Source organism: Scandinavium sp., from assembly GCF_036271055.1.
Lineage (GTDB): Bacteria > Pseudomonadota > Gammaproteobacteria > Enterobacterales > Enterobacteriaceae > Scandinavium.
The window spans coordinates 172438-227957 of the sequence record NZ_DATBBJ010000063.1; the positions used below are offsets into that span (position 1 = coordinate 172438).

Here is a 55520-nt window from a genome sequence, read left to right on the forward strand (position 1 = left end):
CACCGAGGAACAGGCGGTGCTGTGGCAAAAAGTACAATCGATGTTTGGCGATGAGCCGTGGTGGGTACGTGATTTAGCGCAACAGGTTGGGGCAGACGAACAGACCATGCGGGTCACGCTGCGTCAGGCGGCGCAACAAGGGATGATCACCGCGATCGTGAAAGACCGTTATTATCGCAATGACAGAATTGTGCAGTTTGCCGGACTGATTCGTGAACTCGACACCGAGAAAGGCTCAACCTGTGCAGCCGATTTCCGCGACAGTCTGAACGTTGGGCGCAAACTGGCGATCCAAATTCTCGAATATTTCGACCGTATCGGTTTCACCCGCCGTCGAGGCAACGATCACCTTTTACGTGACGCGATGCTGTTCCCGCAGGCGGATAACGGCAAAGTGTAAAACATCCCCGGCGAAAAGCCGGGGAATCGATCAATGACCGGTGACGACAGCTGCCGCAACTGGATTGTCGGAATTAGCCACGACGGCTGTACGGGCAACAGGGTGACGACCGTTATTACCTGTCGCTGCGGCCATTGCCACAGGATTGTCGGAATTCGCTACCACGACGCCACGGGCAACAGGGTTGTTACCGTTACCGCTGGTGGCAGTGGCCATCGCAACAGGATGGTCGGATGATGCAATGGCTGCGCCACGGGCAACCGGGTGATAACCAGCAATGGCAGGAAGAGTCATGGTTGCGAGAGCTAAAGTCAGAATAATTTTTTTCAAAGTATTATCTCTATAATGTCGCCCTAATATTATTAGCACAGGGCGTTGTTGGAATGAATTAAGTATATTTGGCAGCACGAAATGACACTTTTTCATATTCGCATGGAGAGCAACGCGTCATCATCCCTGTTCAGACCGGTACTCGTAATATGATTTCGTCATTTTTATAAATTCGTTAACTTCCGTATTGAGGTGCTTACCTTATTAGTAAACGAATACGGTGAATATTGACAGGCTGTTCTTGTTTTAATTTAAATATTCTTCGGGCTTACCTTTATTCTTATTTTCTTCATATTTATTGGATATCCCCTGGTCAATTTCGAGTAAATCGCCACGTACTGTAATGAATAACTGACACTTTCCACCTCGCGGAGCGGTTGGGAGTGTAGTGCCTGGCTGGTGAAGAAATCGCCAGCCCCGTCTACCCTTACAGAGTACCCCACTGCAAGGAGACAATAATGACCAACAATCCTCCCTCTACGGGCATCCAGCCCGGTGTTTATGGTTATCCCCTCAAGCTCAAAGCGCGCTATGACAACTTTATTGGCGGCAACTGGGTTGCCCCGGCGGACGGTGAGTATTACAAAAACCTGACCCCGGTGACCGGCCAACTGCTGTGCGAAGTGGCGTCATCCAGTTCAAGAGACATCGACCTGGCGCTCGATGCGGCGCACAAAATCAAAGACAAATGGGCGCAAACATCAGTCCAGGACAGAGCGGCTGTGCTGTTGAAAATTGCCGATCGCATGGAGCAGAACATCGATCTGCTGGCGGCGGCGGAAACCTGGGACAACGGTAAACCGATCCGCGAGACCACAGCCGCTGATGTGCCGTTAGCTATCGATCAATTCCGCTATTTTGCCTCCTGCATTCGTGCACAGGAAGGCGGGATAAGCGAAGTCGACAGCGACACCGTCGCCTACCATTTCCAGGAGCCGCTGGGCGTGGTTGGGCAAATCATTCCGTGGAACTTCCCTTTGCTTATGGCGAGCTGGAAAATGGCACCCGCACTGGCTGCCGGGAATTGTGTCGTGCTCAAACCCGCGCGATTAACACCGCTGTCAGTGTTGATGCTGATGGAAATCATCGGCGATTTACTGCCGCCGGGCGTGGTGAACGTGGTTAACGGTGCAGGCGGTGAAATCGGTGAATATCTGGCAACCTCAAAGCGTATTGCCAAAGTGGCATTTACCGGTTCGACAGAAGTTGGTCAGCAGATCATGCAATACGCCACACAGAACATCATTCCGGTCACGCTGGAGCTTGGCGGTAAATCGCCAAATATCTTCTTTGCCGACGTAATGGATGAGGAGGATGCTTTCTTTGAGAAAGCACTGGAAGGGCTGGCACTGTTTGCTTTCAACCAGGGCGAAGTCTGCACTTGCCCTAGCCGCGCGCTGGTGCATGAATCCATTTACGACCGCTTTATGGAGCGGGCCATTCGTCGGGTGGAGAGCATTCGCAGCGGTAATCCGCTCGACAGCGTGACGCAAATGGGTGCGCAGGTTTCCAGCGGTCAAATGGACACCATCCTCAACTACATTGATATCGGCAAAAAAGAGGGCGCTGACGTGCTGACCGGCGGGCGACGCAAAATGCTCGACGGTGACCTGAAGGACGGTTACTACCTCGAACCCACCATTCTGTTTGGTAAAAACAACATGCGGGTGTTCCAGGAGGAAATCTTTGGTCCGGTGCTGTCAGTGACAACGTTTAAAACGATGGAAGAGGCGCTGACGCTCGCCAACGATACGCAATACGGATTAGGCGCGGGGGTGTGGAGTCGCAATGGGAATCTGGCGTACAAGATGGGTCGTGGCATTCAGGCCGGACGCGTATGGACCAATTGCTATCACGCTTACCCCGCGCACGCAGCATTTGGCGGCTACAAGCAGTCGGGTATTGGCCGTGAAACCCACAAGATGATGCTCGACCATTACCAGCAAACTAAATGTCTGCTGGTGAGTTATTCCGATAAACCGTTAGGGTTGTTCTGACGAAAAATGCCCGGTAAGCGTGAGCGCCACCGGGCAAAATACCGTTAATGTGCCGCTGTGGGTGCCGCGCTCGCGCCACCCGATTTCACAAACGGCGGACGAGTGAACCAGATAATCAGGATCAGCCCCATAAAGCCCCAACCGAGGATCCAGAAATAATCGATCGTCGACATCATGTACGCCTGATGCTCAATGGTTTTGTCGATCAAAGCAAAATTCTGCTGCGACGGGCCACCCATTTTCTGCACGTAATCCACCGCCGCAGGATGATATTGCGACACGTTTTCCGCCAGATTGGCATGATGGAACACTTCACGACGCTGCCAAATCCATGTCGTCAGCGAGGACGCGAACGAGCCGCCCAGCACGCGGAAGAAGGTCGCGAGGCCAGAGCCTTCCGCCACTTCATTACCGCTCAAATTGGACAGCACAATGGTGGTCAATGGCATAAAGAAGAACGCCACGCCGATCCCCATAAACATCTGCACGCTCGCGATGGTGCGGAAATCCACATCGGTACTGAACTGCGCACGCATCAGACACGACGCGCCCATTGTCAGGAATGACACCGAACACAGTATGCGCAAATCGACTTTGGTGGCGTAGCGCCCCACAATCGGCGTGAGCAACAACGGTAAAAAGCCCATCGGCGCAGCGGCGAGCCCGGCCCAAATAGCGGTGTAGCCCATCTGCGTTTGTAGCCATTGCGGCAGAATGATGTTGATGGCGAAAAATGCCGCATAGCCGAGCATCAATGACAGCGTGCCAATCGCGAAATTGCGGTCTTTGAACAGGCGCAGATTCACGATCGGATGGCGCTCATCAAGCTCCCACATCACAAACGAAATCAGGCTGACAGCCGAGATAACCGACATCACGATAATGGATGTGGAAGCGAACCAGTCCTCATCATTACCTTTATCCAGCACAACCTGCAGCAGACCGACGCCCAGCACTAGCAGTGCGATACCGATATAGTCAATCGGCGACGACTGCGTGGTTTCTTCGCGTCCGCGTAGCTGTGACCAGACCACGATAGAGGCGAAAATCCCGATCGGTACGTTGATGTAGAAAATCCACGGCCAGGAATAGTTATCGGTTATCCAGCCGCCGGTAATGGGCCCAACGATGGGCGCGACCACGGTCACCATCGACAGCAGCGCCAGCGCCATACTTCGTTTCATTGGCGGGAAAATAACCAGCAGCAGGGTCTGACACATCGGGAACATCGGCCCGGCAAAGAACCCCTGCAATGCACGGAAAATAATGAGTTCGGTCATGCTGTGGGCGAAACCGCACAGGAATGACGTCAGGGTGAAAAACACCACCGAGGCGATGAACAGCCGTAGCTGCCCAAAGCGTCGGGTAAACCAACCGGTGAGCGGCAGGGCGATGGCGTTACACACCGCAAAGGAGGTAATAACCCATGTGCCCTGATCGGCGCTGACCCCGAGATTGCCGGAAATGGTCGGCAGGGCCACGTTAGCGATGGTGGAATCCAGCACCTGCATAAACGTGGCAAGCGACAGCGCCAGCGTCGCCAGAAACAGGCTGGGTGGCGTATAGGCGGCCTTCGGCTCTGACATTGCTTCTCTCTTAGCGCTGCGCGGCGGCTACGGCGCTGCTGTTGTCATGCAGGATTTGGGCAACCAGTTTGTCGGCGGCGGCCATCGGCGTGTCGTACACATCGGTCGTGAAACGTGGCTCGCTGACGGTTTTTTGCGGCAGCAGATGCCCGTCGAGATCGCGAATATCCACCTTCACATTCATCGACAGACCGATGCGCAGCGGGTGTTTCTGCATGTCATGCTCGTCGAGCAAAATACGCACGGGCAGACGCTGAACAATCTTGATCCAGTTACCGCTGGCGTTTTGCGCAGGCAGCAGTGAGAAGGCGCTGCCGGTGCCGATCCCCAGGCTTTCGATGGTGCCTTTATATTGCACATCATCGCCGTACAGGTCGGCATTCAGCGTCACTTTCTGTCCCAGGCGCATGTCCTGCATCTGGCTCTCTTTAAAGTTGGCATCAACCCACACTTCTTTCAGTGGCACGATAGACAGCAGCGTGGTGCCGGATGTCACACGCATCCCGAGTTGAACCGCGCGTTTCGCAACATAGCCGCTAACCGGGGCCACAATCGTGCTGCGGGAGTTATCGAGATAGCGCTGACGCAGCGTGGCGGCAGCCGTTTTAATTTCCGGGTGACTGTCGATAACGGTGTCATCAACCATGGCCTGGTTGGTTTTCAACGCCTGCTGAGCAGAGGCTAAATCGCTCTGCGCGCTGGTGACCGCATCGCGATAATGGGAGAGTTCTTCCGCCGCGATAGCGCCTGTGGCAAAGATTTTCTGTCGACGGTTGTAGTCATTTTGCGCCGTTTGCAGCGCGACTTTTTTCGCCGCCACCTGAGCACGATAGTTATCAGCGGTACTGTAAAGGCCACGAACTTGACGAACGGTACTGGCGAGATCGGCTTCTGCCTGTTGCAGGGCAATCTCGGTGTCGCTTGGGTCAAGCAGCACCAGCGTCTGCCCTTTCTGCACAAAATCACCTTCATCAACGGTGACTTGCGTAACCGTGCCAGCAATTTGTGGCGTGAGCGTGACCTGATTGCCGTTGACGTAAGCATCATCGGTCGATTCGTAATAACGGGCATACAGCAGATACCACGCCAGACAGCCAGCGGCGGCCAGAATGAGGATCAGCAGTAAAATGGCGAAATTGCGTTTGCGTCGGCTGGGACGCTTTGCAGGTTCCAGGGTGTTGTTTTCCATAATGATAATGGCCTTTCTATTTATATTTAGCGATGGGGAGCCGTGAATTCATCCGGCAGCATTTTGATGAGCAGTGCTCGCAGCTGTTGGGATTCTTCCGGTGTCAGACGGGCCGTTAAATCAGCCAGGATTGCGCTCAGCGCTTCATTTTCAAACGTTTTGCAGAGCGTTTGCCCTTTTTCTGTCAGCGCCAAAATAACCTGGCGTTTGTCCTGTGGGTTGCGATGGCGTTCAATCAGATCACCTTTCACCATTCTCTCAACCATCCGGCTCATCGCTCCGGTATCCATCAACAGGCTTTTACAGATCTCGGCCGGGCTGGTGTTGCCTTTATAGATGTTAATCAACACTTTAAATTGCGGCGCGGTAATGCCTGCCCCCGAAAAATAATGACCAATGAGATGATCTTTAAATTGGTTGGTCAGGTGAAAGAGTAAACCCAGATGCAGATTTTTGCTGAGGGGTTGTGAGTCTGTCGTCATGATAGCTGCCTGGTCAGTAATTAAAGTAATGATTACTGCCTGGTCATGAATTGTCAAACAGTGTCAGCGTAAAGCACACAGATTGACAAACTGCTGAGAGATTCGGTTTTGCGGGCAGAAGCGCAAAAGAATCTGTCGTTTGCAGTGAACGTTAACTTTTGTGCGTGGGGCTTTCTGAAATGGAGAATTGCTGGCAGACGGATGCTACAGGTCGCGATATCGTGATGCCTGTAACTGATGTTGTGTGTATGATGTGTATAATCATTTAAGGCAGGCAAAGTGACCAGTGCAGAAGTCATAGGGATTTTGAAACAGCACGGCTGGATCGAAAAACGTACGAAGGGAAGCCATCATCAGTTTCATCACCCCGAACGTTCCGGTCTGGTCACCGTTCCACATCCGCGAAAAGACATCAAACAAGGGACGTTGATGCAAATTTGGCGGCAGGCAGGTCTCAAACATTAACTATCAGGAGCGCCCATGTTCTATCCGGCCTATATCCATACCGATGCTGACGGCAGCGCCAGCGGATTTTTCCCCGACGTGCCTGGTTGCTATTTTGCGGGTGACACGCTGGATGACGCTTTTCAGGATGCAAGAAGTGCGTTAACGGCGCATTTTGAAACGCTATGCGAGATGCAGGAAGAGATCCCTCATCCGGGTATCGTTGAACATCATCTGGAAAAATGCCCAGAGGACTTTGCCGGTGGGCAGTGGCTGCTGGTCGATATCAATATGAACCAGTTTGATGGGCGCGCAGAGCGAATCAACATCACCCTACCGCGCCGCCTGTTAGTTAAAATTGATGGTTTCGTACGCGAACATCCGCGCTTCAGCAATCGTAGTGCTTTTCTGGCCGAAGCAGCACGCAGGGCGCTGCTCGGGTGAATGCTCAGAGATAGAGTGCGGCGGTTGCTTTCAACACATCTGCCCACGAATAAATATCATCGAGGGTCTCGATCGGGTGACGAGTTTCATTTTTGTCGATGTCAAACAGGCCGAGATATTTTTGCGAACGATTGAAATGCAAGCGGCAAAGTGGTCTACGGTTGTTATCGTCAATCAACACCCCCGAAGTAGCTCTTCGTGTCCCTGTGTGTGATTCGCTGCGCATCGATAACCGTTCGAGTGATGGCTCTGACAATGTGGTAGCCCTCAATTTCTTCCTGCGTAGTGATGACGTCATTTTCATCACGTAGCTGCTCAGGCTCTGCTTCTTTAGTCTCTGTTTCGACAGCGGTTCTTACGGGGTTTACACCGGTAATGGCCGATTTTAAGCGTTCGTTTACCTGGTCGTTAATGTACTGGCTCGCCGCTTTTTGGGTGAGATTTGAAAAGGATTCGCGGACTTTCTGCGTCAGCATGCCTTCGTAAACACGTGAGGCAAAGAATTTAACGAAGTCGTCCTCGGGATTATTCAACTGAGCATGGAGGATTTTTTTGATCTGGCTGACATATTTCAGTTCTCCAGCCGCATTAATTATCGATTCCAAATCGAAGGACACTTTGGTCAGTTTTACCAGCTCCGGTACGAGATTATCGTCAATATCAAGCAGATCAATCTCAAGGAAAGGTTTCTCATCCATCTTATTTGGCGCATCAAGATCGGTGAAAAACTTATAAATCTGACCATTAGTGAGAATTGAAATCCTTGCGTTAGTCACATGGAAGTAACGAAACAGCTGCGAAGCATGGTTAACGTTTAGAGGCTCTCCAATCTTTTTACATTCAATGAGGATCTGAATTTCATTGTCTTTATGGATGGCATAGTCAATTTTTTCACCTTTCTTCGTTCCAACATCGCAAATGAATTCCGGTGTCACTTCTGTCGGATCGAAAACATCGTATCCCAACACGTTGTGGATAAATGGCATAACGAACGCGTTTTTAGTGGCTTCTTCGGTGACAATAGCATCCTGTTGTTGTTTTATCTTGGCAGACAATGCGTATAACTTTTCATTAAATTCCATGGCAATAACCTTTTGAAAATGTAGCCTAAGTTGTTATTTGAATAATAAATAAAATGGTGTTTCACAAATATAATTGTTCATATTGCAAGGGGGGATGTCTGAGAAGAAGGTCACAACTCATGCTAAACGCAGGAAAAACAATGGAATTATTTGGAAGTTATCAGAACTCAGTTTCCTGAGCTCTGATACCTGGACTTAAATTAAGGTAACTTCTTACAGAAAATTACCCCTCATTCACCCAAATCCGCATTTCCCCTTCGCCACGGTTGGCCCAGGTGAACCACGGAATAAAGGTTAGCGTCTGCATCTGACGACTGGCGGGTGAGCGGTCGTAATGCCACAGCGCTTGTTGTTCGGGTTTGGCGGAGGTTTGTTTGGTGCCTTCGGCTTGAATCAACACTTTATGGGAAAATAAGCCTTTGCCTTCAAAGGTGTGGAAGGTCGCATCTTCTGGCAGCCATAGGTTATGCAATTCTTCGCCGTTGTCGGCCTGTTCGAGGCAATACACCAACGGCCCGCGCTGAACGGCCACTTTTCCGGCGACGTGACGCACCAGCGGGTTGCCGTAAACGCGGCGAACTGGCATCGGCAGCGTGAGTGTCAAGGTGTCGCCTTCCTGCCAGCGGCGGTTAATGTGCAGATAACCTTTACGGATATCTTGCGTCACCGGTACGCCGTTGAGCGCCACCTGCGGCGTATCGCACCAGTCTGGCAAACGAAGCGCCAGCGTGTGCTGTACCGGTTGAGCGGAGTCGATGGCAATGGTCACTTTTTCTTTCCACGGGAATTCACCGCTGATACGCAGGCGCAATGCCTCATCGCCCACCGCGATTTCGGCGCTGTTGCCGATATACAGATTGATGTAGAGCGCATCTTCGCGCGGGGTATAGATGTAATGCCCGAGCGATGTCAGCACGCGGGCGATGTTCGGTGGGCAGCAGGCGCAGCCGAACCAACGCTGACGCACCGGTTTCACGTGATCATAGATATGATTGAAATTCAGTGATTTCGGATGCACTTCCAGCGGGTTTACGTAGAAAAAGTGTTTGCCGTCCAGTGCCATACCGCCGAGCACGGTGTTGTACAGCGCACGCTCCATCACGTCGGCATACTGGCTGTCTGCTTCCATTTCCAGCATTCGTCGGGCGAACATCATCAGGCCAATCGACGCGCAGCTCTCGGCGTATACCGTGTCGTTGGGCAAGTCATAATCGCTGCTGAACGCTTCGCCGCTGCTCTGCGAACCAATACCGCCCGTGATGTACAACTGGCGTTGAGCCATGTTGTTCCACAGACGCAGGCACTCCTGGCGTTTCGCTTCATCTTTGCTGAGCCGCGCCAGATGCGCCACACCGGTCATCAGGTAGACAAAACGAACCGCATGGCCAATGGCGGTTGGCTGCTCCGCTATGGGCTGGTGTGCCTGGCTGTAGGCTTTGTCGTTGACCATCCATGCCGGGCCGTAGGTATTCCAGTACGAGGTTTTTCCGCGTTTTTCATACTCTTCATCGTAAAAATGGGGCTGTTTTCCGCGCTGTTCGACGAAGAAATTTGTTAGCGTCTGATAACGCGGCTCCTCCGTCACTTCATACAGGCGCATCAACGCCAGCTCGATTTCCGGGTGTCCCGGATAGCCCTGTAACTGGTTTTCTGCCGGACCAAACACGCTATCGATGTGGTCGGCGAGTTTGCACACCACGTCCAGCAAACGGCGTTTGCCTGTGGCCTGGAAGAACGCCACGCCCGCTTCGATCATGTGCCCGGCGCAGTACAACTCATGGCATTCTGCCAGGTTGGTCCAGCGTTCCTGTGGTGCTTTGACGGTAAAATAGGTGTTGAGATAACCGTCTTCACATTGCGCAGCAGCCACGAGTTCGATAACTTCATCGGCGGTTTTTTCCAGTTCGCTGTCCGGCTTTTGGCACAACGACCAGGCGACGGCTTCCAGCCATTTCGCTACGTCACTGTCCTGGAAAACCATCCCGTAAAACTCACCTTGCTGTTGCCCGGCGGCGATACGGAAGTTTTCTATCGCATGACTTGGGTCCGCTTCCGCGATGCGATCGTTAAGCGCGTCCCACTGATACGGGATAACCACGTCACGAACCAGTTGCTGATACTGACCGAGAAACGGATCGTTGACTTTGAGCTTGTGCAGATCGACTTCCATCACAGACATAACGTTCTCCTTAAGACTGAACATGGCGCACGCGCAAATCGGTGGCGATACGCGACATCATAGGGTTATTGAGTTTGCAGGTGCGAAGGGTGAAGGCCAACAGCAGGTGGAATACCGCAGGCAGCAGTGTTTCCATCGCGGTCATGCCGTGCAGCGAAGCGGCGGTTTGATTCCCCGTACCGGGCTGGTAGGCCACAAAGATAAACACCAGGCTGATGATCCCGGCACTGGACGCCCAGGCGAGCTTGATGCAAAACAGGTTGAAGGCGAAGTTCATGCCCGACGAGCGCACGCCGGTTTTCCATTCGCCGTAATCGTCGGCGAAGGCCATCAGCCCAAAGTGCAACGGCAAAGTGAAGCCAAGGATAATGCCGTTGCCGAGGATTACGACCAGCCACAATGTTTGCCACGCAGGACCGACAGGCAGGAACCACATCGCGACGGCCAGTGCTGCCAAAATCAGGTTGGTGTAGTAGTAAAGTTTGACGGTATCGGCGCGTTTGGTCAGCGGATTGACGAGGATCGACCCAATAATGGAGGCAAACGTGACCATAGTGAAGAACAGCGAGATGTAGGCTGTACTGCCTTGCAACACGTAAGTGAGGAAGTACATGTAGCCGCCGCCACGGATGTTGAACATGTTGATCAGCAGGAAAGACATCACCAGCATCAACAGCAGTTGGTCGTTTTTACGCAGTCCGGCGATGTGCTCACGCAGGGTAAATTTGCCCATGGTGTCGAGTGGTACGCGCTCGCGAACCCAGAAGAAACAACACAGGAACATCACCACTGCCACGGCACACAGAATGCCGACGCCCATTTGATAGCCGTGCGCGACATCGCCTTTACCGAGCGAAGAAACCAGCCATGGCAATCCGACGGAAACCAAAAAGCCCGCTACACCGCACAACACGAAGCGCCAGGATTGACAGGCCAGCACTTCGGTATGGCGCGTGGTCATGGTGTTGATCAGCGCACAGTAAGGCACGTTGATGGCGGTGTAGCTAACCGACAACAGCAGATAAGTGCCGAACGCCCAAACAATTTTCATGTTCATGCTGACGTCGGGCACGGTGAAAGTTAGCACGCCGATGATGCCAATCGGCACTGCAATCCAGAGTTGCCACGGGCGAAAGCGCCCCCAGCGGCTTTGTGTACGGTCAGCAATCACGCCCATTATCGGGTCGGAAATCGCATCAAATACGCGTAACGCAATGAACAGTGTGCCGACCAGCGCCGGGGTCAGGCCAAAGACATCGGTATAGAAAAAGGTCAGGAAATTCATGATAAGACAGGTGATAACGGTGCCACCGGCATCGCCCAGTCCGTAACCGATTTTTTCCCGCAGCGACAACGCGTCGTTGGCGGTCTGTTGCGCGAGATCGGTCTGTGTAATCGGAGCAGAAGTCATTGAAAACTCCTCACGTAGGTCAGAGTGCGTGACCCGCTTTAAGGCGGGCTTATTGTGTGATGTGTAAAGCACCTGATTAATTTTGCCTGGAAAGCGCAGACCAACAAGGGAAGAGGAAAGTATAAAAAGGTGACAATTCCGACCTGATGCACAAAGTGTGATCATGATCCGGTGAAAATGGTACTTATGATTAATAATCAAAGAGAAAGAGTGAGTTTTTTGAACTAAAAAGCGAGATGTTGAATATCCATGCTCGAATTATCCATAGCATTTCCGATTCACGTGCAAAACGGCGGGTTGTTTATTTCACGCGGTATGGGCAGCCATCCGGCGCGAAAACTGAGTTCATGGGAGCTGGTTTTTGTGGAGCAGGGCACGCTCAGTATTCGCGAAGAAGGGCGACTTTTTACCGTTCAGGCGGGAGAAAGTTTGCTGTTGCGTCCGGGGCTACAACATGTGGGCGAAGGGGCCTTTCCGGCGGATCTGAAATTTTACTGGCTGCACTTTGACTGGCTGGATGAGGCAACGCATTCAGCTTTGCGTCGCACGCTGCTGAGCATTCCTCAACACACAAGCGTCAGCAGCCCGCAGTACATCATCTCGCTTTTTCGTCAGTTCCTGAGCGAGCAGGAAAACGTGCACCGCAGCCTCGCGCTGGAGTGTATTTTGTTGCTCATCTTGCAGCAATTATCCGCGGCGAGTTTGCAGGAGAACCCCAGCGACAGCCCAGGCGTCGCGCTGGCGTACCGGGCACAGCAAGCGATTCGCACCCAATATCACCTACCGCTTTCTACGTCACATCTGGCAAAAGAACTGCATTGCAACGCGGATTACCTTGGTCGTGTCTATCGGCGTACGTTCCGCATAACCCTAACCGAAGCGCTCCACCGACAGCGGGTTATGGCGGCGGAAAAACTGTTGATCAGCGATTCGCTGTCACTGAAAGAGGTCGCCAGCCAGTGCGGGTTTAGTGACACCGGCTATTTTCGACAGATTTTCCGCAAGCACACGGGTTTAACCCCGGCAGCGTGGAAGCGACGCTACTGCAAAGAGCATATTAATTCGGGTTAAGCCTTCAGTCGGTTATCGCACAATAGAGCGCGGGTGTGCCGTCATAAAGGAACAGGTATCCCGCCTTGTTTTTACGAATAACCTGGAGGCGGATCCCTCGTTCACGCGAGCTAAAGAAATCAGGCGTGTGAGCAAACGCAGGCGGCGAAGTTTTAGGCAGCCGATTGGTATCATTTGAAACCATCACCAATGAATCGCCGTCTCGCCAGAAAGTAAAGCTTACTTTATTACTTGTCTGGATTTGCTGACCCTTTAACGGGGTATATTTTCCTCTGGTTTCGACATGCCCCGTTTTACCATCAAAGCGGAAGTGCATAATAATATCGTCATTGCCATAAGCATCGATCATCGTCAGTTGACTATCACAAGCAAAATGCGTTTCTTTCCATGAGGTCAATCCGGCATAAGCTAAACACAGCACACCAGTCATAAATGGAATGAGGAAAAGCCAAAGCCGTTTATTTATTTTCATCTTCATCATCCTTAAATATGATGGCGCGACACTTCACGCTTTCCTGCTCGAGAGGCTGATTGCAAATCATCAAGGTGGAACCATATTGCAGGCGATTTATCGTGAGATAAGCCGTATGTTTTTTGGCGCAGTCGATGGGGTGCCTCAGGCGTAACTCATTGAAGACTTCCTGACTGTATTCTTCTCCTGACCAGGAGGAGTACAGCGTGCATTTTTCAACGTTTCCAGCAGAAAAATATTCAGGAGAAAGGGGGAGCGATGTCTGATTTAGCCAATAAAAAAGGCTTCCTGCCATAGCGACAGTGATAAGGCCACTCAGTACGGCAGCGTATGCGTATTTATTACGCGAAACGTTATCCGTCGCTGTCGTCGTTGCTACGGGTTCTATTACCGGGGGAATAACTTCCGTAATCGGGGCCGCGGGTGGGCTAATAAACTCATCTATTTGTCCGCTTTGAACCGTGGCGTTGCACTGAAAACCCTGTTTCGGCAACGTACGGATAATATCCTCTTCCAGCCCCACCGCTTTCAGGCCCTTGCGAATTGACGCAATGCTTTGGTACAGCGTGTTGGTCGAAACAATTACGCCTTTTCTCTCCCAGACTTGCTCGAAAAGCATCTTTTGCGTGACGGGCTGCTGCGCGTGACTCAGCAAAATGTGAAGGCACTCTGAAGCAGGTCCGTGCAGCGTTACTTTTCCCGATGGATAGCTATTCCGATGAACCAGACTGCAATTTTCCGGGCTAAATAAAATTATCTCATTGATAAGGTATGCATTTTTCATGTTTTTTACAGCGCCAGAATGTGCAGATTAGGGGTATGAATTCTCACTACAAGATCCTGAATCAGGAGAGATCAGGTAACTTCACTCCTCTTTTGTGAGGTCGATCACCTATGATGAGCCTCGTTGAAACCTCTCGCCTCACCAGGGAACGCGGTTATCAACAGTATAGTGCCGAGCCAGTATGACAGCGGAGGCATGCAGAATAAATTCCTGCAATCGAGAATTAATATGTTGTTTTATGTTGAGCTATTAACGTATCGCAACTTGAGAACATTCTTAACCTGTTAAAGGTGATGGGCGTGGAGTTTTATTCTGCCAGTATGGTTTTGTGTGCTTTTTTATGTGTGATTATGGCTTTTTTTATAGCGTAATGTTCATGCTCGTACGGATATTGAAAGTCTCTTTGATTGATTTATATTAGACCGCACAAACTGTAATGAAATAGTTTAGATGATGTGCCGGTGCTCGATGGCCTTTAACGTCTTGTAGGTTGTAATGATGGACTATCAGTTACATGGTTTCCTTATTGGGAAAGAGATCCACTTTGATATTGAGAATCAAAGGTTGTATCGCTTACCGTCACGGCATGCTGATAAAAGTATTGTATTTGTGACCATTGGTTTAAATAAAACCATGCTTGAACTGTTTCTTTACTTAATGATCCATGCCCGCGAACGGGCGGTCAGTAAAGACGAATTAATAAGAAAAGTGTGGGAAGAAAATGATTTAAGTTGTTCTTCCCAGCGCTTATGGCAGGTATTGCATAACCTGAATAAAAAACTGGAAATGCTCGGCTTACCTGTCGATTTTATCAGTAATACCCGAAACGACGGTTATCGTATAACCGACGACACGATTCGCCCTGTTTACTATAAAGAAAACGAACCGGCGATTTAAGTGAAATAAATTGAGAGATTGCGTTGGGAGAGTGATGTCTTCCTGCACGCTTTTCCCTGGATAGGCCCTATCCGGGGAATTTTTTTATTCTTTTTTTGTTGTTTTAGTTTTCGTAAAAAAGCCAAGGGATTGGCACATCGCAACTCGCATTGTTATGTGAGTTGAGTCTGTTTATAAAACTGAATCAGGTGATTCTATGAATATCTCATCCTATTTTTTAAATCTCAAAACCGGCAGCAAGCTCACGCTGGGGTTTATGGTCGTCATCATTATGATGATTGCTATTCTGCTGACCAGCATTTTAGGCTTGAAAAATATTCAGGAAAAAGTCCTCAAAGGATCGATTAACGTTGAGTTGATTAACGATCTTTTTGATGCCCGTCTAAGCCGTACCAGCTACCAGTACACGGGAGATCTGACGTACCTGAAGAAAAATACCGAAGCCATCAATAAAATGGTGGCTATCCTGGAAGAGCTGAAAAATTTCAGTTGGTCTGAGGACGGTAGCCAGCTTCTGTTGCGTACGGAGAATGCGGTAAACAACTACATTGCTGAACGTGCGCCGTTTAATCTGGCAATGAAGAAAAAAATTGAAGCCGAGCAATTACTTGATTCGGCTGTGATCTGTGATGACTCACGCATCATTGCTGCTCTTAGCCTTAATGACTCGCTCTCTATTGAACAAAAATACCAGGCCGCTCAACTGGCTTTCATCTTTAATGATATAGATTCGCGGCTGACAGATTACAAGCTAAAACCTGTATCAGCCACACTCGCAGCGATGAAAGAAAAGCTGCAGGAAGGCATTAGTCATGCGCAGTCGATGCAGTCCTGGCTGCCAGAAAAAGAACGTGCCATTACGGTGACCGCGATGGCGGCATTCAATCAATATCTTGATGCGCTTGAACCCTATCAGCAGGCCTGGGCGCAGTTGGGCGTGGCTTCCGATAAATTATTCGCGCGAGCCAATGAACTGACAGATTCTATCAATGCGCTCCATACCCAACAGGAGCGGATGATTGAGCACATCGTGCATCAGGTGCAATGGTCAATGCAGGTTGTGGCCGCGCTCGGTATTTTCATCGGGGTGGTACTCGCTTATTTCATTACCCGTGCGATCACGCGGCCCTTACTCGAAACGCTGAATCTGGCTCAACGGATTGCCGATGGCGATCTGACCCATTCTATTGAGAGTCAGCGTCGGGATGAGCTGGGTAAATTGATGCAGGCGATGGCGCTGATGAATGGCAACCTGAAAAGCATCATTCACGATGTCCGCGATGGTGTCGCCAACGTCACGCACTCTTCGACGGAGATAGCGCGGGGCAACATTGACCTTTCGTCGCGCACAGAACAACAAGCGGCGGCGGTGGTTGAGACTGCAGCCAGCATGGAAGAACTCACTTCTACTGTGGCGCTCAACGCGGAAAATGCGACGCACGCCCGAACGCTGTCAGAAGAGGCGGCGGAAAAAGCCAGTCAGGGCTGCGAAGTATCACGTGCTGTGGTGGAGACAATGCGCTCTGTGCAAAACAGTGCGCACCGGATTTCTGAAATCACGACCGTCATTAACGGGATCGCTTTCCAGACCAATATTCTGGCGCTGAACGCAGCCGTAGAAGCGGCACGAGCGGGAGAGCAGGGTAAAGGCTTTGCGGTGGTGGCGGGTGAAGTGCGTAATCTCGCCCAGCGCAGCGCCCAGTCGGCGAAAGAAATTGAAACGCTGATCAAGGAGTCGGTTGGCATTGTTGATACTGGCTTTAAGCTGGTCGAACAGGCGGGTACTGCGATGGCGGATATCGAAACGTCCGTCGGTCAGGTGCGCGATATCATGAATGAAATTGCGTCGGCGACCGATGAACAGAGCCGTGGCATTTCGCAAATAGCTCAGGCGATGGCAGAAATGGACACCACCACGCAGCAGAATGCCGCGTTGGTGGTGGAGTCTTCTTCCGCAGCCAGCAGTCTGGAAGAACAGGCGCTGAAACTGGAAGAAGCGGTTTCCGTTTTCCGGATCTCTAACGAACCGATGGCGAAATCACGTCGTAACACGGCGAGTCAAACCGCGAACCCGGCAAAACAGAAAGCAAAAAGCAGCAGTGATCCGGACAACTGGACCACGTTCTGACCTTAGGCATTGTGCAAAGCGGGCTCTTTAATTTCAGAGCCCTTAATATTTAACATCCGCTTTCAAGCCAGGCTTTTTCTATTTCCTCGGCAAGAATTTTGACCCCTGCTTCGATTTTCTCCGGCTCCGGGACATAGTTCATACGCATACACTGATGCGTGTGAGGCCACGGTTTATCAAGGCCGGGGAAGAAGAAGTCACCCGGCACCATCAACACGCCGCGTTTTTTCAGGCGCTGATAGAGAATTTCGGTGGTGATGGGTAAATCCTTAAACCACAGCCACAGGAAAATAGCCCCTTCTGGCTTATGAATCAGGCAACGCTCTTCCGGTAAGTAGCGGCGAATTATCGCGATGGTTTCCTGCACGCGTTGATAATAGAACGGCTTGATAACCGTTTCAGACAGGCGCAGTAAATCATTACGCTTAATCATTTCGCACATCATCGCCGGGCCAATCCCGCCAGGGGAAAGGCTGATTATGCCGTTCATATTACTGATAGCGCTGATAATTTTCTCATTGGCGATAATAATGCCACAGCGGCTGCCGGGAAGGCCGAGCTTAGACAGGCTCATGCACAAGACAATATTTGGATTCCACAGCGGACGCGCTTCGCTAAAAATAATGCCCGGGAACGGTACGCCGTAAGCATTATCAATAACCAACGGAATGCCGTGCTGATTCGCCAGCACGTCGAGCTTCATTAATTCTTCGTCGGTGATCACGTTGCCCGTCGGGTTGGTCGGACGGGAAACGCAGATCATCCCGGTTTCTTCGGTTACCCGCAGATGTTCAAAATCGACGTGATACTTGAACTGGCCTTCTGGCAGCAACTCAATGTTCGGACGCGCGGAAACAAACAGATCATCTTCCAGGCCAGAATCGGCATAACCGATGTATTCCGGCGTCAGTGGGAACAGGACTTTGCGTGTAGTGCCATCGGCCCGACGACCCGCGAACAGATTGAACAAGTAGAAAAACGCGCTTTGGCTGCCATTCGTCAGTGCAATGTTCTGTGGTCCGATATCCCAGCCAAGCTCGTCACGCAGCATATCAGCCAGTGCCGTCAGCAGCTCGGATTTGCCCTGTGGGCCGTCGTAATTACACAGCGCCTCAGTGGCTTTCCCGCTTTCCAGCATATCCGCTAGCAGCTTATTGAAATAATCATTCATCTGCGGGATTTGCGCCGGGTTACCGCCGCCAAGCATGATGGCGCCTGGCGTGCGCAGGCCATCGTTAAGATCTTCCATCAGGCGGGTGATGCCGGAATGACGGGTGAATTTATCGCCGAACAGTGAAAAAGTCATATGCAGGTGTTCTGTAGCTCTTCTGGGTAGGGGCTAACCATAACCTCTGCGCCAGCGAGGTGCAAACCAGTGAATGATTTTGTCTTTGGCTATTTATCCTGTTTATATTTTGTAAGGCAGTTTTTCACTCTTCTGAGGCTGTAAAGGCATAGCATTTGTCAGGACTTACCTGCCCATACGACCATCACCTTATCGTCACCTTTTTCTCGCACGAAACCGTAGCTCTCTGGCAGTGAGAGTGTAGTTTGTGTACCCGCGCCAATAGCCGGGTGACGAGCGCGGAACTGGCCAAGTTTCTGCCAATGGGCGATGGTGGCGGCCTCTTTGCCACTGACGTCCTGCCAGTTCATATCTGAACGCGTGCCCTGTAGCGGGTCTGAACCGGTCGGGCCGAACGGGCGGGCAGACTCATCGCCGTAAAAAATCTGAACCGCGCCAGGCGCGAGCATTAATAGCTCTGCCGCTTCGCTACCGCCTTCGCGGAACAGTCGGGTGTCGTGCGAAGAGAGATAACTCAGGACGTTAAAGTTTTGCAGTTTGTCGGCCATTTGCTGCCAGGTGAGATCGATATTCGCCAGACAATCCACCGCTTTTGCCGCCTGATCCTGATAATCAAAGTTGAGCATGGCGTCGAAGCCGTTGCTGTAATACGCGCTTTGCATCACCCCGTGGCCCCAGGCTTCGCCCGTCATCCAGAACGGCCCGTCGTCCGGTGATTTTCCGGGGTTGGCTTTCTTCCACGCGGCCAGCGCCTCGGTGGCCTGCGCTTTTAACTGCTGCCATGCCGGAAGTTCAACGTGTTTGGCGGTATCGATGCGGAATCCGTCGATGCCGTAATCACGCACCCATTGGCTCAGCCAGTGAGTCAGATAGTCGCGCGGCGTATAGCCCTCGACGGCTTTGGCGGCGGTATCTGGCTTGTGCTGATAAAACACCGGCAGACCAGAAACCTCTTTTGATTCAGTCTTGAGATCAGGCAGGAATGCCAGCGACATCGTCAGATCGTCAAAGCCGGGGTTGTCGTAGTCGCCGATGTCGGTGCGGATCCACTTCTTGCCCCACCAGTTCGCCCACGCCGTTTTATCGCTGAAATTAATGTAGTCATTAAAGCTGTGCCAGCTCTGACCCGGGCCGGGTTTCCAGTCGGTCCAGTGCTCGCCAAGCGTTTTTTTGAGCTCATCGCCTTTCAGATACAGTGCGCCAAACTGGTATTGCTGCATATCCGCTAATGTGGCGTAGCCGGTGTGGTTCATCACCACGTCAAACAGAATGCGGATGCCGCGCTTGTGGGCTTCATCCACCAGATGGCGTAGGTCGTCTTCGTTACCCATATTGGCGTCAAGTTTGGTCCAGTCCTGCGGGTAGTAGCCGTGATAGGCGTAATGCGGGAAATCGCCTTTGGTGCCACCGCCTACCCAGCCGTGAATTTGTTCCAGCGGGGAACTTATCCACAGCGCATTCACGCCGAGTTGTTGCAGATAATCGAGTTTGCTGGTCAGCCCTTGCAAATCACCGCCGTGAAAAGTGCCGATCTCCTGCAAACCGTCTTTATGGCGACCGTAGCTGTTGTCATTTTCCGGATTGCCGTTCACATAGCGATCGGTCAGCACAAAATACACGGTGGCGTTATGCCAAGTGAAAGCTGTGGGGGCGCTGGCCTGCGCATTTTCCAACAACAGCAGCCCGTTACTGCCGCCGGCAGGTTGCAGCGTGATTTTGCCACCATTAACGGTTGCGGTTTGCCCGCTGTAAAAATCACGAACTTTGCTGCCTTCTGCGAAGGTCTTGCTGACATCCAGCGTCAACGGTTTGCCATCCCAACGCGGGCACTGGCGAACCTCAACGTTTGCGGTAGTTGTTGGCGTACTTGCCACGCTCACCATCAGCGTGGGTGTGCCGGAACGCGTATCGACAGTCAGGGTGTACTCGCCGTCGCGGAACAGTCGCCATTGCGGTGCTGTGTCGGTACAAGGTTCAAGCGAGAGCATCTCATTGAGTTTGATGGCGGTGGTGGGCTGCCAGCACTGCTGGTCAAACTTTAACGTTAAAGGGCGAGTACCCTTCGTCAGCGTTTTCTGGCTGACAAATTTTCCGCTGCCATCGGGCTTGAACTCAGGAAAATCCGGGCTGGTCCAGGCAGCCAGCGCGATGCCGGGTAGCAGGAGCGTGAGAAGGGCAGCAAGTTTCATTCCAGTCACCTGAAGTCAGTTTTTGAACATTTTGCCAGCAGTCGGTATGCAATCCCTCCTCCCTCGGAGGCATTACCAGGGAGGACATCGCAGGGTGAGTGATCTGCCTCAAATCAGAACACGAATTTCTGCGATAAAGTGTGTATTTTCAGACTTGTGAGGCGAAAGCGTGTCTTTAGTGCGTGACATCGTTTCAGAATTGGACTATTTCTTAGAGTGCGTTGACGGGGTATTTTTGATATGATTTGCGATTCATTTCGCAGTTATGTGAATAATACAAGGCGTTGGAATGATTTAATCCGACCAGGAGACCTAATGATATCGACTCCCATACGACGATATGGGGCCGCGATACTCATGTTACTCACCTGTGCATTTTCAGGTGGGGTGCTAGCAAAGACGCACACAGCAACAACGAGTCACAAAGCCCCAGTAATTAAGACAAGCAGTAGTAGTAAGGTAAGCAGTAAACAAGAGTATTCTCGCAATAGTGCAAAGAGTAGTTCACTTCCTGATTTGCGAAAATACCCTTCCGGAATACCTCGTAAAAAAGCGTTTCTCCGGACAGTAATGCCTTATATTACCAGTCAAAATGCGGCAATCACCGCCGATCGTAACTGGCTTGTTTCCAAGCAGTACGACGGGCGTTGGTCACCGACAGAGCGCACTCGCCTGAAAGGTATCGCCCAGCGTTATAAAATCAGCTGGTCCGGGAATACGCGTAAGATCCCATGGAACTCGCTACTTGAGCGTGTAGATATCATTCCTGGCAGCATGGTCGCGACCATGGCCGCAGCCGAGAGTGGTTGGGGCACGTCGAAGCTGGCGCGCAGCAACAATAACCTGTTCGGCATGAAGTGCGGTAAAGGCAAATGCCCGGCGGGGAATGGTAAGGTGAAAGGCTACACTCACTTTGACTCGGTAAAAGAGTCCGTTGAGGCGTATGCAGTAAACCTGAACACGCACCCGGCTTACTCTTCTTTCCGTAAGTCCCGTGCACAGTTGCGTAAAACGGACCAGGAAGTGACGGCCAGCGCGATGATCCACAAACTGAAAGGTTATTCGACCCGTGGGTCGAGCTACAACAACTACCTGTTCAGTATGTACCAGGATAATCAGCGTCTGATTGCGGCACATATGTAACATTGTCCGGTACTCATTTGAAACGCCTTCCATTGGAAGGCGTTTTTGTTTTCTACATCTGCTGTCTACACCAGCGCTTCCCCGAACCGCTCGCGATACTCTTTCGGCGTGGTGTCATACTCTTTCTTAAAGACTGAATAAAAATATTGCAGTGACGGGTAGCCGCACATTTGCGATATCTCGTTAATCGACAACGAAGTCGACACCAACAGGCTGCGCGCTTTTTCCAGTTTTTCGCTGTGAATGACTGCGTGAATGGTCTCGCCGACCTCCTCTTTAAAGCGCTTCTCCAGATTCGAGCGGGAAATCCCAACGGCATCCAACACTTGTTCGACCTTAATGCCTTTGCAGGCGTTATTGCGGATGTAGTGCATGGCCTGAATCACCGCCGGGTCGTCAAGCGAGCGATAATCCGTAGAGCGGCGCTCAATCACACGCACTGGCGGCACCAATAGCCGCTGTAGCGGCAGTGCTTCGTTATCCAGCAAACGGTGTAACAGTTTGGCGGCTTGATAGCCCATCTGACGTGTGCCTTGCGCCACGGAAGAGAGCGCCACGCGCGACAGGTAACGGGTCAGTTCTTCGTTATCAATACCAATCACACACAGCTTTTCCGGCACCGGAATATGCAAATGCTCACAGGCTTGCAGAATGTGGCGCGCACGCGCGTCGGTCACCGCAATAATCCCGGTTTGCGGCGGCAGCGTTTGCAGCCAGTCCGCAAGCCGGTTTTGCGCGTGCTGCCAGTTTTCCGGCGCAGTTTCCTGACCCTGGTACACCACGCCACGGTATTTCTCTTTCGCCACTATCTTGCAAAACGCATGTTCGCGCTCCATTGCCCAACGCTTGCCGCTGGACGAGGGCAAACCATAAAAAGCAAAACGGTGAACGCCTTTTTCCTTCAAATGCAGGAAAGCGCTCTCCACCAACGCGTGGTTGTCGGTCGCGATGTAATGCACGGCTGGATATTGATCCGGACGGTGATAAGAGCCACCCACGCCGACGATAGGCACGTCCACATCGCGGAGCATGGCTTCAATGATCGGGTCATCAAAATCGGCAATCACGCCGTCGCCGAGCCATTCTTTGATATTTTCAATGCGGGCGCGAAAATCCTCTTCGATAAAAATGTCCCATTCCGACTGCGACGCCTGCAAATATTCACCCACGCCCTCAACCACCTGGCGGTCGTAGGCTTTGTTGGCATTGAATAACAGCGTGACCCGGTGGCGCTTTTCAAACATATTTTGCATTCCTGAAGAGACAAGAATGGCGGCACCCGAAAGTGTCGCCATCGTAGCGGAAACAGTCGCGATCAGGCCCGTCGCTTGGTGGCAGAATCCATCCATACCGCCAGCAGCAAAATGGCGCCCTTAACGATATATTGCCAGAAAGTGGGCACGTCCATCATGCTCATTCCGTTGTCTAACGCCGACATGATAAACGCCCCCATCACCGCGCCTGCAACACTGCCCACGCCGCCTGCGAGGCTGGTGCCGCCAATCACACAAGCGGCGATAGCATCGAGTTCAGCAATGTTCCCGGCAGAAGGAGAACCGGCCCCGAGGCGTGAGCTCAGAATCAGCCCGGCAATCGCCACCATCAGGCCGTTAATCGCGAACACCGCCAGTTTGGTGCGTTCGACATTGATGCCCGACAACCGCGCTGCTTCCAGGTTGCCACCGATGGCGTAAATACGGCGACCAAAAGCGGTGCGCGTAGCCATAAACATCCCGGCTAACAGCAGCAGTGCGAGTAACAGCACAGGCGTTGGCACCCCGCGATAATCGTTCAGCATCCAGATAGCGCCGAGCGCGATAATCGCAGTGAATGCCTGGCGACCCACTACGCGAGTGGAGGCCGGGTTCGTCAGCCCCAGCGCTTGACGGCGCATCCGCCCACGCCATTGCCAGGCTACAAAAGCCATCAGCCCCAGTACACCAATGATGAAGCCAATGCCGTCCGGCAGATAACTCTGCCCGATTTGCGACATCGCCGGGCTGGTGGGCGATACAGTAGTGCCGTTGGTGATGCCAATCAGAATGCCGCGAAACGCCAGCATGCCTGCCAGCGTCACAATAAACGAAGGCACTTTACGATAGGCGACCCACCATCCGTTCCAGGCACCTAACACCAGACCCAGCGCTAATGTCACCACAATCGTCAGCGGTAAAGGCCAGCCGAGCCAGACGTCGAAAATCGCCGCTACGCCCCCGAGCAGACCCATCATCGAGCCTACCGACAGGTCAATTTCCGCAGAGATAATCACGAACACCATTCCCACCGCCAGAATGCCGGTGATGGCGGTCTGGCGCAGCAGGTTTGAGACGTTACGCGCGCTGAGGTACGAGCCGTCAGTGGTCCAGGTAAAGAACAGCATGATGGCGACGATTGCCGCGATCATCACAAACACCTGCAAATTGAGGTTTTTTAGCCCTGTGAAAGCGGCAGGGGATTGCGCGTCGAGCTTCAGTTCAGACGGCGTGTTTTTCGACATGACGTTCACTCCTCAGGGCTGCTTCCATGACTTGTTCCTGGGTCAGGTTATCGTTGACCAGATCCGCTTTCAGTTTGCCTTCGTGCATCACCAGCACGCGGTCGCTCAGTCCCAGCACTTCCGGCAGTTCGGAAGAGATGACGATCACCGCGATGCCTTGCTGCACCAGTTGATTTATCAATTTGTAGATTTCGTATTTCGCCCCGATATCGATCCCGCGCGTCGGTTCATCGAGGATCAGAATGCGTGGGTTGAGGAGCAGACAGCGAGCCAGGATCGCCTTCTGCTGATTGCCGCCGCTGAGTCGGCCAATCGCCAACTCTGGCGTTGAGGTTTTGACTTTCAGGCGTGAGATCGATTGCAGGATACAGTTCTGTTCTGCGGCGTCGTCGAGCGCGCTTAACGGCCCGGAGAACTGATTGAGTGCAGCCAAAGTGATGTTCCTCCCGACTGCCATCACCGGCACGATGCCGTCTTTTTTGCGATCCTCAGGCACCATCGCAATGCCGTGGGCAATCGCCTGTTGGCAGTTCGCAATGTTCACCGCTTTACCGTCGATAAACACTTTCCCTTCCCAACGACCCCGCCAGACGCCAAACAAGCACTGAACGGCCTCGGTGCGTCCGGCCCCAACCAGGCCGGCGATGCCGAGAATTTCCCCGCGCCGCAGGGAAAAGGAAATGTCATTCACTCGTTTGATGTGGCGATTAACAGGATGCCAGGCGGTGAGATGTTCAACGCGCAGGATCTCATCACCCGGCGTGTGTGGCTCGCTCGGGTAGAGTGCTGTCAGTTCGCGTCCCACCATCATAGTGATGATGTCGTCTTCGCTCATGCCGCTGGCATCACGAGTGCCGATGTGCTGCCCGTCGCGAATCACACAGATAGTGTCGGAAATGGCCTTCACTTCATTCAGCTTGTGCGAAATGTAGATGCAGGCGATGCCGTGGTTTTGCAGGTCGCGAATAATATTCAGCAGGATTGCCGTTTCCTGTTCGGTCAACGAGGCAGTGGGTTCATCGAGGATCAGCAGCCGCACCTGCTTGTTGAGCGCTTTGGCGATTTCAACTAGCTGTTGCTGCCCCAGCCCTAAATCGCCGACGCGCGTGTCAGGCGAAATAGCAAGGCTCACCTGGGCGAGCAGTTTCTCGCAGCGAAGGGTCATCTGGTCGTAATCGAGAACGCCGAAGCGGCTGATTTCCGCACCCAGAAAGATATTTTCCAGCACCGTTAAATGCTTAACCAGCGCCAGTTCCTGATGAATAATGGCGATACCCCGACGTTCGGTGTCGCGAATATGCGCGGCTTGCACCGGCTCTCCGGCAAAGACAATCTCGCCGTCATAACTGCCGTGAGGATAAATGCCGCACAGCACTTTCATCAGCGTCGATTTTCCCGAGCCGTTCTCACCGCACAGGGAAACCACTTCTCCGGCGTTCAGACGCAGGCTGACATTATCCACCGCTTTCACTGACCCGAAGGCTTTGGTAATGCTCTTCATTTCTAATAAATAAGGCATGTTGGCTCCACGAAGCGTTCCACATAAAGGGGAAACGCCCCTCGCGAAAGGGGCGCGCGGAATTACAGTTCGCTCTTCTTGTGGAAGCCGTCTTTAATCACGGTGCTGTCAATATTGGTTTTATTGACTTCAATCGGCGTTAACAGACGCGCAGGCACATCTTTTAGACCGTTATTCAGCGTGGTGTCGGATTTAGGTTGTTGACCATTGCCAAGCTCCACCGCTATTTCGGCAGCAGTGTTGGCGAGTTGAGTGATCGGCTTATAGACCGTCATGGTCTGCGTGCCTGCGATAATGCGTTTAACGCCTGCGAGATCGGCATCCTGGCCAGAAATGGCGACTTTACCCGCCAGCCCTTGCGCGCTCAGTGCCTGAATGGCCCCGCCAGCCGTTGCATCGTTGGACGCCACCACGGCATCTATCTTGTTATTGTTGGCAGTCAGCGCGTTTTCCATGATTTTCAGCGCATTTTCCGGCAACCAACCGTCAGCCCATTGATCGCCGACCACCTTGATTTTGCCGTCGTCGATATACGGTTTTAAGACTTTCATCTGCCCGGCGCGGAACAGTTTGGCGTTGTTATCAACCGGCGAGCCGCCCATCAGGAAGTAGTTGCCCTGTGGCACTTTATCGACAAGGCTTTTGGCCTGCATTTCGCCGACTTTTTCATTATCGAAGGAAATATAAAAATCGATATCTGCATTATTAATCATGCGGTCATAGGCTAAGACTTTAATGCCTTCTTGTTTGGCTTCTTTAATGACATTACTTAAAACCTGACCATTGTAAGGAATAATAACCAGCACATCGACGCCGCGATTAATCATATTTTCAATCTGCGACATCTGTGTTTCTTCGTTACCGTTGGCTGATTGCACAAATACTTTTGCGCCTAATGATTCGGCTTTGCTGACAAATATATCGCGATCCTTTTGCCAGCGTTCAAGACGCAGGTCGTCGATAGCCATCCCGATTTTCACTTCTTTGGCGATGCCCGCAAAGCTTGTCAGCAGAAGCGAAGCGCACAGCGTGAGGCAGAGATTCTTTATCTTCATCATCGTAGGGCCTTTTGATTGTAGGGTGTTGAGATTGGCGATAAAAGAAACAGACATGACGGATACGCAGCAAATTTTTAGCACGGGAAGGATTTATGGCAATTATAGATTTTTATCTTCTGGTTACGATATTTGGTTTATTTGCTAATTTATGACCGTGATCTGATTTTAAATCGTTTCAGCCATTCGTTGCATGGATGTATGGAAGCATGATCGTAAAAGTCGACGAGGGGCGATTATTTTGCGAGCCAGCGCACGTTTGTGGATTCTCTTAATCGCAGTGTGAAATAACGTAATTGAGCAACCGTAAAACTGGTAACAGTATTACGCCACAACCTGGTATTCGCCGCGTCTAATGGAGTTCAATTATGCAAGCTTATTTCGACCAACTCGATCGTGTTCGTTATGAAGGCCCGAAATCGCAAAATCCGCTGGCATTCCGCCACTACAACCCGGACGAGCTGGTGCTCGGCAAGCGCATGGAAGATCACCTGCGGTTTGCGGCGTGCTACTGGCACACCTTCTGCTGGAACGGCGCGGACATGTTCGGCGTAGGGTCTTTTGACCGCCCGTGGCAACAGCCAGGCGAAGCCCTGGCGCTGGCTAAACGTAAAGCAGACGTGGCGTTTGAGTTCTTCCATAAACTGAATGTGCCGTATTACTGCTTCCACGATGTGGATGTGTCCCCGGAAGGCGCCACGCTGAAAGAGTATCTGAATAACTTTGCGCAGATGGTTGATGTGCTGGCAGAAAAACAGCAGCAGAGCGGCGTGAAGCTGCTGTGGGGGACGGCGAACTGCTTCACCAACCCGCGTTATGGTGCAGGCGCGGCGACGAATCCAGACCCGGAAGTGTTCAGTTGGGCCGCGACACAAGTGGTGACGGCGATGAACGCGACCCATCAGCTCGGCGGTGAAAACTACGTGCTGTGGGGTGGGCGTGAAGGTTACGAAACCCTGTTGAATACTGACTTGCGTCAGGAGCGCGAGCAGATTGGCCGCTTCATGCAGATGGTGGTTGAGCACAAACATAAAATCGGTTTCCGCGGCACGCTGCTGATTGAACCGAAACCACAAGAGCCGACGAAACATCAGTACGATTACGATGCCTCCACCGTTTACGGCTTCCTCAAGCAGTTCGGTCTGGAAAAAGAGATTAAGCTCAATATCGAAGCCAACCACGCCACGCTGGCAGGGCACTCTTTCCACCATGAAATTGCGACCGCCATCGCGCTCGGTTTGTTCGGTTCTGTCGATGCGAACCGAGGCGACGCACAGCTCGGCTGGGATACCGACCAGTTCCCGAACAGCGTGGAAGAAAATGCGCTGGTGATGTATGAAATCATCAAAGCTGGCGGCTTCACTACCGGCGGCCTGAACTTTGATGCCAAAGTGCGCCGTCAGAGCACCGATAAATATGATCTGTTCTATGGTCATATTGGCGCGATGGACACCATGGCGCTGTCGCTGAAAGTGGCGGCACGCATGATTGAAGATGGCGAGCTGGACAAACGCGTGGCGCGTCGCTATGCGGGCTGGAATGGTGAGCTCGGCCAGCAGATCCTGAAAGGGCAGATGTCGCTGACAGACATTGCGAAGTACGCTGAACAGAATAACCTGATGCCGCAGCATCATAGCGGGCATCAGGAGCTGCTGGAAAATCTGGTCAATCATTACCTGTTTGACAAGTAAGCGTCTGCTGTTCGCCGGCCTACAAAAGCCAAAAGATTCCCCGTAGGCCTTGTAGGCCCGGTAAGCGACAGCGCCACCGGGCATGTTTAATCAAGGAATCGTCACTATGTATATCGGGATCGATCTTGGCACCTCCGGGGTGAAAGTGATTCTGCTCAATGAGCAGGGCGATGTGCTTGCCTCGCATACCGAGAAACTCACCGTTTCGCGCCCGCATCCGCTTTGGTCCGAGCAGGATCCTGAGAACTGGTGGCAGGCAACAGACAGCGCCATGAAAGCACTGAGTGTTCAGCACTCTCTGGCGCAAGTGAAAGCGTTGGGTATCGCCGGGCAGATGCACGGTGCGACGCTGCTGGATAAACAGCAACGCGTGCTGCGTCCGGCCATTTTGTGGAATGACGGGCGCTGCGGTGAAGAGTGTTCGCTGCTTGAATCGGCAGTGCCTCGCTCGCGGGAAATCACCGGTAATCTAATGATGCCCGGTTTTACCGCGCCAAAGCTGCTGTGGGTCAAACGCCATGAACCAGAGGTTTTTGCGCAGGTCGATAAGGTGCTGTTACCGAAAGATTATCTGCGTCTGCGAATGACGGGCGAGTTTGCCAGCGATATGTCAGACGCCGCGGGCACGATGTGGATGGACGTGGCGAAACGCGACTGGAGTGACGAAATGCTTCAGGCGTGCGGTCTCAGTCGTGACAACATGCCTGCGTTGTTTGAAGGGAGCGAAATCACTGGGTCGTTGTTGCCATCAGTGGCGCAGGCGTGGAACATGCCAGCCGTGCCAGTGGTGGCGGGCGGCGGCGATAACGCCGCAGGCGCCGTGGGTGTCGGAATGGCCGATGCTGGTCAGGCGATGCTGTCGCTTGGCACGTCCGGCGTGTATTTCGCCGTCAGTAACGGGTTCCTCAGTAAACCAGAAAGCGCAGTACATAGCTTCTGCCATTCGTTGCCGGGGCGCTGGCATTTAATGTCGGTGATGCTCAGCGCTGCGTCGTGTCTCGACTGGGCGGCAAAACTGACCGGGCTTGGTGATGTACCTTCGCTGCTGGCAGCGGCGCAAACGGCTGATAAAAATGCTGACCCGGTGTGGTTCCTGCCATATCTTTCCGGCGAGCGTACCCCGCACAACAATCCGAATGCGAAAGGGGTGTTCTTCGGCCTGACCCATCAGCACGGCCCGGCAGAGCTGGCGCTATCCGTGCTGGAAGGCGTGGGTTTTGCACTGGCAGACGGCATGGATGTGGTACATGGCTGCGGGATTACACCGAAAAGCGTGACGCTGATTGGCGGTGGCGCGCGCAGTGCCTACTGGCGTCAGATGCTGGCCGATATCAGCGGGATTGCGCTGGAATACCGTACCGGTGGTGATGTTGGCCCTGCGCTCGGTGCGGCGCGCCTGGCACAGTTGGCGATGCATCCGGGCGGATCCGTTTCGTCGTTGTTGCCGCAACTGACGCTGGAACAAACCCATCAACCGGATGCGGCCAAAAATGGCGCCTATGCTCCTCGCCGGGAAACCTTCCGTCAGCTTTATCAGCAGCTCAAACCGTTGATGTCCTGAATGCGCGGGTAGCTGTCCTTTTTTGACATTCGCAAGACCCCTTTTCGTGTCCACAATGGTTTTACACCAACACGAAAAGGAGTCTGATTATGTCCCGCACCGCTCTGATAAACATCGATACTCAGCAATCATTCGAACACCGTCCTTTCTGGCAAACGGAAGATTTATCAGCCTTTCAGGCCGCCATGCTGAAACTGATTGCGGGCTGCCAGCAGCGTGATATCCCGATTGTGGATATCTTCCACGTGGATGACCAGGGGCCGTTTTCTCTGGAAAGCGGTTTCGTCACACCGATGTCCTTTTTACGCCATCAGCCAGACGTCACTTTTTTTAAACATGTGCATAATGCTTTTACCGACACCGGGCTGGACCACTGGTTGCGTAGTCGTGATATTAACCACTTGATTATCAGCGGCCTGCGCACCGAACAGTGCTGTGAAACCACGGCGCGCGTGGCGTCGGATCTCGGTTATCGGGTAACGTTCGTCACTGAAGCGACGCTAACCTTCCCGATGACCCACAAAGGCGTTACTTTGGATGTAGAAACGCTGCGCCACCGCACTGAAACCGTGCTGGAAGGGCGCTTTGCCAACGTGAAAACCGTAACGGAGACACTTGAATCGCTATGACAACCGATGTCTGGTTCGTGATGCTGCCCGGCGTGCTATCGCTTGATATGACAGGCCCGGCAGAAACCTTTGTGCTGGCGGGGGATGCGTTTCGCCTGCACTACATCGGGCCGGACGAACAGGTGCCGACATCCATTGGCATGACGATGGGCAACATTCAGCCGCTGCCAGATACGCTCCCGACGGGCAGTTTGCTGGTGCTGCCCGGCGTTTGCGATTCAAACCAGTTCTTTTCCACATCGCAGGCCGAACTCGTGCGCCGCTGGCTGACACGTCAGCAGCCGATGATACACAGCGGGCAACTCACGCTGATGTGCGTGTGCTCAGGTTCCTTGCTGGCGGCGAAAGCCGGACTGCTGCACGGCGTGCAATGCACCACACATCACGATGTAATTTCACGTCTGAAGGCCGCCGCGCCGGGTGCGATAGTCAAAGAGAACCGTATTTTTATTGAAGACAAAGGCATCTGGACCAGCGCCGGGATCACTTCTGGTATCGATTTGGCGTTGCATCTGATTAACCGACTGTACGGCCCGGAGCGCGCGATGTCGGTCGCACGCGAAATGGTGGTGTGGTTTCGCCGCTCCGGCGATGACCCGCAGCTTTCGCCGTGGCTGCGTTATCGCAATCATCTCCATCCGGCTATTCATCGGGCGCAGGATGCCTTAACGGCTGCACCGCAGCGGTCGTGGCCGCTGGTGGATATTGCCGAACGGGCGCATGTTACGCCGCGTCATTTGACACGCCTTTTTAAACAGCATTTAGGGATAAGTGTGCGTGATTATCTGGAACAACTGCGGCTGGCGTTGGCAGAACAGCGCTTGCTGCAGGGCAGTGGAGTGGAGCAGGCGGCACAGGCGGCGGGCTTTACCTCGGCCCGCCAGTTGCACCGCGCACGCCAAAGGGCGCTAGCTGACCAGTCGACGAGTGTCGATACGCTGCACCAGCATTGACAGAAGCAGGCTGCCCGCCAGCGTCGCGGCGAAAATCCACAGAATATCCAGCAACGGCCAGTTTTTCAGCTCTATGCCATTGGATCGCAGTGCGTGAATGATCAACGCGTGAAAACCGTAAATGCCCAAGGAATGCTGAGAAATGGTGCGTAATCCCGGCAGTTCGCGGCTATTTAGCGTGTCTTTCACAAACGTAAAAAGTGTGACGGCGCAGATAAACACCATCGGCCCGGCATACAAATACCAGGTATCGGCGAAATTGCCGCGCCATTTCAGCTCATGCAACGTACCGCGAGAAATCACCCAAACTGATGCGGCGAACAAGCCCGCGCAGAGAAGCGTCAGCGGTTTTTTGTCGGTATTCATCATGCCTAATGCGCGCCCTAGCAGGCCATACAGCACGTAATAAAACGTGTCGCCATCGATATACAAGTTCACTGGCAGCCACTCAAACCCGCCCGTTTTTAGCGGGACGGTATTCGGGTTCGCCACGATGCCGAGGACGAGCATCAACGCCAGTAACATCCAGCCATTCACGCTTTTCACCTGGATCAGCGGTGAAAGCAGATAAATCACGAAAATCGCGAAGAAAAACCAGAGATGATAGAACACCGGTTTTTGCAGCAGGTATTTCAACGACAACCCGGCATTAATGTGCGTAAACAAAAGGATATACGTCAGCGCCACTGCACTGTAAAACAGCAGACACAGGCCGATGCGCAGGAAGTGGCGCGGCTCGGCGCTGCGTTCGCCAAAAAACAGATAGCCGGAAATCATGAAAAACAGCGGCACGCTGACGCGGGAGGCGGAATTCAGAAAGTTGGCGATATCCCAGTTGAGCGCAGTGATGCTGTGGGCGTTGGTGACATACCAGGTGGTGGTATGGATCATCACCACCATCAGACAGGCAATCCCTCGCAGGTTGGTTATCCAGCTAATCTTTCCCGACATCCGTTCCTCAGTGTTAAGGCGATAAAACTCTGACCTGTGATTGTAGCCGCTGTTTCCGAAGAAAAATCTGAGTTTGTCGCCGATATCTTGTCGACAAGGGAACGGATTTGCAGAATGCGGGGTCAGAAAAACCATCTAGTCTTAAAATGACAATAACAGGCAAAGAATAAGGCCGTAATTAAAAATGATGATGAAGTATTACATGCCCTTACTGCTGGTCGCTCTCCTGGCTGGGTGCAGTTCTCCACAGGCTCCAGAACAGAAAGCGCAGCGAGCGAAAATGTCCCCGGCGAGTTCACTGAACATGGAACAGTTGTGCAAGGACAACGCAGCGCAGCGCTATAACACCGATGCACAGCAAGTCGATGTGACCGGTTTTGAGCAGTTCCAGGGCAGCTATGAGCTGCGCGGCTTTACTCCCCAGAAAGAGAACTTCGTCTGTTCTTTCGATTCAGACGGTCAGTTTCTGCACCTTTCGATGCGCTAAGCGGCGAAGATGAACGCGGGGAATGTCTTAGGTTTCCCCAATATTCCCTCAATTTTCCGAGAACAACTGCCATTCATACTGTATATCTCGCAGCCAGCGGGTATACTGACCCTTCCTTAAATCCACACGTATCCAGCACAGAAGAATATGCAAAAGTTTGATACCAGGACTTTCCAGGGCCTGATCCTGACCTTACAGGATTACTGGGCTCGTCAGGGCTGCACCATTGTTCAACCACTGGACATGGAAGTAGGCGCTGGCACCTCTCATCCAATGACCTGTCTGCGCGCGTTGGGCCCAGAGCCGATGGCCACTGCTTATGTGCAGCCATCTCGCCGCCCAACCGACGGTCGTTACGGCGAAAACCCGAACCGTTTACAGCATTACTACCAATTCCAGGTCGTGATTAAGCCATCACCGGACAACATTCAGGAGCTGTACCTCGGCTCGCTGAAAGAGCTGGGTATGGATCCGACCATCCATGATATTCGCTTCGTGGAAGACAACTGGGAAAACCCAACGCTGGGTGCCTGGGGTTTGGGCTGGGAAGTGTGGCTGAACGGCATGGAAGTGACGCAGTTTACCTACTTCCAGCAGGTTGGCGGCATGGAATGTAAGCCGGTGACCGGTGAAATCACCTACGGTCTGGAACGTCTGGCGATGTACATTCAGGGCGTAGACAGCGTTTACGACCTGGTCTGGAATGACGGCCCGTTGGGTAAAACCACCTACGGTGACGTGTTCCATCAGAACGAAGTGGAGCAGTCCACTTATAACTTCGAATACGCAGATGTCGACTTCCTGTTCTCCTGCTTCGAGCAGTATGAGAAAGAAGCGCAAGAGCTGCTGGCGCTGGAAAACCCACTGCCGCTGCCTGCCTACGAGCGTATTCTGAAAGCCGCGCACAGCTTCAACCTGCTGGATGCGCGTAAAGCCATCTCCGTCACCGAGCGTCAGCGCTACATTCTGCGCATTCGTACCCTGACAAAAGCCGTGGCAGAAGCCTATTACGCTTCCCGTGAAGCCCTTGGCTTCCCGATGTGCAACAAGAATAAATAAGAGGCGGCCATGTCTGAAAAAACTTTCCTGGTGGAAATCGGCACTGAAGAGCTGCCACCAAAAGCCCTGCGCAGCCTGGCGGAATCTTTTGCTGCGAACGTCACTGCGGAACTGGATAACGCCGGTCTCGCTCACGGCAACGTGGAGTGGTTCGCTGCTCCGCGCCGTCTGGCGCTGAAAGTCGCGGCGCTGGCTGAATCTCAGCAAGATCGCGAAGTTGAAAAACGCGGCCCGGCGGTTTCTGCGGCGTTTGACGCCGAAGGCAAACCGAGCAAAGCGGCAGAGGGCTGGGCGCGCGGCTGCGGTATCACCGTTGAGCAGGCCGAGCGTATGGTCACCGATAAAGGTGAATGGCTGCTGTATCGTGCTCACGTGAAAGGCGAAAGCGCGGAAGCGTTGCTGCCAAACATGATTGCCACCTCGCTTGCTAAACTGCCTATCCCGAAACTGATGCGCTGGGGTGCGTCCGACGTGCAATTCGTGCGTCCAGTGCACACCGTGACCCTGCTGCTCGGCGACAAAGTCGTTCCGGCAACCATTCTGGGTATCGACTCCGATCGCGTGATTCGCGGTCATCGCTTTATGGGCGAGCCAGAATTCACCATCGACAATGCCGATCAGTACCCGCAAATTCTGCTGGAACGCGGCAAAGTGATGGCCGATTACGAACTGCGTAAAGCCAAAATCAAAGCCGATGCAGAAGAAGCGGCGCGCAAAATCGGTGGCAACGCTGACCTGAGCGAAAGCCTGCTGGAAGAAGTCGCTTCACTGGTTGAATGGCCGGTGGTGCTGACCGCTAAATTCGAAGAGAAATTCCTCGCCGTTCCGGCAGAAGCGCTGGTGTACACCATGAAAGGTGACCAGAAGTACTTCCCGGTGTATGGCAACGACGGCAAACTGCTGCCGAACTTCATTTTCGTCACTAACATCGAGTCGAAAGATCCGGTGCAGATTATCTCTGGTAACGAGAAAGTGGTTCGTCCGCGTCTGGCAGATGCGGAATTCTTCTTCAATACCGACCGTAAAAAGCGTCTGGAAGACCATCTGCCGCGCCTGCAAACCGTGCTGTTCCAGCAACAGCTTGGCACGCTGCGCGACAAAACTGACCGCATTCAGGCCCTGGCGGGCTGGATCGCCGGGCAGATTGGTACCGACGTGAACCACGCGACGCGTGCGGGCCTGTTGTCCAAATGCGACCTGATGACCAACATGGTGTTCGAATTTACCGACACTCAGGGCATCATGGGCATGCACTACGCACGTCACGACGGCGAAGCCGAAGACGTTGCCGTTGCGCTGAACGAGCAGTACCAGCCGCGCTTTGCCGGTGATGATCTGCCGTCCAATCCGGTGGCTTGCGCTGTCGCGATTGCCGATAAGATGGATACCCTTGCGGGGATCTTCGGTATCGGTCAGCATCCGAAAGGCGACAAAGATCCGTTTGCCCTGCGTCGTGCGGCGCTTGGCGTACTGCGCATCATCGTTGAGAAGAACCTGAACCTCGATCTGCAAACGCTGACCGAAGAAGCGGTTCGCCTGTACGGTGACAAGCTGACCAACATCAAAGTCGTCGACGAAGTTATCGACTTCATGCTCGGTCGTTTCCGCGCGTGGTATCAGGACGAAGGTTATACCGTTGATACCATTCAGGCGGTGCTGGCGCGTCGTCCGACGCGTCCGGCAGATTTCGATGCTCGCATGAAAGCGGTGTCTCACTTCCGTACGCTGGAAGAAGCCGCTGCTCTGGCCGCCGCCAACAAGCGCGTGTCCAACATTCTGGCGAAATCTGACGAAGTGCTGAACGACACCGTTCACGCCTCGGTGCTGAAAGACGCGGCAGAAATCAAGCTGGCAACCCATCTGGTTGTACTGCGCGATAAACTGCAGCCGTTCTTTGACGAAAGCCGTTATCAGGACGCGCTAATCGAACTGGCTTCGCTGCGCGAACCGGTCGATGAGTTCTTCGAGAACGTGATGGTGAATGCCGACGAAAAAGACGTGCGTATTAACCGTCTGACGCTGCTCAGCAAACTGCGCGAGTTGTTCCTGCAAGTAGCGGATATTTCCCTGCTGCAGTAATCGCTGATTCGCCTGAAACCAACCCGCCTGCTGGCGGGTTTTTTTATTTCTTATTTTTCTCGCTTTTAATAGATATATGACACGACCGGCAATATACGCTCCGATAAAAAGCCTATACTGCGTGGCGAAAGTATTCATCAATATATTATTTATATCTATGAAAAGGACGTCATTAAATGAGTGACATTATCTATCTCAGGTTGACGGGTGAACAGCAAGGGGAAATATCAGCTGGTTGTGGAACCGAAAAATCACTGGGTAACCGCTTTCAATATCGACATGAAAATGAGATCAAGGTTAATAAACTGGATGCCGGCTTCCGAAGTTCCGGGTACGGTGTAAGCGATAAGCGGCTACGCTTTATCAAACCAATAGATAAAAGCTCGCCTTTGCTGGCAAACGCGATAAACAACAACGAGAAGCTCAAGCTTAGCTTCGACTTTTATCGCGTGAGTCGAACCGGTCATCTGGAAAAATATTATCATATCGAACTGCGTGGCGCGGCGGTTCAGGCCATTTCGACATCATTTGTTCTTGATAAGCTGGATGAAGAAAGTATTACTGTCAATTATGAATATATTCGCAGTAAACATCTTATTGCCAACACTGAATTCAGCAACCTGATCCTGCCAGATAATTACCCGCAGCTTTTTCCGGCGAATGAAATACGCCAGCCCGACAAGCGTAATATAACGTTAACTCTTGGCGTCTTTTTTGACGGAACCGGTAATAACGCGGTGAATACGCTCAATATGCTAACGGCCTGCACCGCCGCGCATTTCGACCTTTCTGACCCCGATGCCGCAAGTATTCTCGCCCGCACCGCGCAAGAGAAAATGGGCGTATCGGGAACCGGCGCGACGAGCTACACCGGCGGCTATACGAATATTCACTGGTTGAATCAATTATACAAAACGGACCTGCCGATCGATTCCGGCCAGGCGCAGACGGCGATTTATATTGAAGGCATCGGCACCGAAGCGGGAAAACCGGACAGTATGGTCGGCCTCAGTTTTGGCGTGGCAGATACCGGGGTGATTGCGAAGACGGATATTGCGGTGAAGCAGATTGCAGGGGCATTGAAAAATTTCTTTGATGATATAAGAGAATTTGTGTCCGTACCTTCACTCAAAATCACCTCGTTAAAGTTTGATATTTTTGGCTTTAGCCGCGGAGCCGCGGCAGCCCGTCATTTCGCAAATCGCGTACAATCCCAAGACGTGGCGATTATTAACGCCATTCGCCAGGGTATGAGTGGCATTGAATATGCAGGCGCACCAGCCGGGAAAACCCGCTTTATCGGTATTTTTGATACCGTTGCTGCCATCGGCACCCCGCAAAACGGTCTGAATCCTCATACTGCAGATACCGGCAATGTGAACATCGTTCTGCGCCCTGGTGTTGCGGAAAAAGTGTTTCATATCACCGCACAGCATGAGTGTCGTTTTAACTTCGCGCTCAACAGTGTGAAACCTGCATGGCCTGAACTCGCGTTGCCTGGTGTTCACTCGGACATCGGCGGCGGTTATCTGCCTGCGGTGCGCGAAAATGTCTATCTGACTCGTCCGGAAGCGGAAACTGTGCCCCTGGCAACTCCGCCTGAGAAAACGCGGGCTTACCATCACACAATACAGCAGTTACCAATACTTGGGGCTGCCACCGCATTAGCACCAATCATACGTACCAATGACATCAGCGCAGACGTCTGGGCTGATGAGAGAATGCCAACAGACCCCGTAAAGGGCATGCAAAAGCGAGTATTTGCGGCGTTGACAATGAAAGAGCGGGTCGTGAAAAACGATTGGTCGAAGGTGGTACTGCGGGTGATGATTGCGGCGGCAGAGGATGCAGGTGTGGTGTTTAACGAACTTAGCACTAACGATGCGCTAAATCTTTCGTCAGATCTATTAGCCCTAAATGAGAAAGCAATCATCGCAGGGAAAGAAAGCCGCTCAGGAGGCGGGGGGGTAAGTTTTAATCAACAGGAAATTGAACTTATCGCTCGCGACTTAATTCACTGTTCAGCAAGCTGGAACAGTATTACTTTCGATAGAAAAGGTAAAAATTACGGCGGTACTTCAATGTCAGAGCTATTGGGGTTTATTAATAGGCCCGACGAAAACTGGCAGCGAACAATTTACAATATGGATGGAAATAAAAAATGAAAAGAGCAAAACTGCTTTTAACTGCTTTACTTCTGACGCTCTCTGGCTGCCATTCTGGTGAACCAACAACACCCGAAGGAACAGGTGAAATGCCCTACGGGATGTGGGAGTTTGCTTTCTTTACCCCCAAATCTCTACCTGCCGATGTGGTCTATGTCGGCATTATTGATAATAGAAAGATCCTTTATTCATTCAGAACACTCGATAGTGTGCAAGACAGCTGGGTAACAGTGGATACTTGGAGTAACAAAGTAAGACGACATGCACTATTCAATAAAGCCCGGCATCCTCCAGTTGCTATGCTGATTTGCTGGGACTCAACCATAGATAAAAAAACCTACGAGACAAAGGCTATTTTCCCCGAGTCGATGCGTGAAAGAATGAGTGTTTCAACAGGACTCGATAGCTACGGCGAAAAAGCTTGGTACAACACCTTATTATTTGGACTTGCTCCTGGAGGGAAGGTCAAAATCTGGCTGCAGAATACAGTTGGTGGCAACGGGAGCCTGCCGATAGAACCGGTAAAAATTGTCACAGTGTCGGGGGAAAAATTAGAGGGCTGCAAAGGCATCACGCAGCACACTCAAGGCTATCGATATACCAAAACGACGGAAGATTTTATAAAAGGAAAAACTTATCCGTACGGCGATTGGTGAGGCTGGATGTAATGGTTGGAAGCATGGATGGAAATAAAAAATGAAAAGAACACGAGTAATTTTTGCAATTTTATTCCTGGCGCTCTCTGGTTGTCATTCGGGCGTACCAACAACACCAGAAGAAACAGGTGAAATGCCATATGGCAAGTGGGGGTTTGCATTTTTTACTCCGAAAGCACTTCCCGCCAGAGTGACGTATGTTGGAATCATTGATGCTAAAAAAATTCTTTATTCTTTCAGTAATCTCGACAAAACGGAAAATGATTCTGAAAGCAGTGGGAAGTGGAATAAACGCTATACACGCTTCGCACAATTTAACAAAGCCCTGCATCCACCGGTTGTGATGATGTTTTGCTGGGATTCGATTATTGATAAAAAAACGTATGAAACACGGGTCACGTTTTCAGAATCTTTAAGGAAAAGAATGAGCTTATCTTCAGGGAAAAGTAGGTATGCAGAAACTATATGGTATAGCACTCTACTGTTTGGTCTTGCCCCGGGAGGTACTGTCAAAATTTGGTTGCAAAAGAATAGAGGGGGAGGTGAGAACTTGCCTGTGGAGCCCCAAAAAATCACCACGCTGTCTGGCGATAAACTGGATGGCTGTAAAGGGATTACATTGGCAAATTTTGATTACGATATCCCGGATGGCTACACACAAGAAACTAAAGATGCCATCAAAGGAAAAACATACCCCTATGGCGACTGGTGATTTGTGAACTTCCTCACCGTCATCTTATTTTCAAACCAACCCGCCTGCTGGCGGGTTTTTTATGGTTACGGTTGTGCAGATCAGTTTTCGGTTCGCCGGATGGTGGCTTTTGCCTTGCCCGGCCTACGATCCGGCTATAACAATGTCGGCATTTTTACGGATGTGCCGATTTTCACGTAGGCCCGTGCAAGCACAGCACCGCCGGGCAATCAGTACCATTCTTCCAGACTGACTACACCATATTCCGTGCTGAGCCAACGCGGTGCTTTAAGCGTTCCCGCGAAATAGCAAACCAGCTCGTGGAGCAAATCGCCCATCACCCGTTCGGTCGTCTGACTGAGTGAACCGCCTATCAGCAGTTGCGTGAGCGTCTGGCAGTATTGCCCGAGCTGATCGGCCTCGGGTTCAAACGCAGGCTGGGATAGTGGCGGTTCATTTACGGTCAGGCTGGATTTCAAATAATCCGGTATGGGTTCCAGCAGCGTGGGCTGTAATAACGCCAGACACGCGGAAAGTCGTCCGCAGAGTGCCAGTTTTTGTGTCGGATCGTCGCATTCCACCATCACTTCGGCAAAGCGCTCGCAGTTGTCTGCCAGCTCGGTGAAATCAGTAGTGTGACTCAGTGGTACGCTGAGTAAAGCGTGGTCAAGCGTTGGGGTTATCGCCATAGAGGCAGCCTCCGATGAGTGATTTTTATTACCACCACCCGTGAGGTCAATCACCTGGTGGCAGACTGAGCGAAGTTGACCTTACCGGCCTCATCGGATACCGGCGCACCCGAAAGTGCCCTCACTCAGCCCACCATTGAGGTGTAGCAGAGCGCACAGCATAAACGCGCTATGCCGCCGATGAAGTTAGCAGGAGGTCAATCCCGGCACCTGATAGGCAGGTGCGAGGCGACAATACTGCTGACCCGATCTGACGACAACGTTTTTCCGCTATGTCGTTGTGGATATTATCATTTTCACGAGCATGCTCGCAAAACCCGATGAAGAATAAGGTTAATGCAGGGTTCTTCGTGACTTGGTCTGTCGGTCTTGCTATTTATAAAGCTTGTCATGATAATTGTAATGACAAACGTAAATACACACCGAGGTGAATACCATGGGAAGCATTAATCTTCGTATTGATGATGACCTGAAGACCCGCTCTTACGCAGCCCTTGAAAAGCTGGGCGTGACGCCGTCTGAGGCGCTACGACTGATGCTTGAATATATCGCTGACAATGGTCGTCTTCCTTTTAAACAGGCGCTACTCAGTGATGAAGACGCCGAACTCCTTGAGATTGTTAAGGAACGCCTCCGTGATCCGAAACCAGTGAGAGTGACTCTGGACGACCTTTAATGGATTATCTTCTGGATTTTGACGAACGGGCGCTCAGGGAATGGCGCAAACTGGGATCAACCGTTCGTGAGCAGTTTAAAAAGAAGCTGTCGTCGATCCTCAGCGCTCCGAGGATTGAGGCGAATAAACTGAGTGGCTTGCCGGACTGTTATAAAATTAAACTTAGACAGTCCGGTTATCGCCTGATTTATCAGGTTCTTGATGACCAGATTGTGGTGTTTGTCGTCGCTGTTGGCAAACGCGAAAAGTATGAAGTTTATGCCGAGGCGATTCGCCGCATCCTATAGCCGAAATAGCAGTAAACAGAACTATTTTTCAATGCGTTATAAACCAAAACCCCCGCATGGCGGGGGCTGGGTACACAAAAGTTAACACTCACTTCTTTTCCCGGTGGCGCTGTGCTGACCGGGAGTGGCAAAACACGTTACTCCATCAACTGCCGACTTAATCGTGGATCGGCCTGAATCAATCGCATCAGCTTCAGCTCGGCGGGCGACGGTTTCTCTCGTCTCGATTCCCACTCGTGAACCATTGCTACGCTGACGCCCATGGCTCGGGCAAAATCATCGATTTTCAAACCGGAGCCTTTACGCAGTTGCTCAAACTCGGTAAAGGCGGTGGGCTTTTGGGTCAGGGTAATTCTCTGTGAATCGTCTTTGAAAACAATCTGTTCAAGACTGCTCAGCAGTTCAAACATAGGATCTTTATATTCCATTGAGAACTCCTCTACATCACAACGGGATCGTGAACATCTGAGAGCCTTTTAAGAATAGTCAGTAAAATGGGTGAGGGGTGGTAACGGGAGTGATTATTTGTGCGATATATTTCTCTTGATGCGATTCAGCCTGCCCGAAGTCGCCACTAATTATTTGATAAAGAAACGGGAAAGTTGTTCAGGACTTTTTTTGTAAATCATAAGTAAAAAAGTGGCAAACGGCGGGAGAGGCCCCGCCGTTATTTTTACCCTCAGGCTTTCTGCGTCGCCTCAGGGGCTTCACGGCTGCCGTTACCTGGCCGGCTGTTGGGTTTGGTCATTGCGTATTTGACCATCAGCGCGCTGGCAGACAGTAACGCCGGGATCGCCAGCAGCATGAAAATGGTTTCAAACGACAGTTGCGCCTGCATCAGGAACACGCCGCTGAAGGCCCCGAGAATGCCGCCGAAGCGCCCGATGCCGAGCATCCATGCCACGCCGGTTGCCCGGCCTTGGGTTGGGTAGAATCCTGCTGCGAGCGCCGGCATGGAAGATTGCGCCCCGTTCATGATGCTGCCCGCGATAAAGACCATTACGCCCATCAATACCAGACTGCTGGTGGAGAAACCGACCAGACAGACGAACACGCCCGTCAACAGCCAGCCAACGGCGACGACTTTGTTCGGATTAAATTTATCCATCAGCGCGCCGAGCACCAGTACGCCAATCCCGCCGCCGAGCGGGAACAGGGCGGTGACGATTGATGCCTGACTCATGGTCGCGCCCGTTTCGCGGATAAGCAGCGGCAGCCAACTGGTCAACAGATAGAAAATCAGCAGGCCCATAAAGTAGGTCAGGCAGAGCATCACCGTACCCAACGCATAACGCGGCGAGAAGATAACCCCCAGTGCGGATTTACCCGGCATATTCCCCGCTTCATGCAGCACAAAGTCAGCCTTTGCAGGCAGCGGGGCGATGCGGCGCAGGATCGTCGCGACCTGTGACGGCGATTTGTTTTTGGCCACCAGATAACGCACGGATTCCGGCAGCAGGAAAATCAGCACCACTGCCAGCACCAACGGCATTACGCCACCGAGGATCAGCACGCTCTGCCAGCCGTATTGCGGGATAAGCCAGGCAGAAATGAACCCGCCGAGCGAAGAGCCGATGGGGAAACCAACGAACATCAGGTTCACCAGCAACGCGCGACGGCGTTCAGGTGCATATTCGCTCATCAGTGTCGCCGCATTAGGCATTGCCGCGCCGAGGCCAAGCCCGGTCAGGAAGCGTAGCAATGTCAACTGGTTCAGGCTGGTGGCCGCCGCAGTCAGCAGGCTGAAACCACCGAAAACGAGAATGGAGAGGATCAGCACTTTTTTGCGGCCTATGCGGTCTGCCATCGGGCCTGCGGTCAGCGCGCCGACGGCAAGTCCAACCAGCGCAGCACTCATCACCGGGCCGAGCGCCGATTTTTGCACACCCCATTCCTGCACAAGGTCAGAGGCGATATAGCCGATGATGGCGGTATCGAAGCCATCCATCGCCACGGTGGTAAAGCACAGCACGAGGATCAGCCACTGGTATTTCGTGAACGGATTGTCGTTGATAAAGGCCTGGATATCGGTGGTTGTCTTGGTCATGGCGCGATTCCTGGAAGGAAAATGTGCGATTACCGAACGTAAATCCGTTAATCGTTCATTCAATCAAACCATCCGCGCGCTTTTTCGACAACGGGGTGGCGGGGGGAAGCGTGCGATTATCGTACGATGGCGCAACGTCAGTGCTTTTCCGGGAGATAAAATAAGCGTAATTCAATAAGTTAAAAATGAAATTGCTGAAAAGGATAATCTTATAAATTGTGATGAATACAACAAATAATTAACATTATCGTCAGGAGAAGGAAGTGTGCGACTTTTCCCACCACGATTGAAGGAAAGGGTATCTTGCGAGGCGCTCGTGGACTATCCTTGTCACCGTCAGGCACGTGTGTGCCAGTTTGCGCTTTTTTTGGCTGAAGGAGTATGAAAATGGCGACAGGAAAGTCCTGCTCTCGCTGGTTTGCGTCTGTTGCGGCGTTATTGATGGTAGTTAGCCTGAGTGGGTGTTTCGATAAAGAAGGCGATCAGCGCAAAGCGTTCATCGACTTCCTGCAAAATTCCGTGATGCGTAGTGGCGAACGTCTGCCAACGCTGACCACCGATCAGAAAAAACAATTTGGCCCGTTCGTCTCTGATTACGCCGTTATCTACGGCTATTCTCAGCAGGTGAGCCAGGCAATGGATGCAGGTCTGCGTCCGGTTGTGGACAGCGTGAATGCGATTCGTGTCCCACAGGATTACATGACTCAGCGTGAACCGCTGCGTCAGGCTAATGGTGCGCTCGGCGTGCTGAGCCAGCAGCTGGAAAATGCCAAAATGCAGGCCGATGGCGCGCATTCTGCATTGAAACAGAGCGACGACCTGAAGCCGGTCTTTGACCAGGTTTACAATAAAGTCGTGACGCTGCCAGCCAACGCGATTCAGCCGCTGATCCCAGCCGCGCAGATCTTCACCCAGCAGTTAGTGCAGGTGGGCGATTTCGTCGCGCAGCAGAATACTCAGGTGAGCTTTGTGGCCAACGGTATTCAGTTCCCGACCTCTCAGCAGGCGAGCCAGTACAACTCGCTGATTGGGCCGCTGGCGTCTCAGCATCAGGCATTTAATCAGGCCTGGACTGCGGCGGTTAACGCCACGCGTTAAGATTGACGACCGGGTAACGTCCTGTTGCCCGGTATCTCCTCTGTTTTACTTCCCTGACGACATCAGCACTTCCAGCGGAATTTTCTCTGCAAGCATACGATTACCCGCATCACCCGGATGCAGACTGTCGCCGGAATCGATGGCTGGCGCTAAACGTAAGGGATGAGCGGGATCGGCTGCGTATTTATCAAAATCAATCACCGCATCGAACGTTCCGCTGTCGCGGATCCAGGCGTTGAGCTTCTGACGCAGCGCGTCTTTGTCTGCGGTGTAATAGCCGTGAACCGGGGAATCGTGCAGCGCACCTTCAAACGGTGTCAGTGTCACGCCAATTATCCTTACGCCACGGCGGTGCGCCTGAGCGACAAGCTGGCGATAGCCCATCTGCAAGGATTCCAGTGTCGGAAGTGGTGCGTCGGGCGCGAAAATCGTGCCTGACCAGCTAATGTCGTTGATGCCAATCAGCACGATGGCAGTGCGCACGCCGGGTTGGTCCAGAACATCCCGCGCAAACCGCGCCACGGCGTTATCGCCCATTTGATCTGAAAGTAACCGTCCACCGGAAATCCCTGCGTTAATCACCGCGATGCCTTTTGGGGCGAGGCGCTGTGCCAGGAAATCAGGCCAGCGCGCGTCGGAATCTACGCTTACGCCGTCCCCGTCGGTAATCGAATCACCAATCACCGCGATCGCCTGCGGCTCGGGCTGTGCCGTTTGCACTTCAATGCCGGTCAGCAATGTGCGGGTGGTCATCGCGGTGGCAGAAGTGAGCGTGGGTGCAGATACCTGATTACCTGCCGCCAGCCAGGCCGTTTGCCGTGCATCCCAATGGAAAGTGGTGGTCGGTGTGTTATCCGGTAAAAACGTGCTGACGGTCATGTGCGATAAGGCGTTCACGGGCAAATCCAGCGGGTCACTGAGTAGCGGTGCGCCAGGAGGGATCGTGGCCGATGTTTCTCCGCTAAATGTGACTGTTTTCAGTGTCGCGGTTTGCATCGACGACGCTTTATCTGTCACTGCCACCGTGGCCGCACCAATTTTCAGCGGCTGTTTCCCATACGCATTGGAAAACACCAGCCGGACTTTTTTTCCGCCAAGGCTGATGCGGGCCACCTGGCGCAGGGTCTGGCCTTCAATCACAGCAGGAATATTGGTGGGAAAGGCGAAGTCCTTGCCCCATATGGCTTGTGGGCTGGCGGTCCAACTGGCGACCCAGCCATTTCGCGATATAGGTTCTGCATGGGCGAACGGAAAAATCAGCAATGCAGTCAGGGCGGTAAAAACGGCGAGTAAGCGCATAGTCAAACCTGTGAGTGGTTTTCTGTCGCTGTAAGAGGCGGGGAAATTGCCCGGTCAGCCTGCGCCGCCGGGCCGGTGAGGGCTTTACGCGACCTGCGGGTTGACGCAGTTTTTCTCCACATTGCCTTTCAGCGCAGCAATAAGATTGTCTACCGCTGTGGCCGCCATATTGTAGCGTGTCTCGTGGGTGGCAGAGCCAATGTGTGGCAGCGCCACGACATTCGGCAGTGTAAGCAATTCAGACGAGACGGGCAGCGGTTCCTGTTCGAATACATCCAGACCTGCGGCATGAATTTCACCGGCTTTTAGCGCGGCGATTAACGCATTTTCATCTACTACCGGACCACGCCCGGCGTTAATAAAAATAGCCGAGGATTTCATTTTGGCGAACTCTGGTGCGCCAAACAGATGGCGAGTTTCCTCGGTCAGCGGCAGGATCGAACAGACAAAATCGGCTTCCTGAATCAAGGTGTCGAGACTGCAATGGCGCGCGTTAAAACGTTCTTCCGCCTCTTTGTGCTGACGGCGTGCGTTATATAACACCGGCATGCCGAAGCCGAAATGCGCGCGCTGCGCCAGCGCCAGCCCAATGCGGCCCATCCCGACGATGCCGATGGTTTTATGGTGCACGTCGGTGCCAAACCAGTCCGGGCCGATGCCTTTGGTCCACTCTCCGGCTTTTACACGTTCGGCCACTTCCACCACCCGGCGTGCGCTGCTCAAAATCAATGCCATCAGCGTGTCGGCCACGGTTTCGGTCAGGGCGGTTGGGGTGTGCATCAGCAGCACTTTACGGGCGTTGAGCGCTTCTACGTCATAGGTATCGTAGCCCACTGAAATTGTTGAAGCCGCGCGTAACGCAGGCATTTTGTCGAGCAGAGCGGCATCGACGGTTTCACTGGAGCCGAGCAGCCCGACGGCATTTTTAAACACATCAGCATGGTTCTGAACCGTATTCGCGCTGATATCCGGTAGGGTTGTGACCGTGAAATGGGCGTTGAGGCGTTGCAGTAGATCGTCAGGTAACGTTTTGTAGAGAATAACGGACGGCTTCATTCTGATCTCCATAAGAAAGGCTTCAGCTGTAGCGCTGATCGTTAGCAGGCTTAGGAGTCAGAGTAAGCCAACGCCGGACTGAAATGCCAGTCCAGATTTTCGGGGGGAAGAGAGAAATGGCCCGATTGCAGGAGGCAACCGGGCAGATACGGTTTACTGCAACGGGCTAAGGGTGATTTCTACGCGACGGTTCTGCGCTTTGCCTTCAGCAGTGCTGTTGCTGGCGATCGGATTCGCCGGGCCCATACCGGTGGTGCGGATACGGTTGGCTGCGACACCCTGAGTAATCAGGGAGCTGGCGACGGAATCCGCACGCTGTTGCGACAGACGCATGTTGAGATCCTGGCCACCCGTGCTGTCGGTGTAACCCACAACGTTGACGGCGGTTTTTTCGTACTCTTTTAACACCATTGCCACGCCGGTCAGCGTGTTAGCACCCGCTGGTTTAAGGTTAGCGCTGCTGCTGTCAAAGGTGACGTTGTTCGGCATATTCAGCACGATGGTGTCGCCATTACGTGTCACGCTGACGCCCGTACCTTGCATTTTCTGGCGCAGTTTCGCTTCCTGCACATCCATGTAATACCCTACGCCACCACCGACTGCAGCACCTGCTGCTGCGCCAATCAGCGCGCCTTTACCACGATCTTTCTTCGACGAAGAGAGCATGCCAATACCTGCACCCGCCAGCGCGCCGATGCCTGCGCCAATGCCGGATTTACCCGCTTCACGCTCGCCGGTATAAGGGTTGGTGGTACAGCCTGACAGGGCCAGCGCGCCGCTTACCATTGCAGCAATCATGATTACGCGTTTTTTCATCTTATTTCCTTAATCCTTTTTATTCTTTGCCACGGTGACCGTGGTGGTTGATTATGACGCTGGATTGTGGAGAAAATTCCAAAAGCATTCCTGAAATTTATTAATAAATAAAAATAGTGATGAAAAAAATCGCCGTCGCACCACCTGCCTTCGTTAACCAGGAGCCTGTTTTGGCCAACTCATCTGCAACAAAAACCGTTCTGACTGCCGCCCACTGGGGGCCAATGCTGGTCGAAACCGAGGGCGATACCGTGCTCTCTTCCCGTGGCGCGCTTGCCGACACTTTCGAGAACTCACTGCAAAGCGTGGTGCGCGATCAGGTGCACAGTAAAACGCGGGTGCGCTATCCGATGGTGCGCAAAGGTTTCCTCGCATCGCCGAGTAATCCACAGGGCGTGCGTGGGCAAGATGAGTTTGTGCGGGTGAGCTGGGATGAAGCGCTGGATCTAATCCACGCTCAGCACAAAAGAATTCGTGAAACCCACGGCCCGGCGTCGATTTTCGCGGGTTCCTATGGCTGGCGATCGGTCGGCGTGATGCACAAAGCCGCCACTCTGTTACAGCGCTATATGAGCCTGGCAGAGGGTTATACCGGGCATTTAGGGGATTACTCCACCGGGGCGGCGCAGGCGATTATGCCTTACGTCGTCGGCGGCAATGAAGTTTACCAGCAGCAGACCAGCTGGCCGCTGATTCTGGAACATACTGACGTCGTGGTGCTGTGGAGCGCCAACCCGCTTAACACCCTGAAAATTGCCTGGAATGCGTCGGACGAGCAGGGCATTACGTTTTTCGATAAGTTGCGAAACAGCGGCAAACGCCTGATCTGCATCGATCCGATGCGATCGGAAACCGTCGATTTCTTCGGCGAGTCGATGGAATGGCTGGCTCCGCACATGGGCACTGACGTTGCGTTGATGCTCGGCATTGCCCATACGCTGGTGGAAAACAACTGGCACGACACGGCGTTCCTGGAACGCTGCACGACCGGTTATGAACATTTTGCTGAATACCTGACCGGCGAGCGTGACGGCATAGCGAAAACCGCCGAGTGGGCGGCAGATATTTGCGGCATTGATGCGACGAAAATCCGCGAACTGGCAGATATATTCCATAAAAATACCACCATGTTGATGTCTGGCTGGGGTATGCAGCGTCAGCAGTTTGGTGAGCAGAAACACTGGATGCTGGTGACGCTGGCGGCGATGCTTGGGCAAATCGGCACACCGGGTGGCGGCTTTGGCCTCTCTTATCACTTTTCCAATGGCGGCAACCCAACGCGCCGCGCGGCAGTGCTGGCATCAATGCAGGGCAGCATCGCGGGCGGCACTGACGCAGTAGATAAAATCCCGGTGGCGCGCATTGTCGAAGCGCTGGAAAATCCCGGCGCGCCATATCAACACAACGGCATGGACCGACACTTCCCGGATATTCGCTTTGTCTGGTGGGCAGGCGGGGCGAACTTTACCCATCATCAGGACACTAATCGCCTGATCCGTGCCTGGCAAAAGCCAGAACTTATCGTCATTTCGGAGTGTTTCTGGACCGCCGCTGCGCGCCATGCAGACATTGTGCTGCCAGCCACGACCTCGTTTGAGCGTAACGATTTGACCATGACCGGCGACTACAGCAACCAGCATATGGTGCCAATGAAACGCATTGTACCGCCTCGCGATGAAGCGCGCGATGATTGGGACGTGTTTGCGGAACTCAGTGAACGCTGGGAAACGGGCGGGCGCGAGCGCTATACCGAGGGCAAAACAGATCTGCAATGGCTGGAAACGTTCTATGAGATAGCCGGACAGCGCGGCGCAAGCCAACAAGTGACGCTGCCGCCGTTCCAGCAATTCTGGGAGGCGAATGAGCTGATTGAAATGCCAGAGAGTGAGGAGAACGCCAAATTCGTGCGCTTCGCGGCATTTCGTGACGATCCGCTCGCCAATCCGCTCAAAACTGACAGTGGCAAAATCGAGATTTATTCACAGCGGATTGCGGGCTTTAATTATGCCGATTGCCCCGGTCACCCGACCTGGCTTGAACCGGATGAGTGGCACGGCAATGCGCAGAGCGGGCAGTTGCAATTGTTGTCGGCACATCCGGCGCACCGTCTGCATAGCCAACTGAATTTCACGTCGCTGCGCGAGCAGTATGCGGTGGCGGGGCGTGAACCATTGACGCTCCATCCAAAAGACGCTCAAGCTCGCGGAATTGCCAATGGCGATTTGGTCAGAGTCTGGAATGGACGCGGGCAAGTGCTGGCGGGCGCGGTGGTGACCGAGGGTATTCGCGAAGGCGTGATTTGTCTGCACGAAGGCGCGTGGCCGGATTTGGATCGTGAAGCCGGTGGTATCTGCAAAAACGGTGCGGTCAACGTGCTGACCAAAGATCTGCCCAGCTCAAAACTGGGGAACGGTTGTGCGGGGAATACGGCGCTGGTGTGGCTGGAGAAATACCACGGACCAGCGCTGGAGCTTACAGCATTCGATCCGCCTGCCAACGCATAATCCAGGTCGGTTGCCGGGTTTCATCCTGCCATGCGCTGTCTTCAATACGGAAGCCCTGCGCATGGTAGAAATTCACCGCCCGGCTGTTCTTCTGGTACACCTCAAGGCTTAAATCCGGGTAGCGATCGCAGACAAACGCGAGCAGCGCCCGGCCAACTCCACGACCAATGCACTCTGGCGCGACAAACAGCGCGCCGATAAAGCGCTGGTCCATGACGCTGATAAACCCCTGCATAACGCCTTCATCTTCCCACACCCAGGTATGCGCGGCGGGCAGATACACGTCGCGCACAAGCGGTTCACTTTCGTGCCAGTAGCTTTCTTCAATAAACGGGTGTGCGTAGATGGTGCTTTCCAGCCACAGCTTTAACAGCGGGCGGCGATCGCTACTTTGCCATTTGCGGATCATCGTCGCCCCCTGGGTAGCAGAAGCAGCCGGTGACGTGGTCGTTGACCAGCCCGCAGGCCTGCATGAAGGAGTAGCAAATAGTGGTGCCGACAAACTTAAAGCCACGTTTTTTCAGCGCTTTTGACAGTGCATCTGACGCGGGAGTACTGGTGGGGATTTCGGCAAGCGTTGCGGCGTGACGGATCTGCGTTTGATTATCGACAAACGACCAGACGAAATCGGCAAACGGTTCACCGTTCGCTTCCATCGCCAGAAAGGCACGGGCGTTGCCAATAATGGCCTGAATTTTCCCGCGATGACGGATGATCCCGGCATTTTGTACCTGTTGCTCAACATCTTCTTCGGTCATCGCCGCCACTTTTAGTGGGTCGAAGTGATGAAACGCCTGACGATAGTTTTCACGTTTTTTCAGCACCGTTATCCATGAAAGCCCCGCCTGCTGGCCCTCAAGGCAGATCATTTCAAACAGCTTTTGATTATCCCGCTGGGCGACGCCCCATTCGCTATCGTGATAGGCCATGTAAAGCGGGTCCTGACTTACCCAACCGCAACGTTCCATCTGATTCTCCCACTTTTTTGATGTCGATGAAGAAATGTTCAACCTGCCTTGACGACAGAAATAAAATGACAATATTTAGTAATACGCAATCGCGTAAAAAATCATAACAACAATGCCGGTTTTGGCTCTTTCGGAGTCGCAAAAAAATGATAATTCAGAAATGCATTGGCTTCCGGGGTGGTCTATACCCGGCATCTGTCTTTGTGTGGATGTCTTTTGTGACATCAGCATTTGCCTGGCAACAGGAATATATCGTTACTGACCCACAAAGTAATACCCCTGAACGCTATACCTGGGATAGCGATCACCAACCACGTTATGACGATATTCTTGCGGAGCGTATAGACGCGGCGCAAACACAGCCCGGCGTTGCTATGAATCAACCCGATGATACACCTCTGGATGCGACTCGTACGCTGAGTGTGGGCTGGAATATTCCACTGAGTCTGCTGTTTTCGACCGGACCGGTGGCGAGCTGGCATTATGACGGTTCGGCCACATCGGTATGGAATGAATTTGGCGACAGCGGCACCAGCACCACGGCGCTGACCGATCCGTTGTGGCATGCCAGTGTCAGTACGCTGGGTTGGCGCGTGGATTCGCAACCGCTGTGGGGCGTGCATCCTTGGGCGCAAATCAGCTACAACCAGCAGTTTGGCGAGAACCAGTGGAAATCGCAGTCAGGTTTAAATCGCACACCAACCTCAACGCAGGATGGCAATTGGGTGGATGTGACGTTAGGCGCGGATATGTTGTTGAATCCGCATATTGCGGCCTATGCGTCGCTTTCTCAGGCTGATAATTTGAGCGAAGGGGCGAATTATCTGTATATCATGGGTGTAAGCGCGCGTTTTTAACAATTCAATATCGTTCGAAAAACATTTCTAATTCCGTTTGTTTACAGTAGTGACAAGGCTTAGCGTGATAGTTACCGCTAACTTTTCGATTTTTTTCATTTCGGCAATGCCATTCATTCTGCTTTCAATGCATTTCATTCCGTACTGACGGCAGTTCATGCCTTTTTTACCCCTGCATGGAATGCACTTCGTTATTTTAGCCGCAGTTAATTTTTAAAAGGCAAAATAGCGATGAACGCTGCAATCCGTCCTTCTACCCGTTGGCTGACGCTGTTCGGGACCATCATTACTCAGTTCGCGCTGGGTTCGGTTTATACCTGGAGCCTGTTCAACGGCGCGCTTTCCAACAAACTGGATGCACCAGTCAGTCAGGTCGCGTTTTCCTTCGGTTTGTTGAGCCTCGGTCTGGCACTCTCTTCTTCTGTCGCCGGTAAACTGCAAGAGCGTTTTGGCGTGAAGCGCGTGACGATGGCTTCCGGGATCCTGCTCGGCGTCGGTTTCTTCCTTACCGCACATGCCAATAGCCTGATGATGCTGTGGCTGAGCGCGGGTTTGCTGGTGGGTCTGGCCGATGGCGCGGGTTATCTGCTGACGCTGTCGAATTGCGTGAAATGGTTCCCGGAGCGTAAAGGGCTGATCTCTGCGTTTTCTATCGGCGCGTATGGTCTCGGCAGTCTTGGTTTTAAATTTATCGACAGCCAACTGCTCGCGACTGTAGGTCTTGAGAAAACCTTCATCATTTGGGGCGCGATTGTGCTGGTGATGATTGTTTTCGGGGCGACATTGATGAAAGACGCGCCGCAGCAGGAAGTGAAAACCACCAACGGCGTGGTAGAGAACGACTTCACGCTGGCGCAGTCGATGCGTAAACCGCAGTACTGGATGCTGGCTGTAATGTTCCTCACCGCCTGCATGAGCGGTCTGTATGTCATCGGTGTGGCGAAAGATATTGCACAGGGCATGGTTCATCTGGACGTCATGACTGCCGCGAATGCGGTGACGGTGATTTCCATCGCTAACCTGAGTGGCCGTCTGGTACTCGGGATCCTGTCTGACAAGATCGCTCGTATCCGCGTTATCACCATCGGTCAGGTCATTTCCCTGGTTGGGATGGCGGCATTGCTGTTTGCCCCGCTGAATGCGATGACCTTCTTTGCGGCAATCGCCTGCGTAGCCTTTAACTTTGGTGGCACCATTACCGTGTTCCCATCGCTGGTCAGTGAGTTCTTTGGCCTGAATAATCTGGCGAAAAACTACGGTGTTATTTACCTCGGCTTCGGGATTGGCAGTATCTGCGGCTCGATCATTGCGTCCCTGTTCGGCGGCTTCTACGTCACCTTCTGCGTCATCTTCGCGCTGCTCATCCTTTCGCTGGCGCTGTCGACCACCATTCGCCAACCAAAAGCGTTGGCGCTGCAACAGGCGCACGCCTGAGTTTCAGCGCCTCTCAGAGCAATGCGTAACACATTGCTCTAATAAATCCTTCCATCCGGGCCATTATTTTTGTAAATATTGCCCGGATCACACTTCCTGCTGACACTTTTTCCCCCCGCTATGGTCTACTTGTTGCGCTTATAGACGTTTCTGATAACTGTCCCTTACGCAATTACTTAATCTGCTTACTGTCATCCGACAGCGAAGTCGGTTTTTTGTACCCCTTTTCCCAGGGTTTGCACGCATGAATTATATTAAATCATTAACGCAACAACGGCTGTGTCTGTTCCTTGCGATGTATATCGGCCTGTTTTTGAACGGCGCGGTATTGGTCAGAAGACTGTTAGGCTATTTTGAACATTTCACGGCAAGAAATGGCGTTTTTGCCCTCATAGAAGTTTTCGGCTCGGTGCTGGTCACCTTCTTCCTGTTACGTTTGTTATCTCTCTTTGGTCGTCGCCCGTGGCAGGTTCTTGCTTCGCTGGTGGTGGTGATCTCCGCCGCAGCCAGCTATTACATGACGTTCATGAATGTGGTGATTGGCTACGGGATCGTCGCCTCGGTGATGACGACGGATATTGACCTGTCAAAAGAAGTTGTCGGGCGTGGCCTGATGATGTGGACTGTACTGTCAAGCTTGCCTCCGCTGTTTCTTATCTGGAGCAACCGCTGCCGCTATACCTTGCTGCGCCAGCTTCGAACCCGCGGCCAGCGCGTGCGCAATCTCGCTGTTGTTCTGATGGCGGGCCTGCTGGTGTGGGCGCCGATTCGCCTGATGGAACAGCAGCAGAAGAAAATAGAAAAAGCGACCGGTGTTGATATGCCAAGCTACGGCGGCGTCGTGGCTAACTCGTATTTGCCTTCGAACTGGGTTTCAGCGCTAGGCTTGTATGCCTGGGCGCAGGTCGATGAAAATTCAGACAGCAAGTCCCTCATCAACCCGGCGAAAAAATTCACCTATGTTGCTCCGGGCAATGACCTGGATGATACCTATGTAGTGTTTATCATCGGTGAAACCACCCGTTGGGATCACATGGGCATTCTGGGTTATGACCGGGATACCACGCCGAAACTGGCGCAGGAGAAAAACCTGGCGGCCTACCGTGGCTATTCCTGTGATACGGCCACCAAGTTGTCTCTGCGCTGCATGTTTGTGCGCCAGGGCGGTGCGGATGATAATCCCCAGCGTACGCTTAAAGAGCAGAACGTGTTTGCGGTACTGAAGCAGCTCGGATTTAGCTCAGACTTGTTCGCGATGCAGAGCGAAATGTGGTTCTACAGCAACACCATGGCGGACAACATCGCTTACCGCGAGCAGATTGGCGCAGAGCCGCGTAACCGTGGCAAAGACGTGGACGACATGCTGCTGCTGAACGAAGTGTCTCAGTCGCTCGAGGGGCATCCTAAGGGCAAGCATCTCATTGTTCTGCATACTAAAGGGTCGCATTACAGCTACTACCAGCGCTACACACGCGATTTTGCGAAGTGGCAGCCGGAGTGTGTCGGCATCAACAAAGACTGCAGTAAGCAGGAATTGATTAACGCCTACGATAACTCGGTGCTGTATGTTGATACCTTCATCAGCCGCGTATTTGACCAGTTGCGTGATAAAAAAGCGATTGTGTTCTATGCGGCGGATCACGGCGAATCCATCAACGAGAAAGAGCATCTGCACGGCACGCCGCGCATGCTGGCACCACCGGAACAGTTCCGTGTGCCGATGATGGTGTGGATGTCCGATAAGTATCTGGAAAACCCGGCACATCAACAGGCGTTTACGCAGTTGAAGAAAGAAGCCGAGATGAAAGTACCGCGTCGTCATGTTGAACTGTATGACACCATCATGGGTTGTCTCGGTTACACCTCGCCAGACGGCGGGATTAACGAGAACAACAACTGGTGCCATGTTCCAGCAAAAGGCCAATAAATCAACGGCGAGTTTATCGCCAATCGGATTGTCTTTTGTCGAAAAGAGATTGACGGGGTTAGCATCTCAGCAGTAAGATGCGCTCCGCATTCGGCGAGTAGCGCAGCTTGGTAGCGCAACTGGTTTGGGACCAGTGGGTCGGAGGTTCGAATCCTCTCTCGCCGACCACATTCGAAAAACCTGCTTTTTAAAGCAGGTTTTTTTTCGTCTGTAGGAAATGAGGATGAGAAGCTCCGGGGTAGGAGGTTCGACTCGAGCGCAGCGAGAGAACGTTGCTTCAGCAACGGCCCGAAGGGCGAGCCACGCAGTGGCGAGTGATCCTCTCTCGCCGACCA

At 52.7% G+C, this 55520-nt stretch carries 50 protein-coding genes, 1 tRNA gene and 1 other RNA gene (1 of these 52 running past the window's edge); 27 read left to right on the top strand and 25 right to left on the bottom strand.

The features are described from left to right. Window positions 1-400: the final stretch of a selenocysteine-specific translation elongation factor gene (selB, locus tag VH187_RS11310; RefSeq protein WP_329701546.1), read on the top strand. It extends 1460 nt beyond the left edge of the window; 400 of the gene's 1860 nt are visible here — the last part of the coding sequence; its start codon lies off the left edge, out of view; its stop codon occupies window positions 398-400. 30 nt (window positions 401-430) lie between these two features. Here the strand turns inward: selB and VH187_RS11315 are convergent, their stop codons facing one another. After that, a complete protein-coding gene (locus tag VH187_RS11315) occupies window positions 431-730 on the bottom strand; it encodes a hypothetical protein (RefSeq protein WP_329701547.1) in 300 nt (99 codons plus the stop codon). A 458-nt stretch (window positions 731-1188) separates the two neighbouring features. On the opposite strand from VH187_RS11315, the gene exaC reads away from it, so the two are divergent. After that, window positions 1189-2727, top strand: a complete 1539-nt coding sequence (exaC, locus tag VH187_RS11320; protein WP_329701548.1) for an acetaldehyde dehydrogenase ExaC — start codon at window positions 1189-1191, stop codon at window positions 2725-2727. A 44-nt stretch (window positions 2728-2771) separates the two neighbouring features. On the opposite strand, the gene VH187_RS11325 is transcribed toward exaC, so the two are convergent. Genes VH187_RS11325 through VH187_RS11335 form a run of 3 tightly spaced genes read right to left on the bottom strand, consistent with a single transcriptional unit; the run spans window position 2772 to window position 5984 of the window. Then, the gene (locus VH187_RS11325; protein WP_329701549.1) at window positions 2772-4313 is read right to left on the bottom strand and encodes a DHA2 family efflux MFS transporter permease subunit; all 1542 of its coding nucleotides are present in this window, start codon (window positions 4311-4313) and stop codon (window positions 2772-2774) included. A gap of 10 nt (window positions 4314-4323) precedes the next feature. Continuing rightward, entirely contained in the window at window positions 4324-5502 is a 1179-nt protein-coding gene (locus tag VH187_RS11330) for an HlyD family efflux transporter periplasmic adaptor subunit (RefSeq protein ID WP_329701550.1), read from the bottom strand. Window positions 5503-5528: 26 nt separating this feature from the next. Then, window positions 5529-5984, bottom strand: a complete 456-nt coding sequence (locus tag VH187_RS11335; RefSeq protein ID WP_329701551.1) for a MarR family winged helix-turn-helix transcriptional regulator — start codon at window positions 5982-5984, stop codon at window positions 5529-5531. A gap of 279 nt (window positions 5985-6263) precedes the next feature. Here VH187_RS11335 and VH187_RS11340 point away from each other — a divergent pair, with 279 nt between their 5' ends. Beyond that, the gene (locus tag VH187_RS11340) at window positions 6264-6449 is read left to right on the top strand and encodes a type II toxin-antitoxin system HicA family toxin (RefSeq protein WP_329701552.1); all 186 of its coding nucleotides are present in this window, start codon (window positions 6264-6266) and stop codon (window positions 6447-6449) included. A 15-nt stretch (window positions 6450-6464) separates the two neighbouring features. Further along, window positions 6465-6872, top strand: coding sequence for a type II toxin-antitoxin system HicB family antitoxin (locus VH187_RS11345; protein WP_329701553.1), 408 nt, complete (start codon window positions 6465-6467; stop codon window positions 6870-6872). Window positions 6873-6876: 4 nt separating this feature from the next. On the opposite strand, the gene VH187_RS23475 is transcribed toward VH187_RS11345, so the two are convergent. The 4 genes from VH187_RS23475 to VH187_RS11360 all read right to left on the bottom strand — a co-directional run bounded on the left by VH187_RS23475 (window position 6877) and on the right by VH187_RS11360 (window position 11544). Further along, the gene (locus VH187_RS23475) at window positions 6877-7053 is read right to left on the bottom strand and encodes a hypothetical protein (protein ID WP_414713929.1); all 177 of its coding nucleotides are present in this window, start codon (window positions 7051-7053) and stop codon (window positions 6877-6879) included. Beyond that, window positions 7043-7960, bottom strand: a complete 918-nt coding sequence (locus VH187_RS11350; protein WP_414713933.1) for a type I restriction enzyme HsdR N-terminal domain-containing protein — start codon at window positions 7958-7960, stop codon at window positions 7043-7045. Before VH187_RS11350 ends, VH187_RS23475 begins: the two co-directional genes overlap by 11 nt. A gap of 217 nt (window positions 7961-8177) precedes the next feature. Next, window positions 8178-10133 carry a glycoside hydrolase family 127 protein gene (locus tag VH187_RS11355; protein WP_329701554.1) on the bottom strand — a complete coding sequence of 652 codons (1956 nt, stop codon included), beginning with the start codon at window positions 10131-10133 and terminating at the stop codon, window positions 8178-8180. A gap of 10 nt (window positions 10134-10143) precedes the next feature. Then, the gene (locus VH187_RS11360) at window positions 10144-11544 is read right to left on the bottom strand and encodes an MFS transporter (RefSeq protein WP_329701555.1); all 1401 of its coding nucleotides are present in this window, start codon (window positions 11542-11544) and stop codon (window positions 10144-10146) included. 249 nt (window positions 11545-11793) lie between these two features. On the opposite strand from VH187_RS11360, the gene VH187_RS11365 reads away from it, so the two are divergent. Further along, window positions 11794-12615, top strand: coding sequence for a helix-turn-helix domain-containing protein (locus tag VH187_RS11365; protein WP_329701556.1), 822 nt, complete (start codon window positions 11794-11796; stop codon window positions 12613-12615). 4 nt (window positions 12616-12619) lie between these two features. Here the strand turns inward: VH187_RS11365 and VH187_RS11370 are convergent, their stop codons facing one another. Continuing rightward, on the bottom strand, window positions 12620-13087 hold the full coding sequence (locus VH187_RS11370; RefSeq protein ID WP_329701557.1) for a hypothetical protein: 468 nt from the start codon (window positions 13085-13087) through the stop codon (window positions 12620-12622). Next, the gene (locus VH187_RS11375) at window positions 13074-13871 is read right to left on the bottom strand and encodes a winged helix-turn-helix domain-containing protein (protein WP_329701558.1); all 798 of its coding nucleotides are present in this window, start codon (window positions 13869-13871) and stop codon (window positions 13074-13076) included. Before VH187_RS11375 ends, VH187_RS11370 begins: the two co-directional genes overlap by 14 nt. A 495-nt stretch (window positions 13872-14366) precedes the next feature. On the opposite strand from VH187_RS11375, the gene VH187_RS11380 reads away from it, so the two are divergent. Together VH187_RS11380 and VH187_RS11385 are read left to right on the top strand one after the other, a co-directional pair. Further along, on the top strand, window positions 14367-14768 hold the full coding sequence (locus tag VH187_RS11380) for a winged helix-turn-helix domain-containing protein (RefSeq protein WP_414713931.1): 402 nt from the start codon (window positions 14367-14369) through the stop codon (window positions 14766-14768). Window positions 14769-14964: 196 nt separating this feature from the next. Next, the gene (locus VH187_RS11385; protein WP_329701559.1) at window positions 14965-16896 is read left to right on the top strand and encodes a methyl-accepting chemotaxis protein; all 1932 of its coding nucleotides are present in this window, start codon (window positions 14965-14967) and stop codon (window positions 16894-16896) included. 49 nt (window positions 16897-16945) lie between these two features. Here VH187_RS11385 and avtA read toward each other — a convergent pair whose 3' ends face one another. Together avtA and VH187_RS11395 are read right to left on the bottom strand one after the other, a co-directional pair. Further along, window positions 16946-18202 carry a valine--pyruvate transaminase gene (gene avtA / locus VH187_RS11390; RefSeq protein ID WP_329701560.1) on the bottom strand — a complete coding sequence of 419 codons (1257 nt, stop codon included), beginning with the start codon at window positions 18200-18202 and terminating at the stop codon, window positions 16946-16948. A 158-nt stretch (window positions 18203-18360) separates the two neighbouring features. Beyond that, window positions 18361-20391, bottom strand: a complete 2031-nt coding sequence (locus VH187_RS11395; protein ID WP_329701561.1) for an alpha-amylase — start codon at window positions 20389-20391, stop codon at window positions 18361-18363. Between the two features lie 315 nt (window positions 20392-20706). Between VH187_RS11395 and VH187_RS11400 the strand changes: the two genes are divergently transcribed. Next, on the top strand, window positions 20707-21534 hold the full coding sequence (locus VH187_RS11400) for a protein bax (RefSeq protein WP_329701562.1): 828 nt from the start codon (window positions 20707-20709) through the stop codon (window positions 21532-21534). A 65-nt stretch (window positions 21535-21599) separates the two neighbouring features. On the opposite strand, the gene xylR is transcribed toward VH187_RS11400, so the two are convergent. From xylR to xylF, 4 genes are all read right to left on the bottom strand, one after another. Beyond that, entirely contained in the window at window positions 21600-22778 is a 1179-nt protein-coding gene (gene xylR / locus VH187_RS11405; RefSeq protein ID WP_329701563.1) for a D-xylose utilization transcriptional activator XylR, read from the bottom strand. Window positions 22779-22849: 71 nt separating this feature from the next. Next, window positions 22850-24031 (bottom strand): xylose ABC transporter permease XylH, encoded by a 1182-nt coding sequence (gene xylH, locus VH187_RS11410; RefSeq protein ID WP_329701564.1) that lies wholly within the window; start codon window positions 24029-24031, stop codon window positions 22850-22852. Further along, window positions 24009-25550, bottom strand: coding sequence for a xylose ABC transporter ATP-binding protein (locus VH187_RS11415; RefSeq protein WP_329701565.1), 1542 nt, complete (start codon window positions 25548-25550; stop codon window positions 24009-24011). Before VH187_RS11415 ends, xylH begins: the two co-directional genes overlap by 23 nt. A gap of 62 nt (window positions 25551-25612) precedes the next feature. Beyond that, on the bottom strand, window positions 25613-26605 hold the full coding sequence (gene xylF / locus VH187_RS11420; RefSeq protein ID WP_329701598.1) for a D-xylose ABC transporter substrate-binding protein: 993 nt from the start codon (window positions 26603-26605) through the stop codon (window positions 25613-25615). A 368-nt stretch (window positions 26606-26973) separates the two neighbouring features. Between xylF and xylA the strand changes: the two genes are divergently transcribed. The 4 genes from xylA to VH187_RS11440 all read left to right on the top strand — a co-directional run bounded on the left by xylA (window position 26974) and on the right by VH187_RS11440 (window position 31439). After that, a complete protein-coding gene (gene xylA / locus VH187_RS11425) occupies window positions 26974-28296 on the top strand; it encodes a xylose isomerase (RefSeq protein WP_329701566.1) in 1323 nt (440 codons plus the stop codon). Between the two features lie 106 nt (window positions 28297-28402). Beyond that, entirely contained in the window at window positions 28403-29857 is a 1455-nt protein-coding gene (gene xylB, locus VH187_RS11430) for a xylulokinase (RefSeq protein ID WP_329701567.1), read from the top strand. Between the two features lie 89 nt (window positions 29858-29946). Further along, window positions 29947-30486 carry an isochorismatase family protein gene (locus VH187_RS11435; protein ID WP_329701568.1) on the top strand — a complete coding sequence of 180 codons (540 nt, stop codon included), beginning with the start codon at window positions 29947-29949 and terminating at the stop codon, window positions 30484-30486. Next, window positions 30483-31439, top strand: coding sequence for a GlxA family transcriptional regulator (locus tag VH187_RS11440; RefSeq protein ID WP_329701569.1), 957 nt, complete (start codon window positions 30483-30485; stop codon window positions 31437-31439). The genes VH187_RS11435 and VH187_RS11440 overlap by 4 nt, the downstream gene beginning before the upstream one ends. On the opposite strand, the gene VH187_RS11445 is transcribed toward VH187_RS11440, so the two are convergent. After that, entirely contained in the window at window positions 31395-32390 is a 996-nt protein-coding gene (locus tag VH187_RS11445) for an acyltransferase (protein ID WP_329701570.1), read from the bottom strand. The two genes, VH187_RS11440 and VH187_RS11445, sit on opposite strands and share 45 nt — an antisense overlap. A 184-nt stretch (window positions 32391-32574) precedes the next feature. On the opposite strand from VH187_RS11445, the gene VH187_RS11450 reads away from it, so the two are divergent. The 6 genes from VH187_RS11450 to VH187_RS11475 all read left to right on the top strand — a co-directional run bounded on the left by VH187_RS11450 (window position 32575) and on the right by VH187_RS11475 (window position 39548). After that, the gene (locus tag VH187_RS11450) at window positions 32575-32877 is read left to right on the top strand and encodes a YsaB family lipoprotein (protein WP_329701571.1); all 303 of its coding nucleotides are present in this window, start codon (window positions 32575-32577) and stop codon (window positions 32875-32877) included. A gap of 147 nt (window positions 32878-33024) precedes the next feature. After that, entirely contained in the window at window positions 33025-33936 is a 912-nt protein-coding gene (gene glyQ / locus VH187_RS11455) for a glycine--tRNA ligase subunit alpha (protein ID WP_329701572.1), read from the top strand. Window positions 33937-33945: 9 nt separating this feature from the next. Next, window positions 33946-36015: a glycine--tRNA ligase subunit beta gene (gene glyS / locus VH187_RS11460; RefSeq protein WP_329701573.1), complete on the top strand. Its 2070-nt coding sequence runs from the start codon at window positions 33946-33948 to the stop codon at window positions 36013-36015. A 176-nt stretch (window positions 36016-36191) separates the two neighbouring features. Next, a complete protein-coding gene (tssD, locus tag VH187_RS11465) occupies window positions 36192-38180 on the top strand; it encodes a type VI secretion system tube protein TssD (protein WP_329701574.1) in 1989 nt (662 codons plus the stop codon). Further along, window positions 38177-38836 (top strand): DUF2931 family protein, encoded by a 660-nt coding sequence (locus VH187_RS11470; RefSeq protein WP_329701575.1) that lies wholly within the window; start codon window positions 38177-38179, stop codon window positions 38834-38836. The genes tssD and VH187_RS11470 overlap by 4 nt, the downstream gene beginning before the upstream one ends. 40 nt (window positions 38837-38876) lie before the next feature. Beyond that, complete coding sequence (locus tag VH187_RS11475) at window positions 38877-39548, top strand: DUF2931 family protein (protein ID WP_329701576.1); 672 nt, start codon at window positions 38877-38879, stop codon at window positions 39546-39548. Between the two features lie 209 nt (window positions 39549-39757). On the opposite strand, the gene VH187_RS11480 is transcribed toward VH187_RS11475, so the two are convergent. Continuing rightward, entirely contained in the window at window positions 39758-40216 is a 459-nt protein-coding gene (locus VH187_RS11480) for a hypothetical protein (RefSeq protein WP_329701577.1), read from the bottom strand. A 436-nt stretch (window positions 40217-40652) separates the two neighbouring features. Here VH187_RS11480 and VH187_RS11485 point away from each other — a divergent pair, with 436 nt between their 5' ends. Together VH187_RS11485 and VH187_RS11490 are read left to right on the top strand one after the other, a co-directional pair. Continuing rightward, a complete protein-coding gene (locus VH187_RS11485) occupies window positions 40653-40892 on the top strand; it encodes a type II toxin-antitoxin system RelB/DinJ family antitoxin (RefSeq protein ID WP_329701578.1) in 240 nt (79 codons plus the stop codon). Next, entirely contained in the window at window positions 40892-41179 is a 288-nt protein-coding gene (locus VH187_RS11490) for a type II toxin-antitoxin system RelE family toxin (RefSeq protein WP_329701579.1), read from the top strand. The genes VH187_RS11485 and VH187_RS11490 overlap by 1 nt, the downstream gene beginning before the upstream one ends. A gap of 137 nt (window positions 41180-41316) precedes the next feature. On the opposite strand, the gene VH187_RS11495 is transcribed toward VH187_RS11490, so the two are convergent. Together VH187_RS11495 and VH187_RS11500 are read right to left on the bottom strand one after the other, a co-directional pair. Then, window positions 41317-41607, bottom strand: coding sequence for an HTH-type transcriptional regulator (locus VH187_RS11495; RefSeq protein ID WP_329701580.1), 291 nt, complete (start codon window positions 41605-41607; stop codon window positions 41317-41319). Between the two features lie 251 nt (window positions 41608-41858). Continuing rightward, a complete protein-coding gene (locus VH187_RS11500) occupies window positions 41859-43226 on the bottom strand; it encodes an MFS transporter (protein WP_329701581.1) in 1368 nt (455 codons plus the stop codon). 387 nt (window positions 43227-43613) lie between these two features. Here VH187_RS11500 and VH187_RS11505 point away from each other — a divergent pair, with 387 nt between their 5' ends. Further along, window positions 43614-44324 (top strand): DUF3053 domain-containing protein, encoded by a 711-nt coding sequence (locus VH187_RS11505; protein WP_329701582.1) that lies wholly within the window; start codon window positions 43614-43616, stop codon window positions 44322-44324. A gap of 45 nt (window positions 44325-44369) precedes the next feature. Here VH187_RS11505 and VH187_RS11510 read toward each other — a convergent pair whose 3' ends face one another. From VH187_RS11510 to VH187_RS11520, 3 genes are all read right to left on the bottom strand, one after another. After that, window positions 44370-45623 (bottom strand): SGNH/GDSL hydrolase family protein, encoded by a 1254-nt coding sequence (locus tag VH187_RS11510; protein ID WP_329701583.1) that lies wholly within the window; start codon window positions 45621-45623, stop codon window positions 44370-44372. 84 nt (window positions 45624-45707) lie between these two features. Further along, entirely contained in the window at window positions 45708-46679 is a 972-nt protein-coding gene (ghrB, locus tag VH187_RS11515; protein WP_329701584.1) for a glyoxylate/hydroxypyruvate reductase GhrB, read from the bottom strand. 153 nt (window positions 46680-46832) lie between these two features. Then, window positions 46833-47495 carry an OmpA family lipoprotein gene (locus VH187_RS11520; protein ID WP_329701585.1) on the bottom strand — a complete coding sequence of 221 codons (663 nt, stop codon included), beginning with the start codon at window positions 47493-47495 and terminating at the stop codon, window positions 46833-46835. A 170-nt stretch (window positions 47496-47665) separates the two neighbouring features. Here VH187_RS11520 and VH187_RS11525 point away from each other — a divergent pair, with 170 nt between their 5' ends. Further along, complete coding sequence (locus tag VH187_RS11525) at window positions 47666-49999, top strand: molybdopterin guanine dinucleotide-containing S/N-oxide reductase (protein ID WP_329701586.1); 2334 nt, start codon at window positions 47666-47668, stop codon at window positions 49997-49999. On the opposite strand, the gene VH187_RS11530 is transcribed toward VH187_RS11525, so the two are convergent. Both VH187_RS11530 and tag read right to left on the bottom strand, forming a co-directional pair. Next, window positions 49968-50408: an N-acetyltransferase gene (locus VH187_RS11530; protein WP_329701587.1), complete on the bottom strand. Its 441-nt coding sequence runs from the start codon at window positions 50406-50408 to the stop codon at window positions 49968-49970. The two genes, VH187_RS11525 and VH187_RS11530, sit on opposite strands and share 32 nt — an antisense overlap. Further along, window positions 50386-50967: a DNA-3-methyladenine glycosylase I gene (tag, locus tag VH187_RS11535; RefSeq protein WP_329701588.1), complete on the bottom strand. Its 582-nt coding sequence runs from the start codon at window positions 50965-50967 to the stop codon at window positions 50386-50388. Before tag ends, VH187_RS11530 begins: the two co-directional genes overlap by 23 nt. A 146-nt stretch (window positions 50968-51113) precedes the next feature. Here tag and VH187_RS11540 point away from each other — a divergent pair, with 146 nt between their 5' ends. The 5 genes from VH187_RS11540 to VH187_RS11560 all read left to right on the top strand — a co-directional run bounded on the left by VH187_RS11540 (window position 51114) and on the right by VH187_RS11560 (window position 55520). Further along, window positions 51114-51824 (top strand): autotransporter domain-containing protein, encoded by a 711-nt coding sequence (locus VH187_RS11540; protein WP_329701589.1) that lies wholly within the window; start codon window positions 51114-51116, stop codon window positions 51822-51824. A 231-nt stretch (window positions 51825-52055) separates the two neighbouring features. Beyond that, a complete protein-coding gene (locus VH187_RS11545) occupies window positions 52056-53258 on the top strand; it encodes an L-lactate MFS transporter (RefSeq protein ID WP_329701590.1) in 1203 nt (400 codons plus the stop codon). Between the two features lie 244 nt (window positions 53259-53502). After that, a complete protein-coding gene (gene eptB, locus VH187_RS11550; protein WP_329701591.1) occupies window positions 53503-55185 on the top strand; it encodes a kdo(2)-lipid A phosphoethanolamine 7''-transferase in 1683 nt (560 codons plus the stop codon). A gap of 91 nt (window positions 55186-55276) precedes the next feature. Further along, a tRNA-Pro gene (locus VH187_RS11555) sits at window positions 55277-55353 on the top strand. Window positions 55354-55387: 34 nt separating this feature from the next. Next, a non-coding RNA gene (locus tag VH187_RS11560) (RtT sRNA) lies at window positions 55388-55520 on the top strand.

Excerpts from the sequence above, each read along its gene's own strand:
- VH187_RS11415 (WP_329701565.1), bottom strand. The coding sequence starts at position 25,550 with ATGCCTTATTTATTAGAAATGAAGAGCATTACCAAAGCCTTCGGGTCA.
- VH187_RS11485 (WP_329701578.1), top strand. The coding sequence starts at position 40,653 with ATGGGAAGCATTAATCTTCGTATTGATGATGACCTGAAGACCCGCTCT.
- xylB (WP_329701567.1), top strand. The coding sequence starts at position 28,403 with ATGTATATCGGGATCGATCTTGGCACCTCCGGGGTGAAAGTGATTCTG.
- VH187_RS11505 (WP_329701582.1), top strand. The coding sequence starts at position 43,614 with ATGGCGACAGGAAAGTCCTGCTCTCGCTGGTTTGCGTCTGTTGCGGCG.
- eptB (WP_329701591.1), top strand. The coding sequence starts at position 53,503 with ATGAATTATATTAAATCATTAACGCAACAACGGCTGTGTCTGTTCCTT.
- VH187_RS11510 (WP_329701583.1), bottom strand. The coding sequence starts at position 45,623 with ATGCGCTTACTCGCCGTTTTTACCGCCCTGACTGCATTGCTGATTTTT.
- VH187_RS11370 (WP_329701557.1), bottom strand. The coding sequence starts at position 13,087 with ATGAAAATAAATAAACGGCTTTGGCTTTTCCTCATTCCATTTATGACT.
- tag (WP_329701588.1), bottom strand. The coding sequence starts at position 50,967 with ATGGAACGTTGCGGTTGGGTAAGTCAGGACCCGCTTTACATGGCCTAT.
- VH187_RS11375 (WP_329701558.1), bottom strand. The coding sequence starts at position 13,871 with ATGAAAAATGCATACCTTATCAATGAGATAATTTTATTTAGCCCGGAA.
- ghrB (WP_329701584.1), bottom strand. The coding sequence starts at position 46,679 with ATGAAGCCGTCCGTTATTCTCTACAAAACGTTACCTGACGATCTACTG.
- VH187_RS11445 (WP_329701570.1), bottom strand. The coding sequence starts at position 32,390 with ATGTCGGGAAAGATTAGCTGGATAACCAACCTGCGAGGGATTGCCTGT.
- VH187_RS11520 (WP_329701585.1), bottom strand. The coding sequence starts at position 47,495 with ATGAAAAAACGCGTAATCATGATTGCTGCAATGGTAAGCGGCGCGCTG.
- VH187_RS11345 (WP_329701553.1), top strand. The coding sequence starts at position 6,465 with ATGTTCTATCCGGCCTATATCCATACCGATGCTGACGGCAGCGCCAGC.
- xylF (WP_329701598.1), bottom strand. The coding sequence starts at position 26,605 with ATGAAGATAAAGAATCTCTGCCTCACGCTGTGCGCTTCGCTTCTGCTG.
- VH187_RS11325 (WP_329701549.1), bottom strand. The coding sequence starts at position 4,313 with ATGTCAGAGCCGAAGGCCGCCTATACGCCACCCAGCCTGTTTCTGGCG.
- VH187_RS11490 (WP_329701579.1), top strand. The coding sequence starts at position 40,892 with ATGGATTATCTTCTGGATTTTGACGAACGGGCGCTCAGGGAATGGCGC.
- glyS (WP_329701573.1), top strand. The coding sequence starts at position 33,946 with ATGTCTGAAAAAACTTTCCTGGTGGAAATCGGCACTGAAGAGCTGCCA.
- VH187_RS11385 (WP_329701559.1), top strand. The coding sequence starts at position 14,965 with ATGAATATCTCATCCTATTTTTTAAATCTCAAAACCGGCAGCAAGCTC.
- VH187_RS11330 (WP_329701550.1), bottom strand. The coding sequence starts at position 5,502 with ATGGAAAACAACACCCTGGAACCTGCAAAGCGTCCCAGCCGACGCAAA.
- exaC (WP_329701548.1), top strand. The coding sequence starts at position 1,189 with ATGACCAACAATCCTCCCTCTACGGGCATCCAGCCCGGTGTTTATGGT.
- VH187_RS11495 (WP_329701580.1), bottom strand. The coding sequence starts at position 41,607 with ATGGAATATAAAGATCCTATGTTTGAACTGCTGAGCAGTCTTGAACAG.
- VH187_RS11540 (WP_329701589.1), top strand. The coding sequence starts at position 51,114 with ATGATAATTCAGAAATGCATTGGCTTCCGGGGTGGTCTATACCCGGCA.
- VH187_RS11530 (WP_329701587.1), bottom strand. The coding sequence starts at position 50,408 with ATGATCCGCAAATGGCAAAGTAGCGATCGCCGCCCGCTGTTAAAGCTG.
- VH187_RS11475 (WP_329701576.1), top strand. The coding sequence starts at position 38,877 with ATGAAAAGAACACGAGTAATTTTTGCAATTTTATTCCTGGCGCTCTCT.
- tssD (WP_329701574.1), top strand. The coding sequence starts at position 36,192 with ATGAGTGACATTATCTATCTCAGGTTGACGGGTGAACAGCAAGGGGAA.
- VH187_RS11360 (WP_329701555.1), bottom strand. The coding sequence starts at position 11,544 with ATGACTTCTGCTCCGATTACACAGACCGATCTCGCGCAACAGACCGCC.
- VH187_RS11335 (WP_329701551.1), bottom strand. The coding sequence starts at position 5,984 with ATGACGACAGACTCACAACCCCTCAGCAAAAATCTGCATCTGGGTTTA.
- xylH (WP_329701564.1), bottom strand. The coding sequence starts at position 24,031 with ATGTCGAAAAACACGCCGTCTGAACTGAAGCTCGACGCGCAATCCCCT.
- VH187_RS11365 (WP_329701556.1), top strand. The coding sequence starts at position 11,794 with ATGCTCGAATTATCCATAGCATTTCCGATTCACGTGCAAAACGGCGGG.
- xylR (WP_329701563.1), bottom strand. The coding sequence starts at position 22,778 with ATGTTTGAAAAGCGCCACCGGGTCACGCTGTTATTCAATGCCAACAAA.
- VH187_RS11400 (WP_329701562.1), top strand. The coding sequence starts at position 20,707 with ATGATATCGACTCCCATACGACGATATGGGGCCGCGATACTCATGTTA.
- avtA (WP_329701560.1), bottom strand. The coding sequence starts at position 18,202 with ATGACTTTTTCACTGTTCGGCGATAAATTCACCCGTCATTCCGGCATC.
- VH187_RS11450 (WP_329701571.1), top strand. The coding sequence starts at position 32,575 with ATGATGATGAAGTATTACATGCCCTTACTGCTGGTCGCTCTCCTGGCT.
- xylA (WP_329701566.1), top strand. The coding sequence starts at position 26,974 with ATGCAAGCTTATTTCGACCAACTCGATCGTGTTCGTTATGAAGGCCCG.
- VH187_RS11545 (WP_329701590.1), top strand. The coding sequence starts at position 52,056 with ATGAACGCTGCAATCCGTCCTTCTACCCGTTGGCTGACGCTGTTCGGG.
- glyQ (WP_329701572.1), top strand. The coding sequence starts at position 33,025 with ATGCAAAAGTTTGATACCAGGACTTTCCAGGGCCTGATCCTGACCTTA.
- VH187_RS11500 (WP_329701581.1), bottom strand. The coding sequence starts at position 43,226 with ATGACCAAGACAACCACCGATATCCAGGCCTTTATCAACGACAATCCG.
- VH187_RS11470 (WP_329701575.1), top strand. The coding sequence starts at position 38,177 with ATGAAAAGAGCAAAACTGCTTTTAACTGCTTTACTTCTGACGCTCTCT.
- VH187_RS11355 (WP_329701554.1), bottom strand. The coding sequence starts at position 10,133 with ATGTCTGTGATGGAAGTCGATCTGCACAAGCTCAAAGTCAACGATCCG.
- VH187_RS11435 (WP_329701568.1), top strand. The coding sequence starts at position 29,947 with ATGTCCCGCACCGCTCTGATAAACATCGATACTCAGCAATCATTCGAA.
- VH187_RS11395 (WP_329701561.1), bottom strand. The coding sequence starts at position 20,391 with ATGAAACTTGCTGCCCTTCTCACGCTCCTGCTACCCGGCATCGCGCTG.
- VH187_RS11440 (WP_329701569.1), top strand. The coding sequence starts at position 30,483 with ATGACAACCGATGTCTGGTTCGTGATGCTGCCCGGCGTGCTATCGCTT.
- VH187_RS11380 (WP_414713931.1), top strand. The coding sequence starts at position 14,367 with ATGATGGACTATCAGTTACATGGTTTCCTTATTGGGAAAGAGATCCAC.
- VH187_RS11480 (WP_329701577.1), bottom strand. The coding sequence starts at position 40,216 with ATGGCGATAACCCCAACGCTTGACCACGCTTTACTCAGCGTACCACTG.